Origin of the sequence: Gilliamella sp. B2772, assembly GCF_026536985.1 — a bacterium.
Lineage (GTDB): Bacteria > Pseudomonadota > Gammaproteobacteria > Enterobacterales > Orbaceae > Gilliamella > Gilliamella apicola_E.
The window spans coordinates 1-57671 of record NZ_JAFNNB010000005.1 but is presented as its reverse complement, the minus strand read 5'-3'; the positions used below and the strand labels follow the sequence as shown (position 1 = coordinate 57671).

52 protein-coding genes and 1 riboswitch (1 of these 53 running past the window's edge) are annotated in these 57671 nt (G+C 35.2%); of the genes, 28 read left to right on the top strand and 24 right to left on the bottom strand.

The genetic code is table 11. The features are described 5' to 3' along the window. On the top strand, positions 1–445 hold the 3' portion of the coding sequence (locus tag J3T98_RS10265) for a CoA-disulfide reductase (RefSeq protein WP_065561801.1). The gene continues 881 nt to the left of window position 1, outside the view; the window shows 445 of its 1326 coding nt (coding positions 882–1326); its start codon lies off the left edge, out of view; it ends in the stop codon at positions 443–445. Between the two features lie 122 nt (positions 446–567). Further along, positions 568–1989 carry a cation:dicarboxylate symporter family transporter gene (locus tag J3T98_RS10260; RefSeq protein WP_267362786.1) on the top strand — a complete coding sequence of 474 codons (1422 nt, stop codon included), beginning with the start codon at positions 568–570 and terminating at the stop codon, positions 1987–1989. An 80-nt stretch (positions 1990–2069) separates the two neighbouring features. Here the strand turns inward: J3T98_RS10260 and galU are convergent, their stop codons facing one another. From galU to J3T98_RS10230, 6 genes are all read right to left on the bottom strand, one after another. Beyond that, on the bottom strand, positions 2070–2984 hold the full coding sequence (gene galU, locus J3T98_RS10255) for a UTP--glucose-1-phosphate uridylyltransferase GalU (protein WP_065561799.1): 915 nt from the start codon (positions 2982–2984) through the stop codon (positions 2070–2072). Positions 2985–3014: 30 nt separating this feature from the next. Further along, positions 3015–3512 carry a DUF2569 domain-containing protein gene (locus J3T98_RS10250; protein ID WP_267362784.1) on the bottom strand — a complete coding sequence of 166 codons (498 nt, stop codon included), beginning with the start codon at positions 3510–3512 and terminating at the stop codon, positions 3015–3017. A gap of 10 nt (positions 3513–3522) precedes the next feature. After that, the gene (locus tag J3T98_RS10245; RefSeq protein WP_267362782.1) at positions 3523–4020 is read right to left on the bottom strand and encodes a hypothetical protein; all 498 of its coding nucleotides are present in this window, start codon (positions 4018–4020) and stop codon (positions 3523–3525) included. Positions 4021–4067: 47 nt separating this feature from the next. After that, positions 4068–4178 carry an entericidin A/B family lipoprotein gene (locus tag J3T98_RS10240; protein ID WP_370632592.1) on the bottom strand — a complete coding sequence of 37 codons (111 nt, stop codon included), beginning with the start codon at positions 4176–4178 and terminating at the stop codon, positions 4068–4070. 63 nt (positions 4179–4241) lie between these two features. Continuing rightward, positions 4242–5438: an aromatic amino acid transaminase gene (locus tag J3T98_RS10235; RefSeq protein WP_267362779.1), complete on the bottom strand. Its 1197-nt coding sequence runs from the start codon at positions 5436–5438 to the stop codon at positions 4242–4244. A gap of 266 nt (positions 5439–5704) precedes the next feature. Next, complete coding sequence (locus tag J3T98_RS10230; protein WP_065561795.1) at positions 5705–6088, bottom strand: RidA family protein; 384 nt, start codon at positions 6086–6088, stop codon at positions 5705–5707. 146 nt (positions 6089–6234) lie between these two features. Between J3T98_RS10230 and ffh the strand changes: the two genes are divergently transcribed. Further along, positions 6235–7602 (top strand): signal recognition particle protein, encoded by a 1368-nt coding sequence (gene ffh / locus J3T98_RS10225; RefSeq protein ID WP_065561794.1) that lies wholly within the window; start codon positions 6235–6237, stop codon positions 7600–7602. A gap of 68 nt (positions 7603–7670) precedes the next feature. Here the strand turns inward: ffh and J3T98_RS10220 are convergent, their stop codons facing one another. Next, positions 7671–8543, bottom strand: coding sequence for an EamA family transporter (locus J3T98_RS10220; protein ID WP_065735224.1), 873 nt, complete (start codon positions 8541–8543; stop codon positions 7671–7673). A 153-nt stretch (positions 8544–8696) separates the two neighbouring features. Beyond that, positions 8697–9680: an octaprenyl diphosphate synthase gene (ispB, locus tag J3T98_RS10215; protein WP_267362775.1), complete on the bottom strand. Its 984-nt coding sequence runs from the start codon at positions 9678–9680 to the stop codon at positions 8697–8699. Between the two features lie 154 nt (positions 9681–9834). On the opposite strand from ispB, the gene J3T98_RS10210 reads away from it, so the two are divergent. After that, on the top strand, positions 9835–10650 hold the full coding sequence (locus J3T98_RS10210) for a TonB family protein (protein WP_065735225.1): 816 nt from the start codon (positions 9835–9837) through the stop codon (positions 10648–10650). Between the two features lie 91 nt (positions 10651–10741). Here J3T98_RS10210 and pepP read toward each other — a convergent pair whose 3' ends face one another. Continuing rightward, positions 10742–12055, bottom strand: a complete 1314-nt coding sequence (gene pepP, locus J3T98_RS10205; protein WP_267362772.1) for a Xaa-Pro aminopeptidase — start codon at positions 12053–12055, stop codon at positions 10742–10744. A gap of 33 nt (positions 12056–12088) precedes the next feature. After that, positions 12089–12631, bottom strand: coding sequence for a YecA family protein (locus J3T98_RS10200; protein ID WP_065561789.1), 543 nt, complete (start codon positions 12629–12631; stop codon positions 12089–12091). A gap of 129 nt (positions 12632–12760) precedes the next feature. Here J3T98_RS10200 and J3T98_RS10195 point away from each other — a divergent pair, with 129 nt between their 5' ends. The 4 genes from J3T98_RS10195 to crr all read left to right on the top strand — a co-directional run bounded on the left by J3T98_RS10195 (position 12761) and on the right by crr (position 15778). Continuing rightward, on the top strand, positions 12761–13087 hold the full coding sequence (locus tag J3T98_RS10195; RefSeq protein ID WP_267362769.1) for a hypothetical protein: 327 nt from the start codon (positions 12761–12763) through the stop codon (positions 13085–13087). 140 nt (positions 13088–13227) lie between these two features. Next, the gene (gene ptsH / locus J3T98_RS10190; protein ID WP_065561787.1) at positions 13228–13485 is read left to right on the top strand and encodes a phosphocarrier protein Hpr; all 258 of its coding nucleotides are present in this window, start codon (positions 13228–13230) and stop codon (positions 13483–13485) included. Positions 13486–13537: 52 nt separating this feature from the next. Next, positions 13538–15265, top strand: a complete 1728-nt coding sequence (ptsI, locus tag J3T98_RS10185; RefSeq protein WP_220225519.1) for a phosphoenolpyruvate-protein phosphotransferase PtsI — start codon at positions 13538–13540, stop codon at positions 15263–15265. A gap of 9 nt (positions 15266–15274) precedes the next feature. Next, on the top strand, positions 15275–15778 hold the full coding sequence (crr, locus tag J3T98_RS10180; protein ID WP_065561785.1) for a PTS glucose transporter subunit IIA: 504 nt from the start codon (positions 15275–15277) through the stop codon (positions 15776–15778). 92 nt (positions 15779–15870) lie between these two features. Here crr and pgi read toward each other — a convergent pair whose 3' ends face one another. The 7 genes from pgi to rne form a co-directional block, all read right to left on the bottom strand. After that, positions 15871–17520, bottom strand: coding sequence for a glucose-6-phosphate isomerase (pgi, locus tag J3T98_RS10175; RefSeq protein WP_220225518.1), 1650 nt, complete (start codon positions 17518–17520; stop codon positions 15871–15873). 175 nt (positions 17521–17695) lie between these two features. Then, positions 17696–18625 (bottom strand): homoserine O-acetyltransferase MetA, encoded by a 930-nt coding sequence (gene metA / locus J3T98_RS10170; RefSeq protein ID WP_267362767.1) that lies wholly within the window; start codon positions 18623–18625, stop codon positions 17696–17698. Between the two features lie 208 nt (positions 18626–18833). After that, positions 18834–19646, bottom strand: a complete 813-nt coding sequence (locus tag J3T98_RS10165) for an ATP-binding cassette domain-containing protein (RefSeq protein ID WP_065561782.1) — start codon at positions 19644–19646, stop codon at positions 18834–18836. Between the two features lie 15 nt (positions 19647–19661). Then, a complete protein-coding gene (gene sapD / locus J3T98_RS10160; RefSeq protein WP_220225517.1) occupies positions 19662–20651 on the bottom strand; it encodes a putrescine export ABC transporter ATP-binding protein SapD in 990 nt (329 codons plus the stop codon). A 2-nt stretch (positions 20652–20653) separates the two neighbouring features. Next, on the bottom strand, positions 20654–21514 hold the full coding sequence (locus J3T98_RS10155; protein ID WP_065735240.1) for an ABC transporter permease subunit: 861 nt from the start codon (positions 21512–21514) through the stop codon (positions 20654–20656). Next, positions 21507–22436, bottom strand: a complete 930-nt coding sequence (locus tag J3T98_RS10150; protein WP_220225516.1) for an ABC transporter permease subunit — start codon at positions 22434–22436, stop codon at positions 21507–21509. The genes J3T98_RS10155 and J3T98_RS10150 overlap by 8 nt, the downstream gene beginning before the upstream one ends. A 62-nt stretch (positions 22437–22498) precedes the next feature. Further along, the gene (rne, locus tag J3T98_RS10145; protein ID WP_267362765.1) at positions 22499–25135 is read right to left on the bottom strand and encodes a ribonuclease E; all 2637 of its coding nucleotides are present in this window, start codon (positions 25133–25135) and stop codon (positions 22499–22501) included. A gap of 700 nt (positions 25136–25835) precedes the next feature. On the opposite strand from rne, the gene syd reads away from it, so the two are divergent. The 7 genes from syd to J3T98_RS10110 all read left to right on the top strand — a co-directional run bounded on the left by syd (position 25836) and on the right by J3T98_RS10110 (position 32151). Beyond that, complete coding sequence (gene syd, locus J3T98_RS10140; RefSeq protein WP_220225515.1) at positions 25836–26387, top strand: SecY-interacting protein; 552 nt, start codon at positions 25836–25838, stop codon at positions 26385–26387. Between the two features lie 128 nt (positions 26388–26515). Further along, positions 26516–27691, top strand: coding sequence for an amino acid aminotransferase (locus tag J3T98_RS10135; protein ID WP_267362763.1), 1176 nt, complete (start codon positions 26516–26518; stop codon positions 27689–27691). Between the two features lie 373 nt (positions 27692–28064). Continuing rightward, complete coding sequence (gene purB / locus J3T98_RS10130) at positions 28065–29426, top strand: adenylosuccinate lyase (RefSeq protein ID WP_267362761.1); 1362 nt, start codon at positions 28065–28067, stop codon at positions 29424–29426. Further along, positions 29423–29944 carry a GNAT family N-acetyltransferase gene (locus J3T98_RS10125; RefSeq protein WP_065735245.1) on the top strand — a complete coding sequence of 174 codons (522 nt, stop codon included), beginning with the start codon at positions 29423–29425 and terminating at the stop codon, positions 29942–29944. Before purB ends, J3T98_RS10125 begins: the two co-directional genes overlap by 4 nt. After that, on the top strand, positions 29944–30720 hold the full coding sequence (locus J3T98_RS10120) for an amino acid ABC transporter substrate-binding protein (RefSeq protein WP_267354044.1): 777 nt from the start codon (positions 29944–29946) through the stop codon (positions 30718–30720). The genes J3T98_RS10125 and J3T98_RS10120 overlap by 1 nt, the downstream gene beginning before the upstream one ends. Continuing rightward, the gene (locus J3T98_RS10115) at positions 30717–31388 is read left to right on the top strand and encodes an amino acid ABC transporter permease (RefSeq protein WP_065735246.1); all 672 of its coding nucleotides are present in this window, start codon (positions 30717–30719) and stop codon (positions 31386–31388) included. Before J3T98_RS10120 ends, J3T98_RS10115 begins: the two co-directional genes overlap by 4 nt. 10 nt (positions 31389–31398) lie before the next feature. Then, a complete protein-coding gene (locus tag J3T98_RS10110; protein WP_065735247.1) occupies positions 31399–32151 on the top strand; it encodes an amino acid ABC transporter ATP-binding protein in 753 nt (250 codons plus the stop codon). 39 nt (positions 32152–32190) lie between these two features. Here the strand turns inward: J3T98_RS10110 and J3T98_RS10105 are convergent, their stop codons facing one another. Beyond that, entirely contained in the window at positions 32191–33549 is a 1359-nt protein-coding gene (locus tag J3T98_RS10105; RefSeq protein WP_267362758.1) for an MmgE/PrpD family protein, read from the bottom strand. Positions 33550–33735: 186 nt separating this feature from the next. On the opposite strand from J3T98_RS10105, the gene folK reads away from it, so the two are divergent. The 3 genes from folK (at position 33736) to gluQRS (ending at position 35729) form a co-directional block, all read left to right on the top strand. Then, positions 33736–34221, top strand: coding sequence for a 2-amino-4-hydroxy-6-hydroxymethyldihydropteridine diphosphokinase (gene folK, locus J3T98_RS10100; protein WP_065561770.1), 486 nt, complete (start codon positions 33736–33738; stop codon positions 34219–34221). 135 nt (positions 34222–34356) lie between these two features. Then, the gene (gene dksA / locus J3T98_RS10095; RefSeq protein WP_065561769.1) at positions 34357–34812 is read left to right on the top strand and encodes an RNA polymerase-binding protein DksA; all 456 of its coding nucleotides are present in this window, start codon (positions 34357–34359) and stop codon (positions 34810–34812) included. Between the two features lie 35 nt (positions 34813–34847). Beyond that, positions 34848–35729, top strand: a complete 882-nt coding sequence (gene gluQRS, locus J3T98_RS10090; protein ID WP_267362755.1) for a tRNA glutamyl-Q(34) synthetase GluQRS — start codon at positions 34848–34850, stop codon at positions 35727–35729. Here the strand turns inward: gluQRS and moaA are convergent. Continuing rightward, complete coding sequence (moaA, locus tag J3T98_RS10085; RefSeq protein ID WP_267362753.1) at positions 35709–36683, bottom strand: GTP 3',8-cyclase MoaA; 975 nt, start codon at positions 36681–36683, stop codon at positions 35709–35711. The genes gluQRS and moaA overlap by 21 nt on opposite strands. After that, positions 36676–36794, bottom strand: a riboswitch (molybdenum cofactor riboswitch). Its footprint overlaps the gene before it by 8 nt. Positions 36795–37225: 431 nt before the next feature. Between moaA and ppnN the strand changes: the two genes are divergently transcribed. Then, the gene (gene ppnN, locus J3T98_RS10080; protein WP_267362752.1) at positions 37226–38602 is read left to right on the top strand and encodes a nucleotide 5'-monophosphate nucleosidase PpnN; all 1377 of its coding nucleotides are present in this window, start codon (positions 37226–37228) and stop codon (positions 38600–38602) included. A 73-nt stretch (positions 38603–38675) separates the two neighbouring features. Here the strand turns inward: ppnN and radA are convergent, their stop codons facing one another. From radA to J3T98_RS10055, 5 genes are all read right to left on the bottom strand, one after another. Next, positions 38676–40052 carry a DNA repair protein RadA gene (gene radA / locus J3T98_RS10075; protein WP_065561765.1) on the bottom strand — a complete coding sequence of 459 codons (1377 nt, stop codon included), beginning with the start codon at positions 40050–40052 and terminating at the stop codon, positions 38676–38678. Between the two features lie 9 nt (positions 40053–40061). Continuing rightward, complete coding sequence (gene serB / locus J3T98_RS10070) at positions 40062–41036, bottom strand: phosphoserine phosphatase (protein WP_267354054.1); 975 nt, start codon at positions 41034–41036, stop codon at positions 40062–40064. A 192-nt stretch (positions 41037–41228) separates the two neighbouring features. Further along, entirely contained in the window at positions 41229–41405 is a 177-nt protein-coding gene (locus J3T98_RS10065) for a winged helix-turn-helix transcriptional regulator (protein ID WP_267362751.1), read from the bottom strand. 31 nt (positions 41406–41436) lie between these two features. Beyond that, positions 41437–42723, bottom strand: coding sequence for a 16S rRNA (cytosine(967)-C(5))-methyltransferase RsmB (rsmB, locus tag J3T98_RS10060; protein ID WP_267362750.1), 1287 nt, complete (start codon positions 42721–42723; stop codon positions 41437–41439). A 35-nt stretch (positions 42724–42758) separates the two neighbouring features. Then, positions 42759–44102 carry a Na+/H+ antiporter family protein gene (locus tag J3T98_RS10055; protein ID WP_065561762.1) on the bottom strand — a complete coding sequence of 448 codons (1344 nt, stop codon included), beginning with the start codon at positions 44100–44102 and terminating at the stop codon, positions 42759–42761. Positions 44103–44562: 460 nt separating this feature from the next. On the opposite strand from J3T98_RS10055, the gene plsB reads away from it, so the two are divergent. The 9 genes from plsB (at position 44563) to J3T98_RS10010 (ending at position 57098) form a co-directional block, all read left to right on the top strand. Further along, positions 44563–46980: a glycerol-3-phosphate 1-O-acyltransferase PlsB gene (gene plsB, locus J3T98_RS10050; protein ID WP_267362749.1), complete on the top strand. Its 2418-nt coding sequence runs from the start codon at positions 44563–44565 to the stop codon at positions 46978–46980. Positions 46981–47278: 298 nt separating this feature from the next. Then, the gene (fdnG, locus tag J3T98_RS10045) at positions 47279–50347 is read left to right on the top strand and encodes a formate dehydrogenase-N subunit alpha (RefSeq protein ID WP_267362748.1); all 3069 of its coding nucleotides are present in this window, start codon (positions 47279–47281) and stop codon (positions 50345–50347) included. 15 nt (positions 50348–50362) lie between these two features. Continuing rightward, the gene (gene fdxH, locus J3T98_RS10040) at positions 50363–51337 is read left to right on the top strand and encodes a formate dehydrogenase subunit beta (protein ID WP_081299423.1); all 975 of its coding nucleotides are present in this window, start codon (positions 50363–50365) and stop codon (positions 51335–51337) included. Then, the gene (locus J3T98_RS10035; RefSeq protein WP_065561760.1) at positions 51330–52028 is read left to right on the top strand and encodes a formate dehydrogenase subunit gamma; all 699 of its coding nucleotides are present in this window, start codon (positions 51330–51332) and stop codon (positions 52026–52028) included. The genes fdxH and J3T98_RS10035 overlap by 8 nt, the downstream gene beginning before the upstream one ends. An 88-nt stretch (positions 52029–52116) precedes the next feature. Then, positions 52117–53010 carry a formate dehydrogenase accessory protein FdhE gene (fdhE, locus tag J3T98_RS10030; RefSeq protein WP_267362747.1) on the top strand — a complete coding sequence of 298 codons (894 nt, stop codon included), beginning with the start codon at positions 52117–52119 and terminating at the stop codon, positions 53008–53010. A gap of 85 nt (positions 53011–53095) precedes the next feature. Continuing rightward, a complete protein-coding gene (locus J3T98_RS10025) occupies positions 53096–54061 on the top strand; it encodes an ABC transporter substrate-binding protein (protein WP_267358063.1) in 966 nt (321 codons plus the stop codon). 251 nt (positions 54062–54312) lie between these two features. Next, the gene (locus J3T98_RS10020; protein WP_065561757.1) at positions 54313–55290 is read left to right on the top strand and encodes an ABC transporter substrate-binding protein; all 978 of its coding nucleotides are present in this window, start codon (positions 54313–54315) and stop codon (positions 55288–55290) included. 66 nt (positions 55291–55356) lie between these two features. Then, on the top strand, positions 55357–56301 hold the full coding sequence (locus J3T98_RS10015; protein ID WP_065561756.1) for an ABC transporter permease: 945 nt from the start codon (positions 55357–55359) through the stop codon (positions 56299–56301). Between the two features lie 2 nt (positions 56302–56303). Continuing rightward, positions 56304–57098: an ABC transporter ATP-binding protein gene (locus tag J3T98_RS10010; protein ID WP_065561755.1), complete on the top strand. Its 795-nt coding sequence runs from the start codon at positions 56304–56306 to the stop codon at positions 57096–57098. The last annotated feature ends 573 nt before the right edge of the window (positions 57099–57671 follow it).

Here is a 57671-nt window from a genome sequence, read left to right as displayed (position 1 = left end):
TCCATTAGCGACCGGAGCGAACAAATTAGGTAAAATTGTTGGTGACAATTTAGCAGGCGGTAACAATCAATTCCCAGGAACCCTTGGGACATCAGCATTAAGAGTATTTGATATTGAAGCCGGTCGAACAGGATTAACCGAACAACAAGCTATTAAAGCTGGTATCCCATACAAAACAGTAGTAGTTAAAGATAAAAATCATAGTAACTATGTTGAAGGGCAAACTAGCGTCACAGCTAAACTTATTTATCACGCCGAAACTCGTATTTTATTAGGTGGACAGATTGCTGGGGGCAGTGGTGCTGTATTAAGAACGAATAGTTTAGCCACCGCTATTTGGGCTAATATGAAAATTGATGAATTAGCCATGATGGATTTTTTATATGCACCACCTTTTTCAAGACCATGGGATATTTTAAATATCGCTGGGGGCATTGCTAAATAGTATTGAAATATTTCAAATATTTGCAAAATTATTAAAATTCAAAATATGTGGTTTGGTTTTAATCCAAACCATAAAAGATTATTAAAAATTAATTCAATTTTATCCAAAAGCTGGGGGTAAACATGTCAGATGCCATTTTTCAGGGCACTTTTTTCGAAAAGTTCTTATCCATCACCCATTATCAAACTTTAATCGGGATTGGTTTATTACTGCTTTGCTTTTTTGCCATCATGCGACCGATGCAAACCAAAAAAGTTAATTTTTCTATTAGAATGTTAGTCGGATTGGTGCTTGGTGCTGTTATTGGTTTAGGTATTCAAGCTGCAGCCGGTTTTCCAGAAAGTTCAACTGTTTGGATGCAAGAAACAGCAACATGGTATGGTTTGTTTGGTCGTGCCTTTATTGCCTTCATACGCATGTTAGTGATTCCATTAATTTTTGTCTCAATTGTAAAAGTGATTATTGATTTTTCTGGTAAAGACAATTTGCCGAAAATAGCATTCAGAGGAATTTTTTGGTTACTATTCACTACAGCCATCGCTTGTATTGTCGGTATTATTTTAGCAAATTTACTATCATTAGGTGAGTTGAGTTCAGCATCAACCAAAACGGCTACCGCCAAACAATATACCAATATTATTGACACTTTCGTAAATCTTATTCCAAGTAATATCATCGGCTCTATGGTAAAAGAGAATATTGTAGGCTTAGTTATCTTTTCAGCATTGATGGGACTTGCCGCTAACCGAATGGAAAAAAAGAATCCACAACCTATTGCTCTTTTTAAAACCTTTATTGAGGCGCTCTATAAAATTATCATGTCAATTGCCATGACGATTATTAAATATATGCCTTATGCGGTAATTGCTTTACTTGCTCGTACTATTATTTCAAACGGTATCCCAGCAATTATTGATGTATCAAGCTTTGTATTAGCAATTTACCTTGCAACCATAATAATGCTTGTTGTGCATATTGTGATTGTCATGCTTCATGGAATTTCACCTATCGTATTTATCAAAAAAGCACTTGGCACATGGTTACTTGCTTTCACTAGCCGCTCATCTGTTGGTACATTACCGATGACTATCTCAACATTGACCGTTAGAATGGGGGTAAATACAGGTACAGCGAATCTAGTTGGCTCACTCGGAAGTACAATGGGAATGAATGGCTGCGCTGGCTTTTTCCCAGCCTTACTTGCGGTTATGGTTGCTCATATGGTAGGTATTAATACTGATATTCAATTCTATATAATGCTAGTCATTGTGGTAGTTATCGGATCAATTGGTATCGCAGGTATTCCAGGCACTGCAACAGTCGCAGCGACTGTCGTACTTTCAGGCATGGGTATGGCTGAATATTTCCCATTAATTGGTATGGTGTTAGCCGTCGATCCAATCATTGATATGGCCAGAACGTTAGCTAATGTATCTGGATCAATGACCGCTGCAATAGCAACCGATCATGAAGTTGGATTAATGAATATGGATATTTATAATGATCCTAATGTGACTTTGGATAATGAACAGTCTGAAGTTTAACAATAAAGATAATTTTCAGTTTAATTTAATTAACAAAAAGACGCCAATTGGCGTCTTTTTATATCAGCGGAAAAACAAAATTAAATGGTTTTTAACCATGCTTTAACATCATCACCTAAACTTTTGTGACGCATTGCGTATTGTACAAAAGTTTGTACATAACCCAATTTATTTCCACAGTCGTGGCTTCGGCCTTTAATACAGTATGCATCCACTCGATCTTCATCAAGTAACATCGCAATTGCATCAGTCAATTGAATTTCACCTCCAGCACCTAAAGGCGTTTTAGCTAAAAGTGGCCAAATTTTTTCAGATAAAACGTAACGCCCAACAACTGATTGGTTAGATGGAGCTTCTTCAATTGACGGTTTTTCAACTACACTATACATTTGCGCTATATTACCAGCTGATAACTCTTCACCACGGCAGTCAACAATACCATAAGATGAAACAAGATCTTTTGGTACAGGTTCGACCATGATTTGGCTATGTTTAGTGTTATGATAATTATTAATCATCGCCGCTAAATTATCTTGAGCAAGATCACTATCATACTCGTCAATAATCACATCCGGTAATACTACAGCAAAAGGCTCATCACCAACTAAAGGATAAGCACAAAGCACTGCATGACCAAGTCCTTTTGCTAACCCCTGGCGAACACTAGTAATCGTCACGTTTTTTGGCAGAATCCCTTGTACTTCTTGCAAAAGTTGACGTTTAACTCGGGCCTCAAGCATAGCTTCAAGCTCAAAACTGGTGTCAAAGTGATTTTCTATAGAATTTTTAGACGAGTGCGTTACAAAAATAATTTCAGTTATCCCTGCCGCAATACACTCTTTGACAACATACTGAATAAGTGGTTTATCAACCACAGGTAACATCTCTTTAGGAATCGCTTTGGTTGCAGGTAACATTCTTGTGCCAAGACCAGCAACAGGAATAACTGCTTTTTTAACTTTTCCTTTAACAGATGATTCAAAATTTAATGGCATTTTAATTCCTTAAAATAATAAAATGATAAATTAATTAATTATATTGTTATGACTTTTACATTGTCCTTCAACAAAGGTATTTGCAACTCGCTCTGATCTTAATATATAAGCAGCCCAAATACCGCTCCAAATGAATTGTCTTACTATTTTAGCTATATCGCTTGTTTCAATCGGAAGTTTAACATAATGATAAGAAAAAAATTGATCCAAAAGAACAAAAGTACATGATGTTACTAGATAACCAATCATATAATAAGGAAATTTATAGTTTTTAGTAAAAAAAAGATAAAGCAAATAGAGGGCAAAAGGAATTAAAATCGCGTTAAGACCTAATTCCACTGGAAAAACCCAACTAAAATTAGGAATATAATATTCAGAAGCAGGATTGATAAAATCACCCCAATGGTCTTTGAAAATCATAACAATAAAACCGATAGCGAATAGATTTACTACAATCGAAAATATGATAAATATTGCAATAACTATAAGCCAGCCACCTAATCCCTTAAGTTTTGGATTATCCGTCATATAAAGATCCTTAATTAATAATAGATAAATCATTAAATTTAATTAATGACGAATTATCACTGTCTTTAGCTAAAGAATCAATGGAAATATAAACAATTTGACACGTTTCTAACACAGCTTCTTTAACAACAAACTTTGCTTTACGATCGCGTTCTTCTTTCTGTTTGGCGCTAATGTAAAAATCATCATAACCATCATCATACATTGATGCTCTTTCAAATATATTAGTACTACGCCAAAAAGTCTCTTTTGGATAATCTCGCTCAAAAGTTTGACCCGTTAATTTGCCTTTTAAGCCAGCATAACTCATGGGTAAGTGTCGACTAGCTCGACTTTGTGAAAGATAAATATGGGGATATTGTGTAAGATTGGATTCAAGTTGGTTTAACTTAAATTCAACACCAGAACGATTTTGATACTGGCAATTATCCATGATTAAAGGTGCAGTTCGAAAGTTCAACGAACCACACCCCACAAGTAAAAATGCTAAAATAAATAGTCGATACATATGGTTTTGTTTGCTTTTAAGAAGCTATAAGCAAACCCATTTATTATTTACAATTTTTCACTAACATCTTCGGCAGTATTGGTAATAGCTTTACCGCCAGATTGCACGTCTTTACCTACACCTTTAACCGTGTTACAACCTACTACAAGTGTTGTCATCGCGATACTTACCAATAAAATAAATACTTTACGTAACATGTGATTCTCCTCTAGTTAGTCACATTATGATTTGATTGTGGCAAATGCTTCTGCTACACGATGTATATTATGGTGATTTAAACCCGCCACACACATTCTCCCGCTGCCCACCAAATAAACAGCGAAATCATCTTTTAGTTGTGCGACTTGCTCTTTAGAAAAACCGGTATAACTAAACATACCTCTTTGTTTAAGTAGGTAGTCAAAATTCTGTTTAGGCGCTGCTGTTTTTAATAAATCGACTAATGTTGAGCGCATGCTAACAATACGATTACGCATTGATTCGACTTCTTTAAACCATAAAGCTTTAAGTTCAGTATTATTTAATACGTATGATACAAGTTGTGCACCGTAAGCGGCAGGACTAGAATAATTTCGACGAACCGTTGCTTGTAATTGACCAAACACTCGATTAGCCACTTGGTTATTATCACATAAAACGGATAAACCGCCCACTCGCTCACCATAAAGTGAAAAAGTTTTAGAAAACGAATTGCTGATAAACCCACACAATCCTCGCTCAGCCACTTTTTTTATTGCATAACTATCACTTTCGATACTTTCGCCAAAACCTTGGTAAGCGATATCCATAAATGGAATGAGATCTCGGTTTTGTAAAACATCAATCACTTTGTCCCATTGTTGGTTTGTTAATTCTGCACCAGTTGGGTTATGGCAGCAAGGATGCAATAACACAATACTTTTAGCTGGTAAGGTATTTAGTGTTTCAAGCATCGCATCAAAATTCACGCCACAAGTCTGAGGATCAAAATAAGGGTATTTATTTACCTTAAATCCTGCGCCATTAAAAATGGCAATATGATTCTCCCAAGTTGGATCACTAACCCAAACTTGAGAATCAGGAAAATAACGATATAAAAAGTCAGCACCGACTTTCAGCGCACCTGATCCCCCTAATGTTTGAACAGTGGCAATCCGCTTTGTTTGAAAAGCAGGGTTATCTTCACCAAAAAGCAATAATTGGATTGCCTGACAATAACTCGGTAAGCCACTCATCGGCAAATAAAGTTGTGCGCCTTGTTGATGATGATAAATATAGTCACGAGCCGTTTTAATACACGATAATTGAGGAACCACACTATTTTCATCATAATAATAACCAATACTCAAATTGGTCTTGTTTTCGCGCTTATCATTATTGAATTCAGCAACTAATGATAATATTGGATCCCCTGCGTACGACTCTACTTTTTCAAACATTTTCCCAACCTAATTAAATCAGTAAATATCAATGGATAATTGTAGATTATTGCACCAACTTAATTGGCAATCAATCACTAAATAATAGTTTAAATATAAATAATTTTAGGATACTAAAATAGACCGTTTAAAAGACTGATTTGGATATAAAACGTTAGAATAGATGGTCAAAAAAGGGATTTTAAATAAAAAAAAACCTCAAAAACCCCGTTCCTCAACTTTTTTTACTTCATTAGCACCTTTCGGTGCTAACAATTATAAGTCGATTATTTAACCGCAATAACTTCTATTTCAACTTTCGCATCTTTAGGAATGCGAGCAACTTGCACACAAGAACGAGCAGGGAATGTTGCCTGATTCTCTGTAAAAAATGCCTCATAGACACTATTCACATCCGCAAAATCATTCATATCCGCTAAAAAAATCGTCGTTTTAACGATATTTTTAACTTGATATCCTGCCTCAGTAATAATTGCTTTTACATTCGCTAAACTTTGTTTAGCTTGCTCTTTGACACAACTTGGCATCTCACCTGTAGCTGGATTAATTGGAATTTGACCTGAAGCAAATAACATGTTGCCCAAATCAACACCTTGAACATAAGGACCTATTGCTGCTGGTGCTTTGTTGGTATTAACAACTTTTACCATATATGATTTCTCCTTTCATCTTGTTATGCATCTCATTTCAACAGGAACCAAATTTGGTGTCAAGTCATGGTAAATTTATGATCATGGGACTTCTGCCAATTTTCTGATATGATAGTTGAAAATTTTTTCATTTGTTGAGAGTTAGCATGTTTGAGAATTTAACTGACCGTTTATCACAGACATTTCGCAATATTAGTGGGCGTGGACGCTTATCTGAAGATAATATCAAAGATGCCCTACGTGATGTCCGTATGGCATTACTTGAGGCTGATGTTGCCCTACCTGTGGTCCGAGAATTTATTAACCAAGTTAAACAAAAAGCTGTTGGTTTAGATGTTAATAAAAGCCTAACACCAGGCCAAGAATTCATCAAAATCGTTCAAGCAGAACTTACTACAGCTATGGGTGAAGTTAATAGTTCACTTAACTTAGCCACCCAGCCTCCAGCCGTCATTCTCATGGCAGGTTTGCAAGGTGCGGGTAAAACTACCAGCGTCGCAAAACTAGCAAAATTTTTAAAAGAAAAACAGAAAAAGAAAGTGTTAGTTGTCTCTGCCGACGTTTATCGCCCTGCGGCAATAAAACAGTTAGAAACACTAGCTAAAGCAATTGATGTGGAGTTCTTCCCGTCAGATATCAATCAAAAACCTATTGATATTGTTAACAAAGCAATTTCACATGCTAAATTACAATTTTTTGATGTCCTTATTGTCGATACCGCTGGTCGATTACATGTCGATAGCGAGATGATGGATGAAATCAAAGCACTGCATGATGCAATCAATCCAATTGAAACGTTATTTGTGGTCGATGCCATGACCGGACAAGATGCTGCTAATACGGCAAAAGCATTTAATGACGCATTACCTTTGACCGGGGTTATTTTAACTAAGGTGGATGGTGATGCTCGTGGCGGTGCGGCGTTATCGATTCGTCATATTACCGGTAAACCAATCAAATTCTTAGGGATGGGTGAAAAGACGGATGCATTAGAACCTTTTTATCCTGACCGTATCGCTTCACGTATTTTAGGGATGGGTGATGTACTCTCTTTAATTGAAGAGTTACAGAGTAATGTTGATCGTGAAAAGGCAGAGAAAATCGCCAAAAAACTCAAAAAAGGTGATAAGTTTGATTTTAATGACTTCCAAGATCAACTTCGACAAATGCGTAATATGGGTGGAATGGGAGCTATGCTGGCTAAACTACCTGGCGTTGGTCAACTTCCTGATCATATCAAAGCACAGATGGATGATAAAATCACCATCAAGATGGAAGCCATAATTGGTTCGATGACATTAAAAGAACGAGCTAATCCCGAAATCATCAAAGGCTCACGCAAACGCCGTATTGCTAATGGTTCAGGTACCCAAGTGCAAGATGTTAACAAGCTGCTTAAGCAGTTTGAAGATATGCAAAAAATGATGAAAAAGATGAAAGGTGGTGGCATGATGAAGATGATGCGCCAAATGAAAGGTCTAATGGGTGGAGGCATGGGCTTCCCACCTAGATAACATTTTACTTCGCTTTTCTTTCAATAAAATACTATCGTGCAAAGTTACACGATAGTATTTCAATAAACTCAATTTTCTCGATTTAGCGCTTTAATTTTAGTTGGACGCTGCATAGTTAATACAGTACCAATCGATGAAACTATAATAAATAGAATAGCAATCCATTGATAATGAGTTAACTGTTCGTGTAAAACAATTAATCCAGAAAACGCAGCAAATACAGGTGACAAGCTCATCAAAGTACTAAAAGTTTGTGCGGGTAATCGTGGCAAAGCGATCATATCCAGGCCATATGGAATAGCAGACGCCAATAATGAAACGACAAAAACGAGAGGCAACAGATCCATCGAAAACATTGTGCTACCACTGTGCCATACACCAATAGGAAAGAGTAATATTGAGGCAATAATCGAACCTACCGCAACACTTGAGGCACCATAAATTTCACCCGCTTTTCGCCCAAAAACAATATAACCAGCCCAACAGCTTCCTGCACATAAAGCTAGTAATATACCGATAGGATCCAAATCGTTAGAAGCCTGATGAATAGGAAGCAACATCACCAATCCAATGATCGCAATAGCTAACCAAACAAAATCAGTTAATCGGCGCCCAGAAAACATCGCAACCATAATTGGTCCAGTTAACTCTATTGCCACAGCAATTCCTATTGGGATTCGAGATATGGCATTATAAAAAGCCAAATTCATACATCCCATAGCGACACCATACAGAATAATATATTTAATGGCTGACTTAGTAATAGTTTTACGCCAAGGTTTAAAGATTATTACCAATAAAATCGCTGAGAAAAACAACCGCCATGCTGTCATCGCCTCAGGCCCTAGTACAGGAAACAAGTATTTAGCAAATGAAGCACTTGCTTGCACTGATATCATCGAAATAAAAATTAAAAAAACAGGCCAAGATCTTTTGAGCATAATGACTACCTAGATTAAAGTAATTGCATATTAAGGGAAGCAATTTGTTTACATAGCAACGTAAAATCAATTTAAGATTATTACGATATTTCGCTAAAAGCTTTATTATTAAACGAATCGTATAAATAATATTTTTTCAATATCACATCACGTTTAGTTATCCCTTTTTACTGATAGTAAAGCCAGATCTTGTAGCGCTTTTTTATAAGGGGAATCAGGTAAGATTGAAATAACATTGTATGCTTTATTGGCCTCTTGTTGAGCCGTTTTTAAAGTAAATTCAAGAGATCCACACGACTGCATAACTTTTAAAATATGATCTAATAAATGCCGGCCATTACCTTGCTCGATAGCTTGACGGATTAACGTCGCATCTTCTGAATTAGCATGATGCATTGCATGCAATAATGGTAAGGTTGGTTTACCTTCATTGAGATCATCACCCAAATTTTTACCTAATTTTTGATTACTATCCGCACTATAATCTAATAAGTCATCAATAATTTGAAAGGCGGTTCCCAAGTATTTTCCATACTCTTGCAGTGCAAATTCTTGCTCTGGTGTTGCTCCTGCTAATACTGCTGCTGAATGCGATGTTGCTTCAAACAGTCTTGCTGTTTTGCGATAAATAACTTGTAAGTATTGCTCTTTAGTAATATCAGGATCATTACAATTTATCAGCTGTTGAACTTCACCTTCAGCAATAATATTTGTTGCTTCTGACATTATCTTCAATACTTTGAATGATTCTGTGCGTACCATCATTTGGAAAGATCTTGTGTAAATATAATCACCAACTAAGACACTTGCCGCATTACCAAATAGCGCATTAGCGGTTGATTTACCTCGCCGTAAATCAGATTCATCAACAACATCATCATGCAATAAAGTTGCAGTGTGAATAAATTCGATAAAAGCTGCGGTAATAATATGTTTATCACCCTGATAATTAAGCGCTTTAGCTATTAACAAGGCAATAACTGGGCGAATCCGTTTTCCACCACTACTAATGATGTAATTCCCTAATTGATTAATTAGTACAACATCGGAACTAAGTTCTGCTTGTATTGCTTCATTAACTTTAACTAAATCATCTTGTACTAGATCGAGTATTTGTTTTATCGATGGATTATTCATCAGTCTAACCACTACAAATGGGAGATATTTATTTACTATTATCTGATAAATATTTTTAAGCAACAAGTATTGCTAAATCATATTTAAAAAAATACTACAAATGATAAGCATTTTCATTTAGAATACACACCTTAAATGAACATTAATTACTGTTATGAAGATCAACTTTGATATAGATATCAACAACGAAAAAGAGCCGCAATCACCTGCTTCTAATAAGCAAAAGGATGCCTATATATATACATCGATCTCTGTAATATCACATTTATTTTTATTTGGATTATTGTTCAGCTCTGCACTGTTTGCAAATAATATCGTTGTTGATGAAGGTGATAATTCAATTAAAGCTGTTATGATTGACCTTACTCAGTTAGCAGCTCCGGAACAATCATTGGTTGAAGAAACACCTGAAATCAAAGGTGCTGAAAACAGTGAAATCATTGACAATAAACCAATTGAAGAACCAGTCGTAGAGCCAGAAGTCGTTGAAGAAAAGATTCCGGAACCTACACCTGAAATAGAACAAAAAAAACCAGCAACAGAGCCAGATAAACCAGTTATTGTTAAACCTAAACCAAATAAGAAAAAACCACCGACACAAAAATCATCTCGTCAACAAGTTAGACAAGATGTGATAAGTGATAATATAGCAAATACTTCAGTAGCTCCTAAAGTATCTGATAATCGACAATATTCTGGTAATCCCTCTCCAATTAGTCGTAATCGACCAGAATATCCTCGAAGAGCACTAGATATGCGCTTAGAAGGTTATGTTGTTGCTATGTTTGATGTAACTAGTGAGGGCCGTGTTGAAAATATTAGGATTATTGAAGCCCAACCTAATAATATTTTTAATCGCTCGGTTATCTCAGCAATGAAAATGTGGAAATATAAGCCGATTGCCGGAAAAGATCTCAAAATAAAAATTGTTTTCAATCGTGATAGTTCAATTAGCTTAGGAAGCAATTAATCACTCATTCCTCAATCAATAACTATTATTAAATAAAAAACTGTAAAAGCACTAATTTTATAATTCAATTAGTGCTTAGTTGATAAATAGTTTATCTATTCTTTTGCATTAAATGTTCAATTTCCTGCGGTTGTTTAGGTACCGTTGAGGTTAAAATTTCGTTGCCAGATTCGGTAACCAAAATATTATCTTCGATACGAATCCCAATACCTTTATAACATTCTGGCACATCAGCATCTTTATTAATATAAAGTCCAGGCTCAACGGTTAAGACCATACCCGGAGCGAGTATGCGATCACGATCACTGCCAACATCATGCACATCAATGCCTAACCAGTGACCTAATCCATGCATATAGAATGCTAAATAAGCTTTGTTTGTAATCAATGTTTCAACATCACCTTGCATAATTCCAAGCTTAACTAATCCTTCAACCATAATCCGAATAATTTTTTGATTAACTAATGATATTGAGGTGCCTGGTTTCAATAATTTGATAGCTGTACATTGCGCAGTTAACACAATGTTATATATTTCGAGTTGTGCTTGACTAAATTTACCATTAATCGGAAATGTTCGAGTAATATCACCTGCATAATAATGATATTCACAACCTGCATCAATTAAGACTAAATCGCCCTCTTTGAGCGTGTCGCTATTATTTTCATAATGCAATATACAACCATTATTACCTCCGCCAACAATAGTATTATATGACGGCCATCGAGCGCCATGCCATGCAAACTCATGTAATATTTCAGCTTCTAATTGATATTCATACCAATTAGCCTGGCATTTTTGCATTGCCCGAATATGTGCTTGAGCACTGATTTCGCACGCTTTACGTAAAAGAGCCATTTCATATTCAGACTTAAACATTCGCATTTCATGAACAATTGGTCGCCAATCAATAACTGTACTCGGCGCAGAAAGTTTGAATCGAGCACCTTGCCGTAATGTATTGATTGCTTTCTTAATTATCTCGTCAGCATAATCATATAGTTGGTCTGCATAATAAATTGCTTTTTTTCCATTTATTAAATTTGGTAGAACACTCTCTATATCATCGAAAAGATAAGCCTCATCGACTAAAATCTTTGTTAATGCCTCTTGCTGGCCTAAGCGGTAGCCAGCCCATGTTTCGGCTAAAGGATCTTTCTTGCGATTAAATAAAATATATCGTCCTTGACCGTCTTGTTGTTTAATTATTGCCAAAAGCGCTTCTGGCTCTGCAAAAAAAGTAAAATACCAAAAGTCACTATCTTGTCTATAAGGGTAGTGGGTATCATTACTTCGTTTAACTTCTGGCGAAGCAAAAAATAAGGCAATGCTATTTGGCTCCATCTGAGCCAATAATTTATTTCGCCGATCTAGCAGTTCTGTCTTGGTCTGAATATCTATCATAGCGTTTACCTTGATAATCAGTAATATTGAATATTAGTGAAGTGTTGGTGTGATATCGGGTTCATTAAATTCATCAAAACATAACATCGCCGTAATGCGAACGTACTCTTTGATCTCTTCAAATGCAAAGCCCAGCTCTTGCTGATCTTCATCTTCATCATAACCGAGTTTAGCTATTTGTCTTAGATCATATATTGCTTCACCCACATCACCTTTAACTCGATTAAGTTTAGGTTGAACTAAACCAATACCCAATAAAAAATGATTTACCCATCCCACTAAATCGTCAATTTGCGTAAACAAATCTTGCTCACCAAGTAGAAGTTGGAACTCAAAATCTTCATCAATAAATTGTTGTTTAGTTGTATGATATAACTCTTCCACTTCCTTATTTAAAGGTTCAGCTATTTTTTGCCCATCATTCAACATGTCTTGAACTAACACTCTCCAACTTTCGTCATGATTTCCTCCAGCTAATAAGCCAGATAAGAATCCATGTAATTCAGCTGCAGTTATGCCAACTTTATTTTGGATAAGTTGACGATTAAGCTCGTCATAAATCTTGGTATTAGTCATTAACTCCACCTTATTAGTTTATAATAATAGTGAAAATACATCCCTCTGCACTTTCACTCATTATTAGTATATAATTTGTGCCTAGCTGTAAATAATAAACAGGTTATTGTGCTTTATAAAGGAATTATTTTGAACATTTTTAGATTAATTTTAACATCACTATATATAGTTATATCGTTAACTGCTTGTAGTTCATGGCTGAAAAATAAAGGTGTGATTGTTCTTGATGTACAGAATAATACCTATATAACCAGCCAAGACTTACCTAAAGATTATCAGTTAGGCAATGGCGAACAAGAACTTGATAAGTTTGAAGCTTTCTGCCGAGACGAGATCCGTGCCTCACAACTAGATGGTAGCGAAGAGACGGTATTTGAAAATATCAAACGAGGAATTCACGGTCAGGTTGAATTTAAAAAATGTAGTGATAGAGTCACTCGAATTTACCGATATTAATAAATATTTCAGCTTACTTTGTAAAGTATCGCTAATAAGATTGACTAATTGTCACATATCCGTGAAATCTTACTAGCCTTTCAAGCTGTTTTTATTTATATTGTCGCATGAACAAATATATTTTTGGGAGTAAAATAATTATGTACAAGCAAGATGTAACCATTACTGCATCGAACGGTCTTCACACCCGCCCTGCTGCACAATTTGTAAAGGAAGCTAAAAACTTCAATTCTGAAATTACTGTCACATCAAATGGAAAAAGTGCAAGTGCTAAAAGCTTATTCAAATTACAAACATTAGGCTTAACTCAAGGTACAACTATTACTATTTCAGCCGAAGGTGAAGATGAAAAAGAAGCAGTAACTCATTTAGTAAAATTAATTCCTGAATTGGAATAATACTCCCATGTTAGCGTTGAACGGTTTTAATATTAGATAAGGATTAAATGTTATGGTATCAGGTATACTTGTTTCCCCAGGTATCGCTTTTGCAAAAGCGCTATTATTAAAAGAAGAACCTATTGTTATAAATAATAGGCAAATTCTTGATAACAAAATTGACGCTGAAATTGATCGTTTTAAAGAAGCACGTGAAAAATCAAGCGAACAATTACATGCGATCATGGAACGAGCTAAAACCACTTTAGGTGAGGATAAAGCTGCTATTTTTGAAGGTCATATCATGCTTCTTGAAGATGAAGATCTTGAACAAGAAGTTATTTCACGCATCAAAAGTAAACACTCAAGTGCTGACGCAGCTGTCCAATCTGTATTTGAAACCCAAGCAAAAGAGTTAGAAAATCTAGATGATGAATATCTAAAAGAACGTGCTGCCGATATCCGTGATATTGGTAAACGACTGCTAAAAAATATTTTAGGCATCGAAATTGTTGATCTAAGTGCTATTAGCCAACCTTGTATTTTAGTTGCGACTGATTTAACACCGTCTGAAACTGCTCAATTAAATTTAGATATGGTGTTAGGTTTCATCACTGATGCGGGAGGGCGCACTTCACATACATCAATCATGGCCCGTTCATTAGAAATTCCAGCAATCGTGGGTACATCTAATGCAACACAAGAAATCAAACAAGGTGATTTTGTTATTTTAGATGCAATCAACAATGCTATCTACATTAATCCAGATCATGCAACTCAAGAAAAACTAAAACAAGTACAAACAAAATATCTTGCTGATAAAGAAGAGTTAGCAAAATTAAAAGATCTACCAGCTGTAACACTTGATGGTCATCAAGTTGAAATTTGTGCAAATATTGGTACTGTTCGTGATATTGCTGGTGCAGATCGTAATGGTTATGAGGGTGTTGGGCTTTATCGTACAGAATTCTTATTCATGGATCGTGAAGCTTATCCTAATGAAGATGAACAATTCAAAGCATATAAAGAAGTTGCTGAATCAACTAATGGCCTATCAGTTATTGTTCGTACAATGGATATCGGTGGTGACAAAGATGTACCATATATGCATTTACCAAAAGAAGAAAATCCATTCTTAGGTTGGCGTGCAATTCGTATCTGTTTAGATCGTAAAGAAATACTACATGCACAGTTACGAGCAATCTTACGCGCTTCTGCATTTGGTAAATTGCGTATTATGTTCCCAATGATTATTTCGGTAGAAGAAATTCGTATTCTAAAATCTGAAATTAATATCCTTAAAGAACAATTAACATCTGAAGGTAAAGCATTCGATAAAAGCATTGAAATTGGTGTGATGATCGAAACACCAGCCGCTGCGGTTATTGCTAGACATTTAGCTAAAGAAGTTGATTTCTTTAGTATTGGAACTAACGATTTAACCCAATATACACTTGCTGTTGACCGTGGTAATGAGCTTATTTCACATCTTTATAATCCACTTTCACCATCAGTATTAACATTGATTAAAAATGTAATCGATGCTTCTCACAAAGAAGGTAAATGGACAGGAATGTGTGGAGAGCTTGCTGGTGATGAAAGAGCAACAATTTTATTACTAGGTATGGGGCTTGATGAGTTCAGTATGAGTGCGGTATCAATTCCTAAAATCAAAAAATTAATTCGTAATACTAATTATGAAGAAGCGAAGAAATTTGCTGATACTGTTCTTGAAAAAGCAACAGCTAAAGAAATAACCGATTTAATTGAAAAATATACTGCTGAAAAGCAAATTTGTTAGGAGGCAATGATGGGTTTATTTGATAAAATAAAGCAATTTGTATCCGATGATAACAAAAACAGCATCGAAATTATTGCACCTCTTAGTGGTGAAATCGTTAAGATCGAAGATGTGCCAGATGTAGTTTTTGCAGAAAAAATCGTTGGTGATGGTGTTGCTATAAAACCTTCTGGTAATAAAATTGTAGCACCATTAAATGGTAAAATTGGTAAAATTTTTGAAACCAATCACGCATTTGCTATTGAATCAGATGAAGGTATCGAACTTTTTGTTCATTTCGGTATAGATACGGTGGAATTAAAAGGTGAAGGTTTTACACGAGTTGCCGAAGAAGGACAACAAGTTAAAATTGGAGATACTATCATCGAAATCGATCTGCCTTTACTTGAAAGTAAAGCCAAATCAGTGTTAACACCAGTTGTAATATCTAATATGGAAACTGTTGTTGAATTAACTAAGTTATCCGGCTCAGTTGAGGCAGGTAAAACACCAATTATGCGTGTTAAAAAATAACATCGCACAAAGTTACTACCCATAAAAAACCTTCAGTTTTCACTGAAGGTTTTTTATTGAGAATAATCAAACATAGAGTTCAAATAATTCGTTTAACGCCATTTTTTGTATTGATTAATCAAGCTGTTGGTTGATTCATCATGCGAGCTGACTGGTTTATCATCAGCAAGTTCAGGTAAAATACGACCAGCTAACTGTTTACCCAATTCAACCCCCCACTGATCGAAGCTAAAGATATTTAAAATAACACCTTGCGTGAAGATTTTGTGCTCATACATCGCCACTAATGCGCCTAAAGTGTACGGTGTAATTTTTTTCACTAAAATAGAGTTAGTCGGTTTATTGCCTTCAAAAACTTTAAATGGAACAATAGATTTAACTTCTTCAAGCTTTTTACCAGCAGCAAGAAACTCTTGTTCTACTTGTTGAGCAGTCTTACCAAAAGCTAAAGCTTCTGTTTGAGCAAAAAAGTTAGAAAGCAATTTAGGATGATGATCGCCAACTGGATTATGACTAATTGCCGGTGCAATAAAATCACAAGGAATAAGTTTAGTACCTTGGTGAATTAATTGATAAAACGCATGTTGACCATTTGTCCCTGGTTCACCCCAAATAATAGGACCTGTAGTATAAGTAGTCTTGTTGCCATTACGATCAACACTTTTACCATTTGATTCCATATTCCCTTGCTGAAAATAAGCTGCAAAGCGATGCATATATTGATCATAAGGTAGAATTGCCTCGGTTTCTGCACCATAGAAGTTATTGTACCAAATCCCAATTAAAGCAAGTAATGTTGGGATATTTTTTTCAATCGGTGTGCTTTGGAAATGTTTATCCATCGCATGTCCACCAGCTAAAAACTGTTTAAAGTTTTCAAAACCAATTGAAAGTACAATTGATAAGCCGATTGCAGACCAAGAAGAATAACGACCACCAACCCAATCCCAAAATTCAAACATATTGGCAGTATCAATACCAAATTTTTCTACTTCTTTGGCATTGGTTGATAAAGCTACAAAGTGAAGCGCAACAGCTTTATCATCTTTTGCAGCATCAAGTAACCATTGACGAGCGGTTTGTGCATTAGTCATAGTTTCTTGAGTTGTAAAGGTCTTCGATGCAACTAAAAATAGCGTTGTTTCTGGATTTAAACCTTTTAAAGCTTCAACAATGTGAGTACCATCGACATTAGAAACAAAGTGCATAGTTAGATGGTTTTTATAAGGGCGTAATGCTTCGGTAATCATCACTGGTCCTAAATCTGAACCTCCAATTCCGATATTAACTACATCAGTAATCGCTTTACCAGTATAGCCTTTCCATTCACCACTAATAATTTTTTTACTAAAGGATTCCATCTTAGCCAGCACAGCATTGACGTCATCCATAACATTTTTACCATCAACATAAATTGGTGAATTTGATACATTGCGAAGCGCAATATGTAAAACGGCTCGATTTTCGGTACGATTAATTTTTTCACCACTGTACATGGCATTAATAGCCCCGCTTAAATCACACTCGTCAGCAAGCTGATAAAGTTGCTTTAAGGTCTCCTCAGTAATGCGGTTTTTAGACAGATCAACCAAGAACTCATCTTCAAAAGGAATACTTAACTTTTCAACTCGTTTAGGTTCATCTTTTAAAATTTGAGCAATCGTCTTATCGCAATGCTTCTGATAACTAACTTGAAGGGACTTCCAAGCGGATGTAGTAGTTGGATCTATTGACTTTAACATAACTTATTCCTTAATTAATATAGCACTATTAGCCATGATATAACTATGGATAACATGATGCAAGATAAGGATTTATCCATTCAAATTAAGTTAGTTGAAAAATTCTATCTACTGGTAATTAATTAAACTTTTTTACCAGTAGGTATCTAGTTTATAAATTTATTTACTTTCCCATTTAATCAATTGTCAAATTGCGAGTTGTTAAATCAAATGGTGTTAATTGATAAACATAATAATTGAGCCAGTTACTAAATAATAAATAAGCATGGCTTCGCCATGTGGCTTTGGGCGTTAAATTTGGGTTATTTTCAGGAAAATAGTTGTAAGGAATTTCCGGATTTATTCCAGCTTTAAAGTCTCGATTATATTCATTAGCTAAGGTGAAGGAGTCATATTCTGGATGCCCTGTTACAAAAGCCATACGTTTATCAGCAGTTGCCATCAAATATGGACCGGTTAAATCTGATTCAGCTAAAATCGTCAAATCAGTATAACTTTTAATTTTATCTATTGGAAAATCAGCATTACGTGAATGTGGCGCTAAAAAAGTATCGTCAAAACCTCGAGTTAAAAGTGCATTAGGTTGTATGATTTGATGTTGATAGACGCCTGACAATTTTTGTGAGCGAGTAAATTTTGGCATATCATAGAGTACATTTAATGCAGCTTGTACAGCCCAGCAAACAAACATTGTTGAAGTAACATGATCTTTAGCCCAAGTAATTATTTCAGCTAATTTTGGCCAATACACTACATCTGAAAATGCGACTTTACCTAATGGTGCGCCAGTTATGATAAGACCATCAAAATTCTGCTCACGAATATCTTCAAAATCACAATAAAAGCTATTTAAATGCTCTACAGGGGTATTTTTGGATTCACGTTGATCAATACGCAAGAGTTGAATATTGACTTGTAAAGATGAATTGGAAAGCAAACGTAAAAACTGATTTTCAGTTTCGATCTTTTTAGGCATTAAATTTAAGAAGAGAAGCTTTAGTGGACGAATTTCTTGAGTATTAGCACGAGTTGAAGTCATCACAAATACATTTTCATTACGTAACACATCTACTGCCGGTAATGAATCTGGAATACATATAGGCATATTAAAAGCTCCTATTAATTACTTTTTATAACATTTCAAATAGACGTCTAGAAATCCATATAGCTAAATATAGTGTTTTTTAGTAAGATTGTCGAGCGTTTTGTTAGAAAAAATAGATATAATATTTTAAACAAAATCAGAACAATAGCAGATTATATGAATTAACAAATAAGTGTGATGATAGTAATATAAATAGTAAAAATAAAATTTAAATGATTCGAGTATCGGTCCGCCAAGTATCTGCGGTTAAAGCCTCACCAAAATAGCTATTAATCAGTTTTTGTGTGATTTCGCTTAATGGCGAAGCTAAGACTTCAGCAGTATTACCATATTCAACTAAATCACCATTATGCATAACTAAAATTTGGTCACTGATATGTTTCATCATACCAATATCTTGTGTTACATAGACATAAGAAATATTCTGTTCTTCTTGTAAAGACAACATCAAATTAACAATCTGTGAACGCATTGAAATATCTAACGCAGCTAAAGCTTCATCGAGAATAATAACTTTGGGTTTCAGAATTAAGGCCCTAGCCAATGCGACGCGTTGTTTTTGCCCCGCAGCCATCACTGATGGATAATAAGAAGCATGTTCAGGCAGTAAGCCTACTTGTTTTAAAACATCACTAATCAATTTTTCTCGTTCAAGAGCGCTATAATTGCTATTGCGTTTAAGTGGAATTTCAAGTAATTGACCAATACGAAGTCTTGGGTCAAAAGAGCTTTCAACATGTTGAAATATCATTCTAATAAGTTGTGACCGATGGACAAAATCACCATATTCAACTTTATTACCGTCAATCCAAATATCCCCACTATCTGGTTTTATCATACCCACCAGCATTTTGGCTAGTGTCGATTTTCCTGAACCATTTTGTCCTATAATGGCGAGTGTTTTACCTTCGTTGAGCGAGAACGACAATGGTTTAACTGCATCAATTTGTAAATGACCAAAGAGCCCTTTAGGAATTTTAAATCGTTTTGATAAATTTCGGACTTTTAATATTGGGTTCATTAACTATTCCTATATTTACTCATCAGTATTTAATGGAAAATGGCAAGCCACAGAATGATCCTTTATCAGAGTAAGTTCAGGTGCTTGGATACATTTTTTTTGAGCATAAGGACAACGTGGCCCTAATCGACAACCAATAGGTAAATGCTCCAATGACGGGATAACCCCTGGTAACGTGTTCAATGGACTTTTATGTGGCATGGCTTTACCAAAATCAGGTATGGCATAAATTAATGCCTGAGTATAAGGATGATAAGGCGATTTTATTAAATCTTCACTATCCGCAACCTCAACGGTTTGTCCACAATAAAGGACATTGATACGATCTGTCCAGCGAGTAACCATTTGTAAATCATGACTAATAAGTAAAATAGTCGTCCCCATATTCTGATTCATACTCGCTAATAACCTGAAGATTTGCGCTTCAGTTGTTGCTTCCATAGCATTAGTTGGTTCATCTGCAATAAGTAATTTAGGTTGGTTTGCTAATGCAATTGCAATCATCACTTTTTGACATTCACCTTCCGTTAATTCAAAAGGATATGATTTAAGGATTTCTTTATGATCTTTAATTCCAACACGATGTAATAATTCAACAGCTCGATGTTTACGCCAAAATAGACGCTGCCACCAATGTCCTTTAAAGGTTCTTCGTGGGATAGCCTCGATTAACTGTTGCCCTATTTTCATTGAGGGATCCAAGCAGGACTGCGGTTCTTGGAAAATCATCGAAATATGGTCACTGATGACTTTTCGACGTTGTTTTGGTGTCAATTTAAGTAAATCGATATCATTAAAATGAAAACGATCAGCAGATATTTTCCAATTATGATTTGTCACACCTAATATAGCTTTAGCAATAAGGCTTTTACCAGAACCAGACTCGCCAACTAGACCTCGAATTTCGCCTTCAGACAGCTTCAAATTCACGCGATCAATTGCGCGTAAAAGGCCATCAGCAGTAATAAACTCAATAGTTAAATTACGAATGTCTAATAATGCCATAATTAATGTCCTACTCGCTGGCCAAATAATCCAAAATTGAATAAATAAACCAAAGTAATTGTAGTAGACACAGCAATACCCGGAGCTAAAAAAGCAAGCAAATTAACATCCATCATATCTTTCATCTTAAACATCATCATGCCTAAATCTGGCCGAGAAAAATCATTAGCAAAACCCAAAAAGGTAATTGTTGTTATCGCTAAAATAACTGAACCAAATAATGAAACAATTTCAGCCAAATAAACGGGTAAAATATTAGGGATAATATAATGATTTAAGATAGAAAATGAGGATAATCCATCGAGTCGATACGCAGTAATATAGGTTTTATTCCATTCCTTAATAACACGTTGATGGATATTATAAATGAAGCGCGGTGAATAGGATAAACCAATCACAATTAAAATATTGGTAATATCATCTTCCAATAACAAGCTAATAACAATTACACCAAGTAATGGCGGAACGACCATAAAAAATCTAAAAATAAATAAAATAAAAGGCCTAATAAATGAAACAAAAAACATTAAATAGTTAATCACTCCACCGATTATGATGACATAAAAAACCGCTTTTAAAGTCATTGAAATGGTTGACCGATAACCAATTAATAAGTAATCAAAAATATCTTGCCCTTGATCAGTTGTTCCTAATATGTGATTAATATCTCCATTAGGCCACCAAGCAGGAGGCAATGAAGTTGCATAGATAGGGTTCAAGTGAGCATGGAAAAGCCATTTGGTTGATAATGCAATAAAAGCAATTGCTAAAACCCCATAAAAACTTATGATCAGGTATAAATTGCTATGAAGTCTTTGGAAACATGAATTTATTCGCTTACCTAACAAAATTATCCTAGACATAATGTTCCTTATGACGTAATGGATAAATAGCGATAGCTGTTATCTCACCTAATAAAGTCAATAAACTAATTACTGTTCCACACGCAAGAATTGCTATCGCAATAATAAAATAATTATGGTTACGATAAGCCATCATCACCCATTGGCCTAAACCAACTCGATTGAATAAAATTTCAATAACCATAGTTAAAAATAATAAAGTCGTGGTGTTATATGTCAATTGTGGAATTGTTGCCGGAATTGAATTTGGTAATAAATGTCGACGTAACACTTTAAACGGTGAACGTTCCCGGATAATTGCCATTTTAATATAATTTTGTCTTGAAGTATTTTTGACATTTTCACTAACTAGTTGAATGGTCATAATACTTGGTTGAATAGCTAAAATAATTGTTGGCAAAAGTAAATAGTGAAGCTGATCTAACAATGCAGTGAATTTATCTGGCCTTGATGAAATTAAAATATCTAGCAAAGAACTACCGGTTACTGATGGTGCGATATCAAAGTTCATTGAAATCGGCATTGTCGAGGAAAGATAAAACATTACAATTGTTGCGAGCATAACAATCGGGCAAGAATAAAAGATTAAACAGCCTAAACGAATGGTAGTATTCAACCAATTTATATTACTTAAACCTAGAAAAATACCCAAAGGTAATCCAATAAGTAAAGCTACAAGCAATGCTAAAATACAAAGTTCAAACGTTGTTAATAAGGTATCTAAAAACGGTAAAGTTTCACCTGATGCTAACCTAAATTGACCTTGTAGTAATTGTTTAAAAAAAGCATTATAGGCATCAACAAAAGTTAAATCACTAAAAATAGATTGAGGATCGAAATAGACCAGACAGAAGCTGATCTGAGCAAGTACGCAGATAATAAATGAAAACGTCACAATTTTTTTTAAAATATAGATAATCATTGTTTATCTTTATTATGAGCAAAAACAACAGTGATATCCATCACTGTTGTTTTAGTTATCTGCTATTCAGGTATGACCGGTTTACTTGCTGCGGCATAAGCATGATCTTGAGCACTTAATCCACCAGCATTACCTTTACCGTCATAACGATAATCCAACTCTTCTCGTGTTTTTATTCCACTATCAGATTCCACATAGTCCGGAGCTGGAGCCTTAGTCATTATTGATGATGAATAACCCGCTGCAGGATCTGCTGTAGATTCTGTTGTTACCTGAGTTGTAGGTGATTTCTCAATATTTGCTTGAGTTGTGATATTTGATTGAGATTCACTAGCAACTACGTTTTTAGCGATGTCTACATCATCTTTAATTACGATTGGTAATAAAAGTGAAGGGATCACTGGAACAGCATTAAGCGATTCATCATGGCTAACTTGACTATAATCAACCGATACACGGCCTAATGCAAGCTCTAATGACGCAGCAGCAAATTGCAATGGCATTGCAGACTGTTTTAATTCGCTATTTTTACCGCGTCGTTTAGTCCGTGGTGTATTCATACGCAAATGACGAGATGTTCTTCGTTGACGCTTCGGTTGTGAATCGTTAGTTACAGCATTATCGCCTGTTTCAGGAACAATAATCGGCAATAATAAAGTAGGGATACACACTTTTTCAGCTTGAGCAGGTACATCACTATTTTTAACACGAACACTCTTCGTTAATGCACGCTGTTGACGTCTTGGTTTCGCTTCTTTTTGCTTAGGTGGTTGTGCCGCCTCATTAACGACTTTATCAGCTTTTATATTATTCGAAGCATTAGATGAATTATTATTTTGTTTTGTACGACGATTAGAGCGTGTAGTCTCTTTAACTTCATCAGTTGCAACATTATTATTTGCAGCTGAATTGTTACGATTATTACGCTGACGTCGATTATTTGAGCGTTGATTATCTCGTTTTTTATTTGATTGAGGCTTAACTTCTGGTTTAGGTTCTACCTTTTCTGAAACAAATAACTGACGAATTTTCTTAAATAAACCACCAAATAAGCCACTAGATTTTTCAACTTTTTTCGGTTCACTTTTCGCTTTAGATGCTTTACTCGCTTCTACTTTAGGACCTGATAATACAGCTTGCTCTACCACTAATTCAGCGACTTGATCTTCTTCTTCCTCTTCAAGCTCACGGATTAGTTTAGGTAAATTGTAGCTTAATACATCTGTCTCTTCACCACTACGTTTACGAATCACTTTATAAAGTGGTGTTTCCATTTCTTCATCGCCAGCAATGACGATTTTAACATCCGGATGCATTCTTTCGATATTATTAATCGCACGACGCTTTTCGTTAAGCAAATAACTAGCAATTGGCACTGGCACAATCACATCAATTTGAACCGTATTATCTTTCATCGCCTCTTCTTGAATTAAGCGAAGAATTGAAAGTGATAATGAATTATTATCACGAACTGTACCTGTTCCTTGACAACGAGGACATATATGATGAGTTGCTTCACGTAGAGATGGGCTTAAACGTTGACGAGACATTTCAAGCAAACCAAAACGGGAAATACGAGTGGTTTGGATTCTTGCTCGATCGGTTTTCATCGCTTCTTTTAAGCGATTTTCCACTTCACGTTGATTACGAATTGGCGTCATATCAATAAAGTCGATGACAATCAAGCCACCTAAATCACGTAACCGCAATTGGCGAGCAATCTCTTCTGCCGCTTCAAGATTAGTATTAAATGCAGTCTCTTCAATATCGCTACCACGAATAGATTTAGCTGAGTTAATATCGATCGCAGTTAATGCTTCAGTTGCATCAATAACAATCGAACCACCAGATGGTAAGCGAACTTCCCGTTGGAATGCCGATTCAATCTGACCTTCGATTTGAAAATGATTAAATAATGGTACATCACCTTCATAAAGTTTAAGACGACTAACATACTCAACACGACCTAAATCAGCTAATCGTTTTTTTGCAATTTCCAGTACTTTAGGATTATCAATAAGAATATCACCCACATCATCACGTAAATAATCACGAAATGCTCGAGTAATAATGTCACTTTCTTTATGAATTAAGCTTGGTGCTGGATGATTTTTTGACTCATTTTGAATCGCTGTCCAATAATTAACTAACGCATTTAAATCCTGTTGTAACTCTTCTTGGCTTTTACCCACACCCGCTGTTCTAGCTATTACACCCATGCCCTTTGGTTTTTCTAGCGCATCGATAACTCTTTTTAGATCTGCACGCTCTTCTCCCTCAATACGGCGCGAAACCCCACCTGCTCTTGGGTCATTTGGCATTAATACTAAATAGCTACCGGCTAAACTAATATAAGTCGTTAAAGCAGCACCTTTTTTACCACGAATCTCTTTTTCAATTTGGATAAGGACTTCTTGGCCTTCTTGCAGATGTTTAATACTACGCCGGCCAGAAATATTTGAAGGGAAATAGCTTTCTGCGATCTCTTTTAATGGTAAAAAACCATCTCGCTCACCACCATATGAAACAAAAGCGGCTTCTAAACTAGGATTGATTTTAGTGATTTTGCCTTTATAAATATTGGCTTTTTTTTGTTCGTGACCAAGGCTTTCGATATCTAAATCATACAAGCGTTGGCCATCAACAAGGGCAACTCGCAGCTCTTCTTGCTGGGTTGCATTGATTAGCATTCTTTTCATTATTCTACACTCTTCATTAATCTAAATTAACTGTAGGTAGAATCTTATTATTAATAAATGCTTATTTTAACAATGATAAACAATAGTACTTAACTTAATATTTTGTATACAGTATTTCATTATTTTATTTATGTTATTTTTGTTATTATTTTATGTGAAATCCGTATATACAACATCAATACATTTTTAGAGGTAATATTACATTCAAAACACTTATATACTTTTTGAACACCACTAAACATACAATTATTGATATTATTTCAATGATGAGTTTGCAAATTTCTACAATTTAACAAACCACTAAATCTTTATATGATTGTTTAAAATAAACATATTAATTAATTATAATAATTCTACTTACGCTATTTTATTTTGACAAACTGTAATGTCTAACGCCATTGCTGCATTACAAGGATAAATTATCCTTGTCTATTATTCACGTTTCAGCAGAGGATAGCAAGTAAATTAAAGTGATTATTTTATAAACAATTAAGTATTAATTTTGAGCGCTCAATAAAATAGGTTAAAAGTATAATAAAATGCAGCATTAGTCGCTAGTTTTCTAAATTTGATTTTGTCTAAATTTTCTACATCATTACTGATGGATTTATGACCTATTTTAGTAATTTACAAACCTAACATTAACACAGGTGCATATCCCAATTTTATCCGTATAATATAATTTAGATTTGCTTACAAAATGAACGAATATTTATCTATGGAATTACCTGAAAAAATTGCCTTAACTGATTTTACCCATCGTTGGATTGCTCAATTTGATGGTGTACCCCAAAGTGAAGAGTTACATTCATTACCTTCTCCTTGTATTATAAAAACCGAAAATCTTACTGTTTATTGGCAGCCTTATTTACTTATTCCACCAAGAAATTTAACCATCGTTGAACAAGTAATTAATATAAAAATACATCAAAGCGCTCATATTTATTATGGGACACAATATGCGGCTAATATGGCTGCAAAGTTTGCCGATATTGATGTAATTTTACTTCAACCATGGAGTGATGACGACTTCTCTAATTTAGAGCAGAATTTAATTGCGCATTTATCACAGCAAAAAAAATTAAAACGCCATCCGACTCTTTTTATTGGCTCAACTAATAAGGACACTGAAATTATTGCAATAAATAATTTAACTGCTGAAATTGTTAAAGAAGATTTAATAACAGGACAATTAATCACATTAGCACCTGATTTAAAATCATTTCTTGAAAAACTTGAAATTGAAAGTTAACAATTTGTATTTGAAAACACTCATAGTGGTAAAATTATTGCTTCGAAGCCTGATTGTTAACGAAATTGTAACTTGCCAAACAATGTGTATATAATGCATTGAAGCTCAAAAAAAGAAATAGGTATATTATGTTTGAATATTTATTAGCAGCGCCTGCAGATCCCATTTTAGGTTTAGCGGATCTTTATAACAAGGATGAACGCACTAACAAAATCAATTTAAGTGTTGGTGTTTATAAAGACGAGACGACCAAAACACCTATTTTAGAAAGTGTAAAAAAAGCTGAGCATCTGATTTTAAATGATGAAATCACAAAAAGTTATTTACCAATTGATGGTCTTAACTCATTTAATAATGCTACCCAAATTCTACTATTTGGTACTGAAAATCAACGAGCTAGAACAGCTCAAGCACCTGGAGGCACTGGTGCATTACGAATTATGGCTGATTTTTTATCTCGACGTACCAAAGTAAAACGAGTATGGATAAGTAATCCATCTTGGCCTAATCATCGTAGCGTATTTCAAACAGCAGGCTTAGAAGTTCGTGAATACCGTTACTATAATCCATTAACGCGAGACCTAGATTTTGATGGTTTAATGACTGATTTAAGTCAAGTTGTCGCTGGTGATGCGGTGCTATTTCATGGCTGCTGCCACAATCCAACTGGTATCGATCCAACGCCTGAACAATGGCAAGCTATTTCGGAATTAGCGTTAAAAAACGGTTGGTTACCACTATTCGACTTAGCTTATCAAGGATTTGGACAAGGAATAGAAGAAGATGTATATGGACTTAGACTATTTGCCAATAACCAACCAGAACTCCTAATTGCTAGTTCTTACTCAAAAAACTTTGGACTTTATAATGAACGTGTTGGGGCATTTACTTTAATTGCTGCTGATAGCGAAATTGCCGATCGAGCATTTAGTCAAGTAAAAACTATTATTAGAGCCAATTACTCTAATCCACCCGCACATGGAGCTAAAATTGTCTCTTATATTTTAAATAATGATGAACTAAAAGAAGAATGGCTTGATGAATTAACCAGCATGCGCCAACGCATTCATCGTATGCGCCAGTTATTTGTAAAAACACTACAAGATAAAAGTGCTAACCAAGACTTCAGCTTTATTGCTAAACAAAATGGGATGTTTTCATTTAGTGGATTAAGTGAAGAACAGGTAATAAAATTGCGTGATGAGTATGGCATCTATATGGTCAATTCAGGTCGTATCAATGTTGCGGGAATGACTATCGATAATATGTCTAGACTTTGTGAATCAATTGTCGAAGTATTATAAACCTCAAGTTTAATAAAATATTTCTACTAATAGTCGAATACATTAGCAATTAATTTAAATTTTAATCACCAATGTATTCGATATATTAACAATAAGAATTTTTTTATACGCTCAATCTAAATTATGTTTTGCCCAGAATTGATATCCCAATCAACTATTTGAATATTATTAAATAATTTATATTATCAATCTAAAAAAGCCCCTCCTCAAAATTTTTTGCTAAATAACACTCTTTTTAAACTCGATAAAGAGTCGTGTCATTCATTTTATTATTCCTTTTAGTTATATATTTAGGAAAACTAGCTATTAGACGTTAAATCAATAATTAATAATAATTGCTATCAATTTATTGAATTTTCATTGAGGACGGTTTGTGGCATCACATATTTTAGATTTTTTAATTTTAGGCAATAATTTTGGCACTAGCGAAATGCGCCAAATATGGTCTGAACAAAATCGCTTAGAAAAGCAAGTAAAAGTAGAAGTAGCTTTAGCAAAAGCTCAAGGTGAATTAGGTGTAATTCCTGCTGACGTTGCTGATGCAATTATTGCCAAAGCTGATGCATCAAAATTATCACTTGAACAACTTGCTCAAGAAGCAGCCAAAGCGAAACATTCACTGATGTCAACAATCAACGCATTACAAAAACAAGTAGGTGATGCTGGTCAATACATTCATTATGGAGCAACCACCCAAGATATTGTCGATACCGCAACTGTTCTCCAGATACAACAGTCATTTGATATAATTGAACGGGATACCAAATTAATTGCGCATCAATTAAAACGGTTGGCTAAACAATATCAATATTTACCCATGGTAGGTCGCACCCATGGTATGCAAGCATTACCGACAACATTTGGTTTTAAATTAGCGGTTTGGTTAGACGAGTTTGTTCGTCATTTACAACGTTTATCTGAAATAAAACAAAGAGTTTTAGTCGGTAATATTACCGGAGCTATTTGCACTTATGCATCAATGGGTGAATTAGGTCCACAAGTGGAAAATCGTGCATTAACTTCACTTGGACTAAATACACCCAATATTGGTTGGCAATCTGCACGAGATCGTTTTTCTGAATACGCATCAGTTATTGCTCTTATTAGCGGTTCGCTTGGCAAAATTGGTAACGAATTTTACAACCTTATGCGAACGGAAATTAATGAAGTGGAAGAGCCATTTTCTGATGGTAAAATTGGTTCGACTACCATGCCTCATAAGCGTAATCCAGCCGCCTTAGAAGGTTTAGCGAGTCTTACCGCGCCTTTATTAAAAAGTGTGGCACTTATTCATGAATCAATGAAAGTTGAACATGAACGTGATGCCATGAGCTGGCGGGCAGAATGGATTGCCCTGCCAGAAATTAATCTTTATATTTCAGCACAACTTCAAACCGCTTTAGCTGTTTTAAAAGGATTAAAAGTCAATGCTGATCAAATGTTAGCTAATTTAAAAAAACAAAATGGCTTACTGTTATCAGAAAAAATAATGTTCGAAATTGGCAAGCGATTAGGAAAACAAACTGCTCACCATTTAATTTATGAAAATGCTATGCAAGCATTTGAACAAAACCGACCATTTAAATCCCTCCTATTGGATGATCCACGTTTAAGTGAACAATTTACCGAGTCTGAACTTGATAATTGGTTAAATCCAATTAATTATCTGGGGTCTGCACCACAAAAAGTCGACCAAGTAATCAAATATGCGGAACAAAGCGGAGTATTATTATGAATTTTCGCTTAATCAGCTGTTCCGATATTCCAGCATATCAACAATTATTGCACCGAGCATATCAAGCTACGTCACAGTTAGGCATTCATTTTGCAGCAGCTACTGTCGAACCTGAAGAAATAATTCATCATATTGATTCGAATGCAGTTTATATAATAGAAAAGGACAATAAATTAATATCAACCTTAAGCATACGTTTTCCATGGGGAAATAACCCAGGACCTTATGGATTACCACATTTAGGCTGGTTTGCAACAGATCCAATTTATAAAGGACAAGGCTATGGTAATGCTTTATGGGATTGGGTTGAAAAAGAAGTTTTAATTAACCAACTTAAGCTTCCCGCCGTAACTTTAGGTACAGCAGCCAATCATCCATGGCTAGCCAATATATATCGCAAAAAAGGATATCAACAAATAGGGCAAGTAAATTTAACCAGTGATCATACTACCCTTTATTTTGAAAAAATATTAAATCACAAAAACTATTCCGAATGGAAAAAGAGGAGTCATCAATAATGAAAAAAATAATAACATGGTTTTCTGCTATTTTATTAATTACCCTGAGTGGTTGTGATAATCAATCAAACAATCAGGCGGCGGAACAAAACATTATAAAAGTAGGCTCAACCGGTCAAAGTTACCCGAATGGTTATAAACAAGATGGAAAGTTAGTTGGATTTGATGTCGAAGTCACAGAAGCAATTGCCAATGAGTTAGGTTTTAAAGTTGAATGGGTAATTGCTGAATTTGGTGGATTAATGGGCCAATTTGACTCAGGTCGTTTAGATACGGTAGCAAATGCGGTGGCAGTTACACCAACTCGTCAAGCTAAATATGATTTTTCTCAGCCGTATAGTTTTTATGGTAGTCAAATTGTTACACACAAAGATAATAACAATATTAATCAGTTAACTGATTTTAATGGTAAAACTATTGCAGGGGTACTTGGTTCAAACCATATTAATAATCTTAAAAAAGCATTTCCTAATAACGAAATTACGATCAAAACCTATGAAACTCGAGATGGTGCAATGCATGATACAGAATTTCAAAGAGTCGATGGTTATGTCAATTCAAAACCAATTTTATTGGCAGAAATTAAACGAAAAAATCTACCATTCAAATTAGTGGGCGAACCAATTACTATTGAACAAGTTGCCTTCCCATTTAGTAAGGATGAAAAAGGTAAAGCTTTACGAGAAAAATTTAACCAAGCCATCGAAAAATTACGTGTTAATGGAACATTAAAAAAACTTTCAATTAAATATTTTGGTGAAGATATTACCTCATGAATTTTAATATAAACTATTTCTTTAGTGTATTCCCGCAGATATTACCTTATCTGCCAGTTACACTTTTTATTGCCATTATATCATTTGTGTTTGCCACTATATTAGGGCTTGCTATTGCTTTGATTAGAAACAATAAAATTATTGTAATTGATTCTTTTTTGGCGCTGTTTATTTCTTTATTTCGTGGAATTCCATCTGTCGTTTTACTGTTTATTATTTACTATGGCCTACCACAAATATTTCCAATTATGAAACAGGTAGGCGCAACCACGGCGGCTATTATCTGTTTTAGTTTAAAATATTCAGCTTATTTAGCCGAGATATTTCGTGCTGGCTTAACTTCGGTTGATCTTGGACAAAAAGAAGCAGGATTAACCTCAGGATTAAGTACAATTCAGGTTTATCGAGGAATTATATTACCTCAAGCGATGATTAATGCTTTACCGAATGCGGGGAATATGTTTATTTCACTACTCAAAGACTCTTCTGTAGCATTTTTTGTCGGGGTACAAGAATTATTAGCAGCAGGAAAAATGTTAACTGCTAATTCTTTTCTCTATTTTGAAACTTACTTAGCCGTCGGTATTGTTTACTGGCTAACTGTTGTCGCCTATTCATGGTTACAAAAGCAGTTAGAACGTAAACTAACTAAACCATATCATCGTTAAGGAGAGCATGATGATTAGTGTATCTCATTTATCAAAACGATTTGGGAATAATGAAGTTTTAAAAGAAATAAATCTTAATATCAAAGAAGGTGAAGTCGTTGCCATTATTGGACCATCCGGATCGGGAAAATCAACCTTATTGCGTTGTCTTAATTTACTTGAAAAACCCAATACAGGAACGATTCGTATTGATAAAGTAATACTCAATAGTGAACATTACAACCATAAGCAAGAGACCAATTTACGCAAACAATCAGCAATGGTTTTTCAACACTACAATTTATTTAGAAATAAAACAGCTTTAGAAAACATTACTTATCCATTAATTGTTGCACAGAAAATGAAGAAAAGTGAGGCACAACAGTACGGAATATCATTGTTAGAGCGAGTTGGAATGTTAGCTTATGCTGATCAATATCCTGTAACATTATCGGGAGGGCAACAACAACGTGTTGCAATTGCTAGGGCATTAGCTGTAAGACCAAAAGTATTATTATTTGATGAACCAACTTCTGCGTTAGATCCCGAGAGAGTTCATGAAGTTTTACAAGTGATGCTGAAACTAGCCAAAGAAAAGATAACTATGCTAATCGTAACCCATGAAATGGAGTTTGCAAAGTATGTGGCCGACCGCATCATCTTTATGGCTAATGGTATTATTGTTGAGGAAGGGCCAGCAAAATCATTAATTGATAACCCACAACACGAGTTAACTCAACGCTTTTTACGGCAACTCAATGATGATATTGATTTTGAAATTTAAGCTTATATTTATAAAATAATTAACTGTTTATAGTAGATATCAAAGCATTTTCCAATGCGATATGAGTAATTGTTTAATATCCATACCATTGGCTAGAGCATAGATATCAGACAATAATTGTTGTGCTTTAATTTCATTTTGCAATGCTCCAAATAACTTAGTGGCCAATTCTTGTTGGCTATAAGGATTTTTAGGTGATCCTTTAGGAATATCCACTCGTTGGCTAATTTTTTGTCCATCATTTAATACTATTTTAATAACGACATAGCGCTTATTATATGCATCAGGATGAGGGGTTAATTGTATATCATAACTACGCTGCATTTTTTGGATTAATTGTAGGATATTGTCAGCTATTGGCTTTGAAGCAAATTGTTCAAAATCGATAGGTATACCAAGTAAAATCAATGCCAAAATATATTCTGCTGAAAAACGTCCTTGCTCAGCTAATAATGGCTTTTTATAGATCAGTGCTGCATCACTATTAATTGGTGCAAAGAAAAGAGTGATATAATCAATATTATCTACATTAAACTTAGGATGCTTATAAATTAACTTACCCGCATCAGCAATATATGAAGCGGCAGAACAATATGAATAAGTCTTAAACCATAACCCTGGTTCAACAATCTTCCATGGCTTAGCCCAGATAGTTAAATCTAAATTATCATTGCCTTGACCATATATTGATAAAAAACCGAGGTTATCATCAAGAAAGTCCTTATCTGCTGAAATCCCAGCTCTTAACCATTCAACCGATTGTATAGCATGTTGTGCAGCCAATCCCGCATGCAAAAATTTTATTGGTGTCCCCATCATTAATCGCAGACCTGACGCTTGCGTCGCAGCTAAAGTTAATGCTTGAGCAAGAAATGGTTCATCATATAAATAACAAATAGCAGCTGTTGCGGCAATACCACCTAAAGTGATTGTTGTATGCCAACCTTTTTCATAATGTTCAGGATTGACACATCGTCCCAATAAGGCCATAACTTCAATACCTATTACATAGGCAGTTAAAAAACGACGACCATCTAAACGCGTTAATGAATCATCTAAGCGGATACTAGAAAATAAGGCTGATAAGATAACCGCTGATGGATGACCACGTACATCAATATGTACATCATCATAATCTAAACAATGTGCTTGAAAAGCATTAAATAATGCTGCTTGCCGGCTGGTTGCTAACTTTTTTTGACCAATTAGCCAAGCTCGATTGTTGCCACCTTCATCATTTATCCAGGCCAGTAATTGCTGAACATTAGTTTCATTAGATGCCTGTAAGCTACTCGCAAAATAATCAATAACACCATTAATTGCACATTCAAGGACTGATTGTTGCTCAATAATTGGCGTATTTTTTATTAACAAACTCAATTGTTGACCTAGATGCATTATAAACTCTCATACAAATCTCAATAAATATTGAGCAAATAGTGGATGCTACATATGCGTTTAAAAGATTATATCGCTATATCTTAATAACTAGAAATAATCATTATTTAGCAATCTAGCTTGATAACACTTTATATGTGCTAAAATATCTCTACGCTTAAACATCACGAAAAAATACATCCAATTATGTCAATATGTTATATTGCCTTAGGCAGTAATCTTAACGATCCATTAGCTCAAGCTAATCAAGCTATTGCAGCCCTAAAACAATTACCCAATACCGTAGTTACTGACATTTCACCATTTTATCGCAGTAAACCGCTCGGTCCACAAGATCAAAATGATTACCTAAATGCAGTTATAAAGTTAACCACCTCACTTAAACCTATAGCTTTATTAGATGAACTACAAGCAATAGAAAAATCACAAGGTCGGGTACGCAAAGATAATCGATGGGGAGCAAGGACATTAGACTTAGATATATTATTATACGATGACTTAATAATAGACAACGATAGACTAACAATTCCTCATTATCATATGAAAAATAGAGAATTTGTACTCTATCCTTTATTTGATATTTCACCAGAACTCATCTTACCTGATAACGATAAGCTGTTTGATTTAATTAAAAAATGTCCTTTGAATAATTTAAAAAAATGGGATGAATAATTAATCTTATTAATAACATATAGTTGTAATATTCTGCACTTTTAGCACAAAAAAAATAGTAAAAAAAATTTGCCAAAGGCTAATTTATTGCTATAGTTTAGCGCTTGAAAATAATGTGTATTTAAGGGGATTGCTGTGAAAAAGGAACAAAAAGTAAATACATCTTCTCTTAGTCTGCTATCAATTGCTGGACTTGAGCCTTATAAAGAGGCGAAAGGTGAGGAGTACATGAATCCTAAGCAATTGAAACATTTTAAACTAATCTTAGAAGCATGGCTTTCACAATTACAAGGTGAAATGGGTAAAACTGTCTCTCATATGCAAGATGAGGCTGCTAATTTCCCAGATCCAGCTGACCGCGCAACTCAAGAAGAAGAGTTCAGTTTAGAACTAAGAGCGCGTGATAGAGAACGCAAACTTATCAAAAAAATTGAAAAAACATTAAAGAAAATTGAAACCGATGATTTTGGCTATTGTGAATCATGTGGTGTTGAAATTGGTATCCGTCGTTTAGAAGCAAGACCTACCGCTGATTTATGTATCGATTGTAAAACATTAGCTGAACTTCGTGAAAAACAAATGGGTATGTGATTCTCATTTAACTATTTTTTCTATCCTATACGCCCATGCAATATATTGGTCGTTTTGCTCCGTCACCTTCTGGACCATTACATTTTGGTTCGTTGGTGACAGCTCTCGGTAGCTACTTACAAGCCAAGGCCAGCAATGGTAAATGGCTTGTTCGTATTGAAGATATTGATCCCCCAAGGGAAGTCAAAGGCGCATCATCTTTAATATTAAAAACATTAGAAGCTTTTAATCTCTATTGGGATGATCAAGTTTTATATCAGTCTAACTGTAGTGAACGTTATCGATCAGTGTTAGCATCATTAATTTCTGAGCAAAAAGCTTACTATTGTGATTGTACCAGACAACGGATCCATAGCCTTAAAAACAATATTTATGATGGATTTTGTCGTGAGCGACATTTAGCATTAAATAACGTTGCTATTCGTTTAAAGCAGAATCATCCGATTTTCTCTTTTGATGATAAAATTCGAGGTCAACAAAGCATTGATCATATCAATGCACTAGAAGATTTTATTATTCATCGAAAAGATGGATTATTTGCTTATAATCTAGTTGTTGTATTAGATGATAATTATCAAGGAATAACCGAAATTGTTCGTGGTGCAGATCTATTACCTGTGACCGCTAAACAGATTTCACTTTATCAATTATTTAATTTTACAATCCCAAATTACTGCCACTTACCATTAGCTTTAGATAGTCATGGTCATAAACTCTCGAAGCAAAATCATGCCTCTCCAATTGATATAAAAAAAACCAAATTATTAACGGTGCAAGCATTACAATTTTTAGGTCAACAAATACCCGAAAATTGGCAAGATGCCACACAGAAAGCGTTATTAGATTGGGCGATATCACACTGGGACATTAATCATATTCCCAAACAAGACTGTATGTTAACCACCAATATAAGATAAATTAGGTGTGATACCTAAATGGTGGGTATGTAATAAATGTTTTTCAGGTTTTATTAATAGTGAAGATAAAATTCTAGCTTTAAGTTGCGCTTTTTGCTCAGAGCTTTGTAGTAAATCCCGTAAATCAACCGCTGCATCACCAAACAAGCAATAATGTAATTTACCGATCGACGAGACACGTAATCGATTGCAACTTTTACAAAAATCCTTTGAATACGGCATAATCAGACCAATCTTACCTCGATAATCACTATGCGCGTAAACTTTAGCAGGTCCAGAGAACGCCTCTTTTGACTGTAATTGCCAACCTTGTTCAATAAGTTGTGATTCCATCACATGACCAGCTAAATGATAACGATTAAATAATTCACGGCTTTCTGTTGTTTCCATCAATTCTATAAAACGTAATTCAACTGAACGATCTTTAATCCAAGTTAAATAATCAGCCAGATGGTCGTTCATATTTTTCATCAAAACGGTATTAATTTTAACTTTCCTAATACCTACTTCTAATGATTTTTCAACGCCTTGAATCAGCTCACGTAATTTATCTTGGCCTGTTATTTGTTTAAAAATGTAAGGAGAAAAACTGTCAATACTAATATTAATAGCATTAAGTCCTGCTTGTTGCCAATAATGCACATTTTTTAATAACCGTGAACCATTGGTTGTGATAGCGAGTTGTTTGATGCTGGGATAAGCAGAAATTATTGACAAAATATCAATAAAGTCTCGACGCAAAGTCGGTTCACCGCCCGTTAGCCGAATTTTATGTACACCAAGTTCAGTAAACGTTGACACAACATTGTCAATTTCATTTAACGATAAAAATTGATGATCTTTATTAGGTCGATAACCGTCAGGCAAACAGTATTGGCACTGAAAATTACACTGCTCGGTAATCGACAAGCGTAGATATTGAAATCGACGCTGATAATTATCCATTAATTGCATATCACAAACACCTTATCCAAATCGGGAAGCATAGCCATTTCTGCGCTATACCGCGGCTAGTTCACCATATGAATTCACTTAGGTGAAAAAGCTTCAGAGTTTGTTTAAGTCTAGCATAGACACTATTTATTGACTACGGACAATTATCACTATTCGATAATTGATTAGATGATTCAATTTCATCATTTTTCTTTTAAGTATAAATAACCGTGATGTAATTAAGTAAGTTGCCCTTCGACAAGATTAATAAAAGCGTTCGGTCGCCCTTTTCTCTCTTCTTTAACTTACTGACAACCCCTATAAACAAATAAATTCCTTTTTCATTGATAACTCACTAACCTGACAAACACCTTGAAGGTTGAATAATATTCTAATTTTTTTATTTTTTCTTATTATGAGGTATTTATTTCATAACTAGAAAAAATTTTTTAATTCACCCTATTGCCTCATATTTTTAGCTTATTTACAGCTTTGCTTAGTATTCATTATATTTCGGTATATAATGATTTCCTTGTCGATAAAACCGTCAAATGGAGGTTGTGATGATTACCCATATAAGTCCGTTAGGATCAATGGATTTACTTGCGCAGGCTGAAGTTGATATTTTAAAAAAATCAGCAAATAGCGAACTTTATCAATTGTTTAGAAATTGCTCATTAGCTACTCTTAATGCGGGTAGTAAAACGGATAACACTAAAGAATTACTAGATAGATTTAAATCGTTCGAAATTAACGTTATCAGTAAAGAGCGTGGAGTTAAATTAGAGCTTATTGATGCACCTGAAAGTGCTTTTGTCGACAAACGCATTATTCGCTCCATACAAGCTAATCTGTTTGCGGTTTTACGTGATATTCTTTTTTTAAATGGCCAAATTACGGCAATTAAACACTTGGTACCTAACGAGAAGCTTGAAAAAGAGCACTCCTATTACATCACCAATCTTGTTTTTTCTATTCTGCGTAATGCCAATGCCCTACACGTTGGCGAAGAGCCTAATCTAATTGTTTGTTGGGGTGGACACTCAATTAACGAAAGTGAATATTATTATGCTCGTCAAGTTGGTATGCAACTTGGATTACGAGAACTTAATATCTGTACAGGCTGCGGTCCGGGAATAATGGAAGCACCAATGAAAGGCGCCGCTGTTGGTCATGCACAACAACATATAAAAGATAGTCGCTTTATTGGTATGACTGAGCCATCGATAATTGCAGCCGAACCACCAAATGCATTAGTTAATGAACTCATCATTATGCCAGATATCGAAAAACGACTTGAAGCGTTTGTTCGAATGGCGCATGGTATAGTTATCTTTCCTGGCGGACCTGGTACTGCTGAAGAACTACTTTATATTTTGGGGATTATGCTCAATCCTGCTAATAAAAATCAGACTTTACCAATTATTCTAACGGGTCCAAAAGAGTGTGAAGATTATTTTGACGCGATTGATCAATTTATTCGTAATACTTTAGGCGAAGAAGCGACTAAATTGTATGAAATTATCATTGATTCACCTGAACAAGTTGCACGCATAATGAAACATGGGGTAAAACAGGTTAAATCATCACGGTTAGCAACTGGTGATGCTTATGGGTTTAACTGGTTACTCAAAATTGATGAAGCATTACAGCACCCATTTGAACCAACCCATGAAAACATGGCATCACTTAATCTACATAAAGATCAGCCAGTTGAATTATTAGCTGCTGATTTACGCCGTGCTTTTTCTGGAATTGTTGCAGGTAATGTTAAAGAGTTTGGTATGAAGCAAATTGCTGAACATGGTCGCTATAAATTGCAAGGTGATCCTGAAATCATGAAGCAATTAGATAATTTACTGCTTAGCTATGTAAAACAAGATCGCATGAAGCTTCCTGGCGGTAGTGCCTATCAACCTTGTTATGAAATTTGTTATTAATTAACCTTAATATTAGCCAGTTATACTTCGCCGATACAAAAATCGGCGGAGTATTTAGCAATATTTGAACACTCTAAAGATCACTTAAAATATCTAACGCTTCCGACACTTTCTTAACAGCAAAGATCTGCATATTTTCTGGCTTTTTCTTTGGCATATTAGCTATAGGCACTATTGCCTTTTTGAAACCATGTTTAGCGGCTTCAGAAATACGCTCTTGACCACTTGGTACTGGTCGTATTTCTCCTCCCAGACCTATTTCACCAAAAATAACCACATCTTGTGGTAAAGGGCGATTTCGAAAACTGGATACCAATGCAGCAATCAATGCTAAATCGGCACTAGTTTCGGTCACTTTTACCCCGCCAACAACGTTAACAAAAATATCCTGATCAGCCATTTGTAAACCACCATGGCGATGCAAAACCGCGAGTAAAAGTGCCAGCCGATTTTGATCAAGCCCGACAGTCACTCGCCTTGGATTGCCATATACAGAATGATCAACTAACGCTTGAATTTCAACCAGTAATGGACGAGTACCTTCCCATAACACCATTACCGAACTGCCCGATAACATCTCTTCACCACGACTTAAAAAGATTGCAGATGGATTACTGACTTCTTTCAATCCTTGTTCAGTCATAGCAAACACACCTAACTCATTGACTGCGCCAAAACGATTTTTATGGCTACGTAAAGTTCGAAATCGAGAGTCAGCATCACCATCAAGTAAAATTGAGCAATCAATACAGTGTTCAAGTACTTTAGGGCCTGCTAGTGAGCCATCTTTAGTCACATGGCCAACCATAATAATGGCTATGCCTTTGGTTTTCGCAAAACGCGTTAAATAAGCTGCAGTTTCACGAACTTGAGCCACACTACCTGGCGAAGATTGAATATCAGCAAGATGCATAACTTGAATTGAGTCAATAACCATTAACTTTGGCTGTGACTGTTCAGCAAGTAAACAGATCTGCTCAATACTGGTTTCAGACAACATATTAATATTATCTGTCGGTAAACCTAAACGATGTGCACGCATCGCTACTTGTTGTAATGATTCCTCACCAGTTACATAAAGGGTATTCATTTGTGCTGACAGTTTACTCATGGTTTGCAGTAGCAAAGTACTTTTACCGGCACCGGGGTTACCACCAATTAAGATAGCACTACCTGGTACTACACCACCACCAAGTACACGGTCAAATTCAGAAAATCCAGTTGAAAATCTGGGTAAGGCTTCCAGACTAATTTCAGATAATTTTTGGATTTTAGTTTGCCCTGCGCCACCGGCATAGCCGGTTAATCGGTCATTGCGTGATGAACTACTAGCTAACCTAACTTCAGTAATGGTATTCCATGCATGACAAGCGCTACATTGACCTTGCCAACGAGGATAGTCAGCACCACAATCATTACAGACATAAGCGCGCTTTACTGTTTTTGCCAAATTCTTCTCCTAGCCTTCACTTAATAAACTGGTAGATAAGATGCACCATAAACCGGTTAAATCAGCATAATTGATGCTGATTCTTGCTTTTTCAACGACTTTAGGCTTTCCATGATAAGCAACACCAAGCCCTGCAATTCTAATCATCATTAAATCATTTGCCCCATCACCAATCGCAACAGTTTGCTCAATAGGAATATCTAAAGAGGTGGCTAATTGTTGTAACATCCGCGCTTTATATTTAGCATCAACAATTTGCCCATTAACTTTACCTGTCAGCTTACCGTTTTTAATTTCTAATTCATTAGCGTGAGCGTCAATTAGTTTTAACTTCTGTTTTAAATGATTTGCAAAATAGGTAAATCCACCCGAAACAATGGCAACATGCCAATTTTTTTTATGCAACTCTTTAACTAAATAAGTTAATCCTGGTGTTAATGGTAGACTCTCTTTTACTTGTTCTAAAATATCTTGATGTGCGCCTTTTAATGTAGCAACTCGTTTACGTAAGCTGGTAGCAAAATCAAGTTCACCACGCATAGCAAGCTCAGTCACTGCAGCAACTTGTTCACCGACACCGTGTAATTTTGCTAGTTCATCAATACACTCAATACCAATTGCGGTCGAGTCCATATCCATGACTAATAAACCTGGAGAATGCAATGTGGGTAAATTATCAATTGGTGAAACATCAATACCTAATGTTAGCGAAATCGATTTGGCTTTTTTTGGCATTACGCCAGCAATACGTACTATTTGATAGGTTTTAATTTTCCAAGATGAAACTACAACCATTGGCATTGCAAGTTGTCTTTGAAATTTTGAAAGCAGTGTTTTATTTAACTTTTTCCCATAAATAATCCAACCCGTTTTACCCGCATTGTAATCCAATGGAACAACTTCACAACCATTTAAAGACAAAGGTAAACCTTGCCAGTATTGAATATTTTCTGGGAGATCATTATAGGTTAATGTATAAGCCATATATCGAAAGTCTTAAAAATGTAAAACAGATTCGGAATTTACCATATCTACTAAAGATTGTCCAAGTAAGGATTATAAGAAGTTATTTCTTAAATTTTACGGCTCAAAAACCCTGTTCCTCAACTTTTTTTGCAAGAAATTTCATTGTTAATCAATATTAATTAGCTTCAGTTTAGAAATGAAGAAAGAATACTAAACAGATAGTCCCCACATACAAAGCTGTTCAAGTGCTGGGCCAATTTTTTCACCCAAAGGGGGTAATTTGTATAACACTTTAAGTGGTGGTTTTTCACCATATACACTACGAGTGATAAGTTCATCTTCCTCCAACTTTTTAAGCTGGATGCTCAGCGTTAATACATTAATCATTTTTAAACAGAGCTGGCATTGTAAAAATGTATTAACTACTTTTTTTTAAAACAGCATAGAAAAAGCCATCGCCGCCGTGTATAGTTGGTAAAAATTGTTTCGTATCACCCACAAGTTGGGCATTGCTGTTTTCTTTTAAAAAACGCTCAATTTGCAATCTGTTTTCATCAGGTAGGATTGAACAGGTAGCATAGACTAAAGTGCCACCTGTTTTTAAATAAGACCAAATATTGGTTAAGATCCCATGTTGCAATTCAGTGAGTTGCGCAATATCACTATCTCGCCGTAACCACTTGATATCAGGATGGCGACGAATTACGCCTGTTGCCGAGCATGGTGCGTCAAGCAAAATTCGGTCAAATTGTTTACCCAAGCACCATTTTTCCGGTGTAAGACCATCACCCACTTTAACTTCTGCTACTTGTTTTAGGCGAGCCAGATTTTCTTCAATACGTTTAGCACGACCTGCATCAACATCTACCGCTAATAAATTTGCTTTAGGTGCAATTTCTAAGATATGGGTTGTTTTTCCACCTGGAGCGGCACACATATCCAAAATTTTCTCACCATTTTGGGGTTCTAACAAATATGCAGCATATTGAGCAGACAAATCCTGTACGGTAACGGCTCCTTCAGCAAAATAAGGTAATTTCGTTACATTTACAGGCGATAATACCCTAATAGCACAAGGCAAATCAGCAAAAGCTTCTGATTCAATTTGCCGTTCAGTTAACAATTGTTGATACTCACTAACTGAATAGTGATTAAGATTAACGCGTAACCACATTGGTGGTTTTTGGTTATTGGCAGAAATGATTGCTTGCCATTTCTCGGAATAAGCTTGCTTAAGACGATTAACTAACCAACTTGGATGCAAAGTTTGAGGTGTTTTATCATCCTGTACAAATTTTCGTTGTAATGATTCTTGTTGGCGTAAAAATTCACGCAATACGCCATTTACTAATCCTTTGAGCGCTGATTTTTTTAAATCATTTACTGCATTAACTGTTTCACCTACAGCTGCATGTTCAGGTATTCTGGTATATAAAATTTGGTAAATACCCACTAACAATAAATAGTGTAGAACTCGATTTTTCCCGGTAAGAACTTTATTCATCAAAGTATGAATATAAAAATTAAGTTCAGGTAAAACACGCATCACACCAAAACAGATTTCTTGCATTAGCGCGCGATCTTTTTCTGCTACTTTATGGCTAAATAACGTTAAGGCCGTACTAAGCGATTGCCCCTCTTCAAGTACATTAAAAATCGCTTTAGCACAAATAGCTCGAATATTTGAGTGTGACTTTTTATTCATAACCAATAATGACCTTAACTCATCAATCTAAATATTTATAAAATTAATGATCCCACCCAACCAGCTATAAACAATGGAATATTAAAATGGGTAAAGGTTGGAATAACACTATCTCTTATATGATCATGCTGACCATCACTGTTTAAACCAGCAGATGTTGCTAAAATAGTATCTGAAGGAGGTGAACCTGCATCGCCAATCGCTCCTGACGCACCAATTAAACAAACGGTTGCTATTGGTGAAAAGCCCAACTGAACACATAAAGGAACATAGATAGCTGCAATAATTGGTACAGTAGAGAAAGATGAACCAATACCAAGTGTAATGATCAAGCCAACTAACATCATCATAAAAGATGCAACTACTTTATTCCCCGCAAATAATGAGGCACTATTAACAACTAATGGTTCTATTTCATGAGTCTGTTTTAATACTTCAGCAAAGCCTTGAGCTGATATCATCACAAAGCCGATCATCGCCATCATTTTGATACCATCGGTAAAGATTCCGTCTGCCTCACCCCATTTAATTGAGCCTGAAGCAATAAAGCAGATAAAGCCAATTAAAGCACCCAAAATCATCGATCCAGTATAAAGTTGGACAGTAAAAGAGAGAATAATTGCTAATAATGAGACGACAAGTGAACGAGTACTTACATTACTAAACTCTTCGGCATGGCTTTCTTCATGAATCAATTTATATTGTCTCGGTTTACGATAACTAACGAAAATAGCCCAAAGTAGACCAACAAACATACCAAAAGCCGGAATAGCCATAGCATGCATAACATTAACATGGCTAACATCCATTCCCGATGAAATAATATTTTTTAATAAGATTTGATTTAAGAAAATATTACCGAATCCGACAGGTAAAAACATATATGGTGTAATCAAACCAAATGTCATGATACAAGCAATCATTCGTCTATCTAGTTGCAATCTCGACATCACATATAAAAGTGGCGGAATTAACAACGGTATAAAGGCGATATGAATTGGGATGATATTTTGTGAGGAAATACTAACTAACCCGATTATGATAATTAACAACCATTTAATTCGAGTCTTAGCATCATTAGTCGTTAACTGCTTAATGGCTTTGTCAGCTAACAATTCTGGTAATCCTGATTTTGAAATTGCTACTGCAAAAGCACCAAGCATAGCATAAGAAAGCGCAATATTAGCGCCGTTGCTAATCCCAGTATTAAAAGCGTCAATTGTTTCTTTTAATGTTAAATGGCTACATAAACCACCGACAAAAGCACCAATGATTAAGCTAATAACCACATGAACACGGCAAAGCGAAAGGACTAACATTAAAATAACTGCAACAACCACTGCATTTACCGAGGAAAACAGCTCAAGAATAGTATTCATAAATAGATTCTTCGTAGCAAAATAAAGATAGTTATTCTAGGCGATAGATATATAAAGTGCAATTGTTAGTATACGCTTACTAGCGTAAATTATTTTTTAGGTAAGACTAAAGAAAACTTATAATAAATTTAATGCTAACATTGCAAATAAAGAATAACCGATTTGTATCCTTAATGAAAATTGTGTTAATAATTTGCTTTAATTAACGGTAATATTCAATTCATGCTGATATGGTGCTGATAGAAATAAACCTTTATAATACGTTGTCATTATTATAATGTAATCACTACAAGATTATGCAAATTTGCTATACTGTAACGCATATATACTTGGATTAATGTTTTTTATATTAGAGTAATCATATCAATTTACAGCTTAAACATTCATTATTAGGTTGGTAAATAAATAACTTAAAATGATTTAAGTATATAGTTAGCAACAAAGTATGAGGTTTATTTTTATGTTTTCTTGGTGGACAAAAATTTATTTTTCACTAATTCAAATTCCTGTTAAGCTTTTTGTTAAAAGTAAACCAATTCCTACCGATCCCATTACTGAACTGGACCTCGATATCCATCGTCCAATTTTGTATGTGCTTCCTTATAACTCTCAAATTGATTTAATGGTAGTTAGGTCGCTTTGTCTAAAATATCATTTACCAGATCCTTTATTAGGAATTGATATTAATGATAAAACTGTACCTGCTTATATTTATATCGATAAAGGCCCAGGAATTTTTGCTTCAAGTAAACAAAAAAATAAATCTATCGAAATTTTAAGGGAATACATTTCAGCCCATCAACAAAATGATGAACTTGATGTTCAAATGTTGCCTGTATCTGTCATGTTTGGTCGTAAACCAGATAAAGAAGGCAAAAAAATGCCTTCACTGCAAGTGTTAGGTGCTACCTATAAACTTTATAAAATCTTAATTTCTGGTCGTGACTGCTATACTCGATTTTCTCGAACCGTATCTTTTAAAGATATTAAAGTCGACGATAAACAAGATATTTCTGTTTTAGCACATAAACTTGCGCGTGTAGCACGTATTCACTTTGCTAAACAAAGAGCGGCTTCTGTTGGTCCTAAATTGCCTGTTAGACAGGAAATGCTTAATAAATTATTAACTAACCTAGCTCTTGCTGAAGCAATACAAGAAGAAGCTAAAAGTAAACATATTGGGCTAGATAAAGCCAAGAAAAATGCTTTATCACTTCTAAATGAAATCGCGGCTAATTTTTCTTACCGCATGCTAAGAGTGACTGACTCTGTTCTTACTTGGGCATGGAATAGACTTTATCAAGGTTTAAAAGTAACGAATGCTGACCCAGTTCGAGAGCTTGCTGAAAATGGACACGAAATCGTTTACGCACCATGTCATCGAAGTCATATGGACTATTTGTTATTGTCTTATGTACTTTATCGGCAAGGATTAGTTCCACCACATATTGCAGCTGGTATCAATTTAAATTTCTGGCCAGCAGGCCCTATTTTTAGGCGCTTAGGGGCATTTTTTATCCGCCGTTCATTTAAAGGTAACAAACTCTATACCGCCGTATTTAGAGAGTATTTAGCAGAGTTATTTATCCGGGGTTATGCCGTCGAATATTTCATTGAAGGTGGGCGCTCACGCACAGGAAGACTACTCGACCCTAAAACCGGAATGTTGTTGATGACAATCCAAACTTTATTACGGGGTGATACACGCCCAATCACAATTGTCCCGGTCTATATTGGTTATGAACATGTTTTAGAAGTTGCCACTTATGCTAACGAGCTGCGTGGCGCTAAAAAAGAAAAAGAAAGCTTGTGGAGCACAATTAAAGCCTTCTTAAAATTAAAAAAACTAGGCTTTGGCTACGTTAACTTTGGGAGCCCAATACCTTTAAATCAATTTTTAAATCAGCATATACCTGAATGGCGAGATGCTATTGATCCTACAGGAACACAGCGCCCTAATTGGTTAACACCAACAACTAATTTGCTTGCGAAACAAATTATGGAGCACATCAATTCTTCGGCTGCGATTAATGCTATGAATTTATGTTGTTCAATATTATTAGCCGCTGATCAATGCACATTAACAAAAGTAAAATTATTAGAGCATTTAGATTATCTTTTAAAATTATTAAAAAACATTCCTTACTCTGATTTGATTACCATTCCCGATCAAACTGCCGAAGAGATGTTTGAACATGCCAAAGAAATGGGTAAATTTGTCATTACTACTGATGAAGTTGGTGAAATGGTGGGGTTAACTACCGAACAAGCAGTATTGATGACCTATTATCGCAATAATATTCAGCATTTACTGATTATACCGGCAATTGTGGCTAGAATTTTACTTAAACATAATCGCATTTCAATTGATGAAGTACTTATGCAGGTTAAATTGCTCTTCCCTTTAATAAAATCAGAGCTATTTTTATATCATAATGAAGATCAATTAACTGAATATGTTAATAAAATTATTGCAACTTATGCTGATTTGAATCTAATAAGTTATTCACCTGATAAATTAACATTGAGCTACTTAAAAATGTCAGGATTACAGTTGTTAGCGTCATCATCAAGAGATACATTACAACGCTATGTCATTGCATTTTCATTGTTGCAAAAAGATCCAACAATTAGTCGTGCAACCTTAGAAAAAGAAGGACGTTTAATTGCAGAACGGCTTTCAATATTACATGGTATAAATGCTCCTGAATTTTTTGATAAAGGTGTTTTTTCAACACTAGTTGCTTCGCTTCGGGAACAAGGTTATTTAGATGATAAAGGTGATGCAAATTTACCGAAAATCGAAACCATGAATAATATACTTAAACCATTAATTACTAACCGTGTAATGCAAACAATTGATGAAATCAATCCTTAAAAATTAAATTATCTTGGGCTTACTTGATTATTTTGGGTAAGCCGAATAAACTTCAATCATTAAATAAAGTATCTTTTTTTATGCTTTATCACTGTTTTCTAAATAATTTTATTCTTTATAATCTTCATTAACAAATTTAATAAATAGCACCATTGTTTTTTTGATATATGTCAAACTTTTGTGAAAGTATACCTTTATTTCCATTCAATTAAATATTATCATTACAATTAGTAAGGATGTTTATAACATCGAAAAAATTAGATAATAAAATGTAATGTCAGCTTTTTAAGGAGTTCATATGCTATTTAACCGTAGACAGTTCTTTAAGATCTGTGCTGGTGGCATGGCAGGAACAACTGTCGCTACTTTAGGATTAATGCCGAATGTAGCGCTTGCACAAACTCGCCAATATAAATTGTTAAAATCAAAAGAAACGCGAAATAATTGTACTTACTGTTCTGTTGGATGTGGAATGCTCCTTTATAGCCGAGGAGATGGCGCTAAGAATGCCGAATCGTCTATTTTTCATATCGAAGGCGATCCTGACCATCCTGTTAGTCGTGGTTCACTTTGTCCGAAAGGTGCTGGCGTACTCGACTATATTAAAAGCGAACAACGAGTTAAATACCCAGAGTATCGTGCGCCAGGTTCTGACAAATGGCAACGAATCAGCTGGGATGAAGCAATTGACCGCATAGCTCGCTTAATGAAAGCTGACCGTGATAAAAATTTTCAAGAAAAAAATGAACAAGGAACGACGGTTAACCGCTGGACAACTACTGGCTGGCTAGTGACTTCTGCTGCGAGTAATGAAACGGGTTGGTTAGCATTTAAAGTTGCCCGTTCTTTAGGAATGCTAAGCCTTGAAACTCAAGCTAGAGTTTGCCATGGGCCCTCAGTATCTAGTTTAGGTGCTACCTTTGGTCGAGGCGCCATGACCAATAACTGGAACGATATTAAAAATGCTAATGTGGTTATTGTTATGGGGGGTAACGCAGCTGAAGCCCATCCAGTTGGTTTTAAATGGGCAATTGAAGCCAAAATTACTAACGGTGCAGAACTCATAGCGATTGATCCACGCTTTCATCGAACCGCTTCGGTAGCTGATCATTATGTACCTATTCGTGCAGGTTCAGATATCGCTTTTCTACTTGGTATCATTAATTACCTTATCACTAATAACGAAGTCAACTTTGAATACCTTATAACACACTCTAATGCTAGCTTAATTGTGCGTGACGATTTCAACTTTGATAATAATAGTGGATTGTTCAGTGGTTACGATGCTGCAAACCGTCAATACGATCAAACCAGTTGGGCATATCAAAAAGATGAAAATGGTTTTGCATTAAGAGATAAAACATTAAGTCACGCACGCTGTGTTTGGAATTTACTAAAACAACATGTTAGTCGCTATACGCCAGAAATTGTAAATAAAATAACTGGTAGTCCTGTAGATGGCTTTTTACATGTTTGTCGTTCACTCGCCAGTACTAAAACCAATGATCGTGCGGCAACTTTCCTATATGCATTAGGTTGGACTCAACATACTTATGGTACACAAATCATCCGCACTGCAGCAATGATTCAACTGATTCTTGGTAATATTGGTGTCATGGGTGGTGGTATAAATGCTTTGCGTGGTCACTCAAATATTCAAGGATTAACTGATGTAGGTTTACTGTCTAATCGATTACCTGCTTATCTTGATCTACCAAAAGATTCTCAAACATCGCTTGAACAATACTTAGCAGAAAAAACACCGAAACCTCTTGGTCCAAATGAGGTTAATTTTTGGGGTAATTACCCTAAATTCTTTATTAGTTTTATGAAAGCAATGTATGGTGATAAGGCAACTGGGGATAATAATTGGGGATTTGATTGGTTACCAAAATGGGATAAAACCTATGATATTTTACGTTTTAGTAAAATGATGCGTGACGGGCAAGCTAATGGTTTTATTTGCCAAGGGTTTAACCCACTGGCAGCCTTACCTGATAAAAATAGTATTCGTGAGGGATTATCCAAACTCAAATTCTTGGTAAATATCGATCCATTGCCAACTGAAACAGCCGAGTTTTGGAAAAATCATGGTGAATCAAATGATGTTGATCCAAGTAAAATACAAACAGAAGTCTTTAGACTTCCGGCCAACTGTTTTGCTGAGGAAAATGGGACAATTGTTAACTCATCACGTTTATTACAATGGCATTGGGCAGCTGCTAGACCACCTTATGAATCACTTTACGATCCAGAGATTATTGCGCGAATCTATTTAAGAATTAAAGAGCTTTATGAAGAAGAAGGCGGTGCTTATCACGAACCAATTAATAATTTAACTTGGGATTATCAAGATCCTGAAGGTCCGGCAGCCGAAGAGTTAGCAAAAGAGTGTAATGGTCGAGCATTGGCTGACATAACGGACACTAATGGCAATATCATCCTTAAAAAAGGCCAACTATTAAGTGGTTTTTCTCAATTAAAAGCCGACGGAACGACCTCATCTGGAATTTGGATATTTTGTGGTTCTTGGACTGAACAAGGTAACCAAATGGCTCGCCGAGATCCTAGTGACCCATCAGGTAAGGGTATTCATGCTGGCTGGGCTTGGGCTTGGCCGATGAATCGACGTGTACTCTATAATCGTGCTTCTACTGATGAAAATGGAAAACCATGGGATCCAAATCGGATGTTAATCAAATGGAACGGAACAAGTTGGGTCGGCAATGACGTACCAGATTTTACTGCCACGTTATCACCTGATTCTGGAGCGGGAGCCTTCATCATGAACAATGATGGATTAGGTGGGCTGTTCTGTTTGAATCGTTTAGTTGATGGACCATTTCCTGAACATTATGAACCATTTGAAACACCAATTTCAAATAACCCAATGCACCCTAAACAAGTAAATAGTCCAGTAGCTCGAGCATTTAAAGAAGATTTAGCTCGCTTAGGTAAAGCAGATGAATTTCCTTATGTTGGTACAACATACAGTATTACTGAGCACTTCCACTTTTGGACGCAACATGCAAGATTAGCTTCAATAACACAACCAGAACAATTTATTGAGCTCAGTGAAAATCTTGCGAATAAAAAAGGCATAAAATTGGGCGATACAGTGAAAGTAACTTCATATCGAGGTTATATCAAAGCCAAAGCAGTTGTGACAAAACGTTTACCTACTTTGACAGTTGATGGTAAAGAGATCGAAACCATAGGAATTCCAATTGTTTGGGGATTCACAGGTCAAACTAAAAAAGGCTTTTTGGTTAATGAATTAACACCGCATTTAGGTGATGCTAATTCACAAACCCCAGAATACAAGTCCTTCTTAGTCAACATCGAAAAAGTTACCACAGCGGCATAAGAAGGAGGATAGATTATGTCATTACAAACTCAAGATATTATTCGCCGCTCAGCAACTAATGCCCTAACACCTGCACCTAGGGCAAGAGATTATCAGCAGGAAGTAGCTAAATTAATTGACGTGACCACCTGTATCGGTTGTAAAGCTTGTCAGGTAGCTTGTAGCGAATGGAATGATCTGCGAGCAGAAGTAGGAAATACCGTCGGCGTTTATGATAATCCAGCTGACTTAGAACCAAAAGCATGGACCGTAATGCGTTATTCAGAAGTTGAAATCAATGGCAAATTCGAATGGCTTATACGTAAAGATGGTTGTATGCATTGTGCAGATCCTGGTTGCTTAAAAGCGTGCCCATCTGAAGGAGCAATCATTCAATATGCTAATGGGATTGTCGATTTCCAATCAGAACACTGTATTGGATGTGGTTATTGCGTCGCAGGATGTCCATTTAATATTCCACGTGTTAGCAAAGAAGATAACCACTCTTATAAATGCACATTATGTGTTGATCGAGTTGCTGTTGGTCAAGAACCTGCTTGCGTAAAAACCTGCCCTACTGGAGCAATTCATTTTGGCACCAAACAAGATATGATTCGCCATGCCGAACACCGAATTGTTGATTTAAAAAAACGTGGATTTGAAAACGCAGGACTCTACAATCCAGAAGGTGTCGGCGGTACTCATGTTATGTATGTACTACATCATGCTGATCAACCTGAACTTTACCATGGATTACCTAAAGATCCTCAAATTAGCGAAATCGTTAAATTCTGGAAAGGCGCATGGAAACCACTATCAGCTGCTGCTTTTGTTGCAACTTTTGGCGGATTACTCTTCCACTACATGGGGGTAGGTGCAGTTGAAGTCGATGAAGAAGATATTGAACACGAAAAAGAAGCGGACAAACAAGCAAGAAAACGTTTAGGACTACCTATTTTAGGTCGAAAAAATAGTCCTAATTCAACACAATCGGAGGCTCGTCATGAATAAGAAAGGAATGATATTAAGAACACCACTTATTGTACGCTTCTGTCATTGGTGTATGGTCTGTTTGTTTATATTAACCGCGTTATCAGGTTTATCTTTATTTTTTCCATCAATCAAGTTATTTGGATTATTTCTTGGCACACCACAATTGGTGAGAGCTTTACACCCTATAATTGGTTGTGTGGTATTCATTTTATTAATGTTCATGTTTATCAAATTAGCTCATCACAATATTCCAAATAAAAATGACCTTTTATGGATTAAAAACTTTAAAAACGTGATTATGGGAAAAGAAGAAGGTATCCCAATTGGTAAATATAATGTTGGCCAAAAGTTTTTATTCTGGTGCATTATGAGCTTAATCTTTGTGCTATTCGTTACGGGCTTGATAATGTGGCGCCGATATGTATCTGATTATTTTCCTATTCAAATAGTCCGAATCGCAATATTTTTCCACTCTTTTGCTGCTATTTGTCTTATTTTACTGGCTATTGGTCATGCTTATATGGCAATTTGGGTTAAAGGGTCTATAAAAGGAATGATAACTGGATATGTATCACGAGCGTGGGCATTTAAAAACCACTCCTCATGGTACGAAGAAGAAATGAAAAAAGTCTATCAGCAAGAACTTAAAGATAATCAAAAGAACGATATTGAGCCATCATCTCAAACAGAACAAAAACCTGCTTTATAAGAATAATTAATCTCCGCTGATATAAATCAGCGGAATTCTTAGCCTATTAGATTAATGATGGAAAAAATAACAAAATTGGTAATCAAGAATGAGTATAAAAATCATCCCACGAGAGCAGCTTGAACAACAAAACACCGTAATTAGACAGATTCCCTTACTCTTTTATCCATCACCGAAAACACTTTATATTCATCGCGCTGAGCGTTTAAAAACGCTAGCACGAAACAATTCTTTAAGCGATTATTTAAATTTCTGCGCTAAGATTGTCGAGCAACAGGCTATTTTAATCAAAAAACCTATTGATATCTCTCCATCACTTAATAATGATTTTCCGCCATTAAGTTTGGAAAACTTACCATTAAATGATATTTGGCAAGATTATTTATTAACATTATTAAATTCATTTTCAAATACAACCTATCAAATTCAATCTGTTATTGAACAATTAAAACAAAACGATTCTAATCATCTTCAAGAGAAAGCACTCAACTTACTTAATGGTAAATTTAATTTGGTTGACGGTAATGAATCCATATTTATTTGGTCAGCTTTATCAGTCTATTATTGCCAACTAGCTAGTCAAATTAAAGGCAAAGCCGTCGCTGAAAATACCAATGAAAGCTGGCTATGCCCAGTGTGTAATAGTATGCCAGCTGCGAGTATTATTCAGCTTGGTGCAAATAATGGATTAAGATACCTTCATTGTAGCTTATGTGAAAGCGAATGGTATGTACCACGAGTGAAATGTACTTGTTGTGATAATATGCAAGATATTCAATACTTCTCTTTGGATAAAGAATTAGCTGCAATAAAAACCGAGTGCTGTGATGCTTGCCATAGCTATTTGAAAATCTTAGACCAAGATAAAGATCCTCATATCGAAATCATTGCTGATGATGTTGCCTCATTAATATTGGATATCAAGACTGAAGAAGAAGGATTTGCAAAAAGTGGGTTAAATCCTTTTGTCTTTGCGCAATAAGAAATTACAAAAGTTAAAAATATTACTTAACATTTTGTAATATTAAGATTAGAATCATATCACTGTACTAGTTTACGAGTTCTTTATGATGAAACGCGCTATAATTTTAATATTGATGTTAGTAATTACGCCATTTTTCTGTTTGGCTAATGCGGTAAAAAATGTTGCGATAACAGCAATTGTTGAACACCCTTCATTAGACCAAATCCGTGATGGAGTAAAAGATGAGTTAACAGCAAATGGATTTAAGTTAAACGATAATTTAAATGTCCAATATCGAAGTGCCCAAGGTAGTAGTGCAACAGCCGCACAAATTGCCAGACAGTTCGTTGCAGCTAAACCAGACGTCATCGTTGCAATTGCAACACCAAGTGCTCAAGCAACAGTTGCCGCAACTAAACAAATACCCGTTGTTTTTGCAGGAATCACTGATCCAATTGCAGCAAAATTAATTAAAAATTGGAATCCCTCTCATAACAATGTCACTGGCGTTTCAGACTATCAAGAAATAGGCCCTCAAATTGAATTTATGAAAAAAGTTGTGCCTAATGTAAAATCTGTTGGTTATATTTATAGTCCTAGCGAAATTAATTCAACTGTAGTGTTAAAAAATCTACAAAATGAACTTAGCCAACAAAATATTTCATTGGTGGCGGTGCCTGCCCAACGTACGGCGGATATTTCAACAGCAGCCAATACATTAAAAGGAAAAGTTGATCTTATCTACACCACAACAGATAACAACGTTGTTTCAGCTTATGAATCATTAGTTAAATTTGCCAATGAAAATAAAATCCCACTGTTAGCATCGTTTCCTGATGCCATTGAGCGAGGAGCTGTTGCTGCTTATGGAATGAGCTATTACGATGTAGGTCGTCAATCAGGTAAGCTGGTGGTAAGAGTTTTAAATGGAGAAGATCCTGGCAATATTAAACCCGAAATCGGACAAACATTACGCCTTGTCGTCAATACTGATGCAGCCAAAAAACAAGGAATCTTTTTACCTCCTGACATTATCGAGTCTGCCTATAAAGTTATTGGTCAAAAATAAAATCATATATCTAAATAAAATCAATTCTTTGTCCATTTTAATGGGCAAAGAATGTTCAGAAACCCCGTTCCTCACCTCAAAATTTTTTAAAGTATTATTGATAAGTCTATTCTATTCATAATTCCTTGCAATAAGGTGTATTAAAATATTTACACATATACTTTTCATTAAATCTAGAAAATTATCTGTTTTTGCTTTATAGTAAACGTATATTTAGGTTGGTTGTAAAATAAATATTACAGGAGCACCACATGCGGAATTTAATCATCAAGCTTTTTATGTTACTTAGTTTGTCTGTAGTAACATTTTTTTCATTAGCAGATAATAAATCTGAGCAAAAATATGTCGCGATAACAGCAATTGTAGAACATCCTGCATTAGATAATGTTCGCAAAGGTGTTGAAGATGAATTAAAAGATAATGGCTATATTGTTGGTCAAAATTTAAAATTACAGTTTGCTAGTGCTCAAGGTAGTAGCGCTAATGCTGCCCAAATAGCAAAACAATTTGTTGCTAATAAGCCCAATGTTATCGTTGGTATTGCAACACCTAGCACCCAAGCTTTAGTGGCAACAACCAAAACGATTCCTATTGTATTCACTGCTGTCACTGATCCCGTTGCTGCTAAATTAACACCTAGTTGGGAAGCTTCTAAAACCAATGTAACTGGTGTATCAGATGCATTATCTTTAGAATCACAAATCGATATGATGTTAAAAATTAAACCTGATGCAAAAAATATTGGTTATGTTTATAGCCCAAGTGAAGTAAATTCCACAATTGTGCTTAAAGAATTACAAGTTGCACTTGGAAAACGCGGCATGAAAATTATTGCTGCACCAGCACAACGAACATCTGATATTTCAACCGCCGCAATAAGTTTAAAAGGAAAAGTTGATCTGATCTACACAACAACCGATAATAACGTCGTTTCAGCTTATGAAGCATTAGCGAAGGTTGCCAATGAAAACAAAATTCCTCTTCTTGCATCAGATCCTGATTCAGCTGAACGAGGTGCAATTGCTGCTTTGGGAATGAGTTATTATGACCTTGGTCGCCAAGCAGGTAAAATTGTTATTCGAATTCTTAATGGTGAAAAACCAGGTGATATTCCACCACAAGTTGGTAACATCACACAATTAACTATTAATAAAAAGGCTGCTGAACGCCAAGGTGTCACTCTATCTGAAGAGGTTTTAAAATCAGCAGCAAAAATTGTTGAAAAATAATTTATTAAACCGTTTTAATAACTAAACCGCCTACTTTGGCGGTTGCTTTTTTTAGTGGATATTTTCATGTCATTTGAATTTTTATTAGGCTCAGTTGGAATAGGACTTATTTACGCATTAGTTAGCTTAGGCGTGTTTATATCGTTTCGACTACTTGACTTCCCCGATCTAACCGCTGATGCGAGTTTCCCACTTGGTGGGGCAGTATGTGGTTTGTGTATGTATGTCGGTATTGATCCATGGATTGCAACTTTTCTAGGTATGTTTGCAGGTTGTATTGCCGGTGCAATGACTGGACTGTTATATGTTAAACTTAACATATTACAATTACTATCAAGTATTATCGTGATGATAGGCCTTTATTCAATTAATCTAAGAATTTTAGGTTTAGGACCTTATCTCATGGATGAAACACCAAGAATGGCTGGTTCGCCTAATCTATCTTTACTCGATGCAAAAACTATTTTCTCTCCATTTATTAATGAAGATTATAGTAATCAATATTTAGTGCAACCACTTATGGTTTTAGCTTTTGTTGTTGTATTTTGGTTGCTACTTAACCTATTTTTAAATACCCAAATCGGATTGGCTTTAAGAGCGACTGGTACTAACCAACGAATGGCTAAATCCCAAGGAATTCCAACAGGTGGTATCACTATTTTAGGTATGGCAATTTCAAACGGATTAATCGCACTTGGTGGTTCATTATTTGTTCAAACTCAAGGCGGTGCTGACATTACTATTGGGGTGGGGACTATTGTTATCGGCCTTGCATCAATCATTATAGGTGAAAGTATTTTCCCAACAAAACGCATTTGGGCGGTTATGATTGCTGTTATTTTCGGCGCTATCTTATACCGTTTATTTATTGCCTTTGCACTTAGCAATGAATTTTTACAAGAGATTGGTGTCGGTACAGAGGATTTAAATCTTATCACGGCAATATTGGTTGTTTTAGCTTTAGTCTTACCAAAACAACTGAAAAAATACTCAAAAAGAAGAGGGAAGTAAGCATGATCAATGTTGGGCAATTGCAATTGACGTTTAATCAAGGAACACCAATTGAAAATCATGTATTACGAGGTTTAAATCTCAATATCAGTGAAGGTGAGTTTGTTACTATAATCGGTAGTAATGGCGCAGGAAAGAGTTCTTTACTTAATGTGATTAGTGGTGATTTGATTGCTGATTCGGGACATGTGATTATTAATAATAAAGATGTGACTCGTTGGCCTGCTTGGAAAAGAGCCGGTATGGTTGCACGAGTATTCCAAGATCCTATGGTAGGAACATGTGAAAATCTTACTATCGAAGAAAACTTAGCGATTGCTTATAACCGAGGTAATAGTTTCACTTTACTACCAGCATTAAATCGCAAGCTGAGGGCCTTATTTAAAGAAAAACTAGCAACACTCAATTTAGGCCTTGAGAATCGCTTATCAGATATGATGGGATTATTATCAGGAGGACAAAGACAAGCAGTAAGTCTATTAATGTCGACATTACAACCATCTAAGATTTTATTACTTGATGAACACACTGCTGCACTTGATCCCAAAACAGCACAATTCGTTTTGGATCTCACTAATGAAATTGTTTTAAAAAATAAGTTAACCACAATGATGGTTACCCATTCAATGAAACAAGCTTTAGAATACGGCACAAGAACAGTCATGCTTCATCAAGGACAAGTGGTGCTTGATGTTTCAGGGGAAAAGCGAGATAAATTAACCGTCAATGATTTATTAGAGATGTTCGAAAAAACTCGCGGTGAAAAAGTAACAGATGATGCCCTACTTTTAGGCTAATAATAAAAATTTAAAGCAATATTTATTTAATGAATATTGCTTTTTTCAATCTATTGTTCATTTATTCAATCTCCATTAACACAAAATCTAACACGCTTTTATCCCTCACTATTAATGGTTATTGATTTTGTGAGTATTCTCAAAATCCATATTTTATCTACCAAATTAACTTTGGTTTCATTTAAGCGTTATTCATCCAATCATGAAGTCATTAAACCCTTCAATTATTAATTTAATAATTTTGTTAATTTGGATGTATTTAGTATTTTAGAAAAGATTACCTTTTCCCCAAATTATCTTGTTACTAAAGATAATATGAAAGAAATTATGATGTTTTTAAGTTATAGGCAAGTAGCATTTAACGCATTAATTATTTAAAGGAAGTGTTTTGTTCTATTCTTTGATTTTCGTCGATTATTAAGCTGCTTAAAATATTAGAGAGATATAGGAATTTATTTGCTCAATAGTATTAAAAATACGGATCCCTTAATGCAAAAAAGCCCAGCATTGCTGCTGGGCTTTCGCTCTAATTTAAAAGTCTGGCGGCACCCTACTCTCACATGGGTAATACCC

Coding starts and splice junctions, on each gene's coding strand:
- J3T98_RS10260 (WP_267362786.1), top strand. CDS start 568: ATGTCAGATGCCATTTTTCAGGGCACTTTTTTCGAAAAGTTCTTATCC.
- galU (WP_065561799.1), bottom strand. CDS start 2,984: ATGCCATTAAATTTTGAATCATCTGTTAAAGGAAAAGTTAAAAAAGCA.
- J3T98_RS10250 (WP_267362784.1), bottom strand. CDS start 3,512: ATGACGGATAATCCAAAACTTAAGGGATTAGGTGGCTGGCTTATAGTT.
- J3T98_RS10245 (WP_267362782.1), bottom strand. CDS start 4,020: ATGTATCGACTATTTATTTTAGCATTTTTACTTGTGGGGTGTGGTTCG.
- J3T98_RS10240 (WP_370632592.1), bottom strand. CDS start 4,178: ATGACAACACTTGTAGTAGGTTGTAACACGGTTAAAGGTGTAGGTAAA.
- J3T98_RS10235 (WP_267362779.1), bottom strand. CDS start 5,438: ATGTTTGAAAAAGTAGAGTCGTACGCAGGGGATCCAATATTATCATTA.
- J3T98_RS10230 (WP_065561795.1), bottom strand. CDS start 6,088: ATGGTAAAAGTTGTTAATACCAACAAAGCACCAGCAGCAATAGGTCCT.
- ffh (WP_065561794.1), top strand. CDS start 6,235: ATGTTTGAGAATTTAACTGACCGTTTATCACAGACATTTCGCAATATT.
- J3T98_RS10220 (WP_065735224.1), bottom strand. CDS start 8,543: ATGCTCAAAAGATCTTGGCCTGTTTTTTTAATTTTTATTTCGATGATA.
- ispB (WP_267362775.1), bottom strand. CDS start 9,680: ATGAATAATCCATCGATAAAACAAATACTCGATCTAGTACAAGATGAT.
- J3T98_RS10210 (WP_065735225.1), top strand. CDS start 9,835: ATGAAGATCAACTTTGATATAGATATCAACAACGAAAAAGAGCCGCAA.
- pepP (WP_267362772.1), bottom strand. CDS start 12,055: ATGATAGATATTCAGACCAAGACAGAACTGCTAGATCGGCGAAATAAA.
- J3T98_RS10200 (WP_065561789.1), bottom strand. CDS start 12,631: ATGACTAATACCAAGATTTATGACGAGCTTAATCGTCAACTTATCCAA.
- ptsH (WP_065561787.1), top strand. CDS start 13,228: ATGTACAAGCAAGATGTAACCATTACTGCATCGAACGGTCTTCACACC.
- ptsI (WP_220225519.1), top strand. CDS start 13,538: ATGGTATCAGGTATACTTGTTTCCCCAGGTATCGCTTTTGCAAAAGCG.
- crr (WP_065561785.1), top strand. CDS start 15,275: ATGGGTTTATTTGATAAAATAAAGCAATTTGTATCCGATGATAACAAA.
- pgi (WP_220225518.1), bottom strand. CDS start 17,520: ATGTTAAAGTCAATAGATCCAACTACTACATCCGCTTGGAAGTCCCTT.
- metA (WP_267362767.1), bottom strand. CDS start 18,625: ATGCCTATATGTATTCCAGATTCATTACCGGCAGTAGATGTGTTACGT.
- J3T98_RS10165 (WP_065561782.1), bottom strand. CDS start 19,646: ATGAACCCAATATTAAAAGTCCGAAATTTATCAAAACGATTTAAAATT.
- sapD (WP_220225517.1), bottom strand. CDS start 20,651: ATGGCATTATTAGACATTCGTAATTTAACTATTGAGTTTATTACTGCT.
- J3T98_RS10155 (WP_065735240.1), bottom strand. CDS start 21,514: ATGTCTAGGATAATTTTGTTAGGTAAGCGAATAAATTCATGTTTCCAA.
- J3T98_RS10150 (WP_220225516.1), bottom strand. CDS start 22,436: ATGATTATCTATATTTTAAAAAAAATTGTGACGTTTTCATTTATTATC.
- rne (WP_267362765.1), bottom strand. CDS start 25,135: ATGAAAAGAATGCTAATCAATGCAACCCAGCAAGAAGAGCTGCGAGTT.
- syd (WP_220225515.1), top strand. CDS start 25,836: ATGAACGAATATTTATCTATGGAATTACCTGAAAAAATTGCCTTAACT.
- J3T98_RS10135 (WP_267362763.1), top strand. CDS start 26,516: ATGTTTGAATATTTATTAGCAGCGCCTGCAGATCCCATTTTAGGTTTA.
- J3T98_RS10125 (WP_065735245.1), top strand. CDS start 29,423: ATGAATTTTCGCTTAATCAGCTGTTCCGATATTCCAGCATATCAACAA.
- J3T98_RS10120 (WP_267354044.1), top strand. CDS start 29,944: ATGAAAAAAATAATAACATGGTTTTCTGCTATTTTATTAATTACCCTG.
- J3T98_RS10115 (WP_065735246.1), top strand. CDS start 30,717: ATGAATTTTAATATAAACTATTTCTTTAGTGTATTCCCGCAGATATTA.
- J3T98_RS10110 (WP_065735247.1), top strand. CDS start 31,399: ATGATTAGTGTATCTCATTTATCAAAACGATTTGGGAATAATGAAGTT.
- J3T98_RS10105 (WP_267362758.1), bottom strand. CDS start 33,549: ATGCATCTAGGTCAACAATTGAGTTTGTTAATAAAAAATACGCCAATT.
- folK (WP_065561770.1), top strand. CDS start 33,736: ATGTCAATATGTTATATTGCCTTAGGCAGTAATCTTAACGATCCATTA.
- gluQRS (WP_267362755.1), top strand. CDS start 34,848: ATGCAATATATTGGTCGTTTTGCTCCGTCACCTTCTGGACCATTACAT.
- moaA (WP_267362753.1), bottom strand. CDS start 36,683: ATGCAATTAATGGATAATTATCAGCGTCGATTTCAATATCTACGCTTG.
- ppnN (WP_267362752.1), top strand. CDS start 37,226: ATGATTACCCATATAAGTCCGTTAGGATCAATGGATTTACTTGCGCAG.
- serB (WP_267354054.1), bottom strand. CDS start 41,036: ATGGCTTATACATTAACCTATAATGATCTCCCAGAAAATATTCAATAC.
- J3T98_RS10065 (WP_267362751.1), bottom strand. CDS start 41,405: ATGATTAATGTATTAACGCTGAGCATCCAGCTTAAAAAGTTGGAGGAA.
- rsmB (WP_267362750.1), bottom strand. CDS start 42,723: ATGAATAAAAAGTCACACTCAAATATTCGAGCTATTTGTGCTAAAGCG.
- J3T98_RS10055 (WP_065561762.1), bottom strand. CDS start 44,102: ATGAATACTATTCTTGAGCTGTTTTCCTCGGTAAATGCAGTGGTTGTT.
- plsB (WP_267362749.1), top strand. CDS start 44,563: ATGTTTTCTTGGTGGACAAAAATTTATTTTTCACTAATTCAAATTCCT.
- fdnG (WP_267362748.1), top strand. CDS start 47,279: ATGCTATTTAACCGTAGACAGTTCTTTAAGATCTGTGCTGGTGGCATG.
- fdxH (WP_081299423.1), top strand. CDS start 50,363: ATGTCATTACAAACTCAAGATATTATTCGCCGCTCAGCAACTAATGCC.
- J3T98_RS10035 (WP_065561760.1), top strand. CDS start 51,330: ATGAATAAGAAAGGAATGATATTAAGAACACCACTTATTGTACGCTTC.
- fdhE (WP_267362747.1), top strand. CDS start 52,117: ATGAGTATAAAAATCATCCCACGAGAGCAGCTTGAACAACAAAACACC.
- J3T98_RS10025 (WP_267358063.1), top strand. CDS start 53,096: ATGATGAAACGCGCTATAATTTTAATATTGATGTTAGTAATTACGCCA.
- J3T98_RS10020 (WP_065561757.1), top strand. CDS start 54,313: ATGCGGAATTTAATCATCAAGCTTTTTATGTTACTTAGTTTGTCTGTA.
- J3T98_RS10015 (WP_065561756.1), top strand. CDS start 55,357: ATGTCATTTGAATTTTTATTAGGCTCAGTTGGAATAGGACTTATTTAC.
- J3T98_RS10010 (WP_065561755.1), top strand. CDS start 56,304: ATGATCAATGTTGGGCAATTGCAATTGACGTTTAATCAAGGAACACCA.